This window comes from Arthrobacter sp. PAMC25564 (assembly GCF_004798705.1).
Classification (GTDB): domain Bacteria; phylum Actinomycetota; class Actinomycetes; order Actinomycetales; family Micrococcaceae; genus Arthrobacter.
The window spans coordinates 4,063,799-4,120,766 of record NZ_CP039290.1 but is presented as its reverse complement, the minus strand read 5'-3'; the positions used below and the strand labels follow the sequence as shown (position 1 = coordinate 4,120,766).

51 protein-coding genes, 1 tRNA gene and 3 riboswitches (1 of these 55 only partly in view) are annotated in these 56,968 nt (G+C 67.1%); of the genes, 32 read left to right on the top strand and 20 right to left on the bottom strand.

Annotated features, from left to right (window positions below; translation table 11 throughout):
• The first annotated feature begins 91 nt into the window (after positions 1-91).
• Positions 92-192: riboswitch (glycine riboswitch) on the top strand.
• A gap of 158 nt (positions 193-350) precedes the next feature.
• The 5 genes from gcvP to E5206_RS18920 all read left to right on the top strand — a co-directional run bounded on the left by gcvP (position 351) and on the right by E5206_RS18920 (position 7,997).
• On the top strand, positions 351-3,248 hold the full coding sequence (gcvP, locus tag E5206_RS18940) for an aminomethyl-transferring glycine dehydrogenase (protein WP_205759969.1): 2,898 nt from the start codon (positions 351-353) through the stop codon (positions 3,246-3,248).
• Between the two features lie 12 nt (positions 3,249-3,260).
• Positions 3,261-4,373, top strand: a complete 1,113-nt coding sequence (gene gcvT / locus E5206_RS18935; RefSeq protein WP_136323842.1) for a glycine cleavage system aminomethyltransferase GcvT — start codon at positions 3,261-3,263, stop codon at positions 4,371-4,373.
• A 286-nt stretch (positions 4,374-4,659) separates the two neighbouring features.
• Entirely contained in the window at positions 4,660-5,043 is a 384-nt protein-coding gene (gcvH, locus tag E5206_RS18930) for a glycine cleavage system protein GcvH (protein WP_136323841.1), read from the top strand.
• A complete protein-coding gene (gene glyA / locus E5206_RS18925) occupies positions 5,040-6,362 on the top strand; it encodes a serine hydroxymethyltransferase (RefSeq protein WP_136323840.1) in 1,323 nt (440 codons plus the stop codon). Before gcvH ends, glyA begins: the two co-directional genes overlap by 4 nt.
• Before the next feature lie 237 nt (positions 6,363-6,599).
• A complete protein-coding gene (locus E5206_RS18920; RefSeq protein WP_136321142.1) occupies positions 6,600-7,997 on the top strand; it encodes an L-serine ammonia-lyase in 1,398 nt (465 codons plus the stop codon).
• A gap of 4 nt (positions 7,998-8,001) precedes the next feature.
• Here E5206_RS18920 and E5206_RS18915 read toward each other — a convergent pair whose 3' ends face one another.
• A complete protein-coding gene (locus E5206_RS18915) occupies positions 8,002-8,556 on the bottom strand; it encodes a TspO/MBR family protein (protein ID WP_136323839.1) in 555 nt (184 codons plus the stop codon).
• Positions 8,557-8,671: 115 nt separating this feature from the next.
• Between E5206_RS18915 and E5206_RS18910 the strand changes: the two genes are divergently transcribed.
• Both E5206_RS18910 and E5206_RS18905 read left to right on the top strand, forming a co-directional pair.
• Positions 8,672-9,745, top strand: a complete 1,074-nt coding sequence (locus E5206_RS18910) for a peptidoglycan bridge formation glycyltransferase FemA/FemB family protein (protein ID WP_136323838.1) — start codon at positions 8,672-8,674, stop codon at positions 9,743-9,745.
• Between the two features lie 31 nt (positions 9,746-9,776).
• Positions 9,777-11,273, top strand: coding sequence for a threonine/serine exporter family protein (locus tag E5206_RS18905; RefSeq protein WP_136323837.1), 1,497 nt, complete (start codon positions 9,777-9,779; stop codon positions 11,271-11,273).
• 62 nt (positions 11,274-11,335) lie between these two features.
• Here E5206_RS18905 and E5206_RS18900 read toward each other — a convergent pair whose 3' ends face one another.
• Positions 11,336-12,175, bottom strand: coding sequence for a siderophore-interacting protein (locus tag E5206_RS18900; RefSeq protein ID WP_136323836.1), 840 nt, complete (start codon positions 12,173-12,175; stop codon positions 11,336-11,338).
• Between the two features lie 65 nt (positions 12,176-12,240).
• Positions 12,241-12,945, bottom strand: coding sequence for a uracil-DNA glycosylase (locus tag E5206_RS18895; RefSeq protein ID WP_136324234.1), 705 nt, complete (start codon positions 12,943-12,945; stop codon positions 12,241-12,243).
• 224 nt (positions 12,946-13,169) lie between these two features.
• On the opposite strand from E5206_RS18895, the gene E5206_RS18890 reads away from it, so the two are divergent.
• From E5206_RS18890 to E5206_RS18865, 6 genes are all read left to right on the top strand, one after another.
• Positions 13,170-13,454, top strand: a complete 285-nt coding sequence (locus E5206_RS18890) for a DUF3263 domain-containing protein (protein ID WP_205760074.1) — start codon at positions 13,170-13,172, stop codon at positions 13,452-13,454.
• 39 nt (positions 13,455-13,493) lie between these two features.
• Positions 13,494-14,162 (top strand): LytR C-terminal domain-containing protein, encoded by a 669-nt coding sequence (locus E5206_RS18885; RefSeq protein WP_346763460.1) that lies wholly within the window; start codon positions 13,494-13,496, stop codon positions 14,160-14,162.
• Positions 14,163-14,321: 159 nt separating this feature from the next.
• Positions 14,322-14,525, top strand: a complete 204-nt coding sequence (locus E5206_RS18880; protein WP_136323835.1) for a cold-shock protein — start codon at positions 14,322-14,324, stop codon at positions 14,523-14,525.
• A 50-nt stretch (positions 14,526-14,575) separates the two neighbouring features.
• Positions 14,576-15,799, top strand: coding sequence for an ABC transporter substrate-binding protein (locus E5206_RS18875; RefSeq protein ID WP_240689851.1), 1,224 nt, complete (start codon positions 14,576-14,578; stop codon positions 15,797-15,799).
• A gap of 338 nt (positions 15,800-16,137) precedes the next feature.
• Complete coding sequence (groL, locus tag E5206_RS18870; RefSeq protein ID WP_136323833.1) at positions 16,138-17,772, top strand: chaperonin GroEL; 1,635 nt, start codon at positions 16,138-16,140, stop codon at positions 17,770-17,772.
• Between the two features lie 92 nt (positions 17,773-17,864).
• On the top strand, positions 17,865-18,839 hold the full coding sequence (locus tag E5206_RS18865) for a ribonuclease HI family protein (protein ID WP_136323832.1): 975 nt from the start codon (positions 17,865-17,867) through the stop codon (positions 18,837-18,839).
• Between the two features lie 17 nt (positions 18,840-18,856).
• Here the strand turns inward: E5206_RS18865 and E5206_RS18860 are convergent, their stop codons facing one another.
• The 7 genes from E5206_RS18860 to E5206_RS18830 form a co-directional block, all read right to left on the bottom strand.
• Complete coding sequence (locus tag E5206_RS18860) at positions 18,857-19,144, bottom strand: WXG100 family type VII secretion target (RefSeq protein WP_136323831.1); 288 nt, start codon at positions 19,142-19,144, stop codon at positions 18,857-18,859.
• 164 nt (positions 19,145-19,308) lie between these two features.
• The gene (locus E5206_RS18855) at positions 19,309-20,778 is read right to left on the bottom strand and encodes a HAMP domain-containing sensor histidine kinase (RefSeq protein ID WP_136323830.1); all 1,470 of its coding nucleotides are present in this window, start codon (positions 20,776-20,778) and stop codon (positions 19,309-19,311) included.
• 2 nt (positions 20,779-20,780) lie between these two features.
• On the bottom strand, positions 20,781-21,494 hold the full coding sequence (locus E5206_RS18850; RefSeq protein ID WP_136323829.1) for a response regulator transcription factor: 714 nt from the start codon (positions 21,492-21,494) through the stop codon (positions 20,781-20,783).
• A 54-nt stretch (positions 21,495-21,548) separates the two neighbouring features.
• The gene (locus E5206_RS18845; protein ID WP_168709390.1) at positions 21,549-21,863 is read right to left on the bottom strand and encodes a MarR family transcriptional regulator; all 315 of its coding nucleotides are present in this window, start codon (positions 21,861-21,863) and stop codon (positions 21,549-21,551) included.
• Positions 21,864-22,043: 180 nt separating this feature from the next.
• The gene (locus tag E5206_RS18840) at positions 22,044-23,699 is read right to left on the bottom strand and encodes a DNA repair helicase XPB (protein ID WP_136323827.1); all 1,656 of its coding nucleotides are present in this window, start codon (positions 23,697-23,699) and stop codon (positions 22,044-22,046) included.
• Positions 23,696-26,194, bottom strand: a complete 2,499-nt coding sequence (locus tag E5206_RS18835; protein ID WP_136323826.1) for a helicase-associated domain-containing protein — start codon at positions 26,192-26,194, stop codon at positions 23,696-23,698. Before E5206_RS18835 ends, E5206_RS18840 begins: the two co-directional genes overlap by 4 nt.
• A 10-nt stretch (positions 26,195-26,204) precedes the next feature.
• Positions 26,205-26,438, bottom strand: coding sequence for a hypothetical protein (locus tag E5206_RS18830; protein ID WP_136323825.1), 234 nt, complete (start codon positions 26,436-26,438; stop codon positions 26,205-26,207).
• Between the two features lie 177 nt (positions 26,439-26,615).
• Between E5206_RS18830 and E5206_RS18825 the strand changes: the two genes are divergently transcribed.
• From E5206_RS18825 to E5206_RS18815, 3 genes are read left to right on the top strand one after another with little or no spacing between them, the layout of a single operon-like run.
• Positions 26,616-26,999: a cold shock domain-containing protein gene (locus E5206_RS18825; RefSeq protein ID WP_136323824.1), complete on the top strand. Its 384-nt coding sequence runs from the start codon at positions 26,616-26,618 to the stop codon at positions 26,997-26,999.
• An 8-nt stretch (positions 27,000-27,007) separates the two neighbouring features.
• On the top strand, positions 27,008-27,589 hold the full coding sequence (locus E5206_RS18820; protein ID WP_136323823.1) for a DUF3027 domain-containing protein: 582 nt from the start codon (positions 27,008-27,010) through the stop codon (positions 27,587-27,589).
• A 44-nt stretch (positions 27,590-27,633) separates the two neighbouring features.
• A complete protein-coding gene (locus tag E5206_RS18815) occupies positions 27,634-28,917 on the top strand; it encodes an MFS transporter (protein WP_136324231.1) in 1,284 nt (427 codons plus the stop codon).
• A 120-nt stretch (positions 28,918-29,037) separates the two neighbouring features.
• Here E5206_RS18815 and serC read toward each other — a convergent pair whose 3' ends face one another.
• Complete coding sequence (gene serC, locus E5206_RS18810) at positions 29,038-30,168, bottom strand: phosphoserine transaminase (RefSeq protein WP_136323822.1); 1,131 nt, start codon at positions 30,166-30,168, stop codon at positions 29,038-29,040.
• Positions 30,169-30,485: 317 nt separating this feature from the next.
• Here serC and E5206_RS18805 point away from each other — a divergent pair, with 317 nt between their 5' ends.
• The 9 genes from E5206_RS18805 to E5206_RS18765 all read left to right on the top strand — a co-directional run bounded on the left by E5206_RS18805 (position 30,486) and on the right by E5206_RS18765 (position 41,054).
• Positions 30,486-31,181 carry a metal-dependent transcriptional regulator gene (locus E5206_RS18805; RefSeq protein ID WP_136323821.1) on the top strand — a complete coding sequence of 232 codons (696 nt, stop codon included), beginning with the start codon at positions 30,486-30,488 and terminating at the stop codon, positions 31,179-31,181.
• A 120-nt stretch (positions 31,182-31,301) separates the two neighbouring features.
• Positions 31,302-31,543: riboswitch (cyclic di-AMP (ydaO/yuaA leader) on the top strand.
• A 4-nt stretch (positions 31,544-31,547) separates the two neighbouring features.
• Complete coding sequence (locus E5206_RS18800) at positions 31,548-32,372, top strand: M23 family metallopeptidase (protein WP_136323820.1); 825 nt, start codon at positions 31,548-31,550, stop codon at positions 32,370-32,372.
• Between the two features lie 123 nt (positions 32,373-32,495).
• Positions 32,496-32,679, top strand: a riboswitch (cyclic di-AMP (ydaO/yuaA leader).
• 308 nt (positions 32,680-32,987) lie between these two features.
• Positions 32,988-33,743, top strand: a complete 756-nt coding sequence (locus E5206_RS18790) for an NlpC/P60 family protein (protein ID WP_136323819.1) — start codon at positions 32,988-32,990, stop codon at positions 33,741-33,743.
• Positions 33,744-33,993: 250 nt separating this feature from the next.
• Complete coding sequence (locus tag E5206_RS18785; RefSeq protein WP_136323818.1) at positions 33,994-34,494, top strand: HNH endonuclease; 501 nt, start codon at positions 33,994-33,996, stop codon at positions 34,492-34,494.
• A 62-nt stretch (positions 34,495-34,556) separates the two neighbouring features.
• Positions 34,557-35,243 carry an NTP transferase domain-containing protein gene (locus tag E5206_RS18780; RefSeq protein ID WP_168709389.1) on the top strand — a complete coding sequence of 229 codons (687 nt, stop codon included), beginning with the start codon at positions 34,557-34,559 and terminating at the stop codon, positions 35,241-35,243.
• Positions 35,240-35,527, top strand: a complete 288-nt coding sequence (locus E5206_RS19390) for a DUF6457 domain-containing protein (protein ID WP_168709388.1) — start codon at positions 35,240-35,242, stop codon at positions 35,525-35,527. Before E5206_RS18780 ends, E5206_RS19390 begins: the two co-directional genes overlap by 4 nt.
• Entirely contained in the window at positions 35,524-36,957 is a 1,434-nt protein-coding gene (locus tag E5206_RS18775) for a molybdopterin-binding protein (protein ID WP_136323817.1), read from the top strand. The genes E5206_RS19390 and E5206_RS18775 overlap by 4 nt, the downstream gene beginning before the upstream one ends.
• A gap of 100 nt (positions 36,958-37,057) precedes the next feature.
• Positions 37,058-37,927 (top strand): formate dehydrogenase accessory sulfurtransferase FdhD, encoded by an 870-nt coding sequence (fdhD, locus tag E5206_RS18770; RefSeq protein ID WP_136323816.1) that lies wholly within the window; start codon positions 37,058-37,060, stop codon positions 37,925-37,927.
• Positions 37,928-38,021: 94 nt separating this feature from the next.
• Positions 38,022-41,054, top strand: a complete 3,033-nt coding sequence (locus tag E5206_RS18765; protein ID WP_136323815.1) for a glycoside hydrolase family 38 C-terminal domain-containing protein — start codon at positions 38,022-38,024, stop codon at positions 41,052-41,054.
• A 40-nt stretch (positions 41,055-41,094) separates the two neighbouring features.
• Here the strand turns inward: E5206_RS18765 and E5206_RS18760 are convergent, their stop codons facing one another.
• From E5206_RS18760 to E5206_RS18750, 3 genes are all read right to left on the bottom strand, one after another.
• Positions 41,095-41,883, bottom strand: coding sequence for a hypothetical protein (locus E5206_RS18760; RefSeq protein WP_136323814.1), 789 nt, complete (start codon positions 41,881-41,883; stop codon positions 41,095-41,097).
• A gap of 206 nt (positions 41,884-42,089) precedes the next feature.
• A complete protein-coding gene (locus tag E5206_RS18755; protein ID WP_136323813.1) occupies positions 42,090-42,854 on the bottom strand; it encodes a hypothetical protein in 765 nt (254 codons plus the stop codon).
• Complete coding sequence (locus E5206_RS18750) at positions 42,851-43,597, bottom strand: hypothetical protein (RefSeq protein ID WP_136323812.1); 747 nt, start codon at positions 43,595-43,597, stop codon at positions 42,851-42,853. The genes E5206_RS18755 and E5206_RS18750 overlap by 4 nt, the downstream gene beginning before the upstream one ends.
• A 237-nt stretch (positions 43,598-43,834) precedes the next feature.
• Between E5206_RS18750 and E5206_RS18745 the strand changes: the two genes are divergently transcribed.
• Both E5206_RS18745 and E5206_RS18740 read left to right on the top strand, forming a co-directional pair.
• On the top strand, positions 43,835-45,505 hold the full coding sequence (locus E5206_RS18745; RefSeq protein ID WP_136323811.1) for an ABC-F family ATP-binding cassette domain-containing protein: 1,671 nt from the start codon (positions 43,835-43,837) through the stop codon (positions 45,503-45,505).
• On the top strand, positions 45,502-47,415 hold the full coding sequence (locus E5206_RS18740) for an ABC transporter ATP-binding protein (RefSeq protein ID WP_136323810.1): 1,914 nt from the start codon (positions 45,502-45,504) through the stop codon (positions 47,413-47,415). Before E5206_RS18745 ends, E5206_RS18740 begins: the two co-directional genes overlap by 4 nt.
• Here E5206_RS18740 and E5206_RS18735 read toward each other — a convergent pair.
• The 3 genes from E5206_RS18735 to E5206_RS18725 all read right to left on the bottom strand — a co-directional run bounded on the left by E5206_RS18735 (position 47,412) and on the right by E5206_RS18725 (position 48,372).
• Positions 47,412-47,816, bottom strand: a complete 405-nt coding sequence (locus E5206_RS18735) for an NUDIX domain-containing protein (protein ID WP_136323809.1) — start codon at positions 47,814-47,816, stop codon at positions 47,412-47,414. The two genes, E5206_RS18740 and E5206_RS18735, sit on opposite strands and share 4 nt — an antisense overlap.
• The gene (locus E5206_RS18730; RefSeq protein ID WP_136323808.1) at positions 47,813-48,298 is read right to left on the bottom strand and encodes a DUF6314 family protein; all 486 of its coding nucleotides are present in this window, start codon (positions 48,296-48,298) and stop codon (positions 47,813-47,815) included. The genes E5206_RS18735 and E5206_RS18730 overlap by 4 nt, the downstream gene beginning before the upstream one ends.
• Position 48,299: 1 nt before the next feature.
• A tRNA-Arg gene (locus E5206_RS18725) sits at positions 48,300-48,372 on the bottom strand.
• A 292-nt stretch (positions 48,373-48,664) separates the two neighbouring features.
• Between E5206_RS18725 and E5206_RS18720 the strand changes: the two genes are divergently transcribed.
• Positions 48,665-49,063: a DUF998 domain-containing protein gene (locus E5206_RS18720; protein ID WP_240689848.1), complete on the top strand. Its 399-nt coding sequence runs from the start codon at positions 48,665-48,667 to the stop codon at positions 49,061-49,063.
• Positions 49,064-49,096: 33 nt separating this feature from the next.
• Here the strand turns inward: E5206_RS18720 and E5206_RS18715 are convergent, their stop codons facing one another.
• Positions 49,097-50,686 carry a carbohydrate-binding protein gene (locus tag E5206_RS18715; protein WP_240689846.1) on the bottom strand — a complete coding sequence of 530 codons (1,590 nt, stop codon included), beginning with the start codon at positions 50,684-50,686 and terminating at the stop codon, positions 49,097-49,099.
• A 518-nt stretch (positions 50,687-51,204) separates the two neighbouring features.
• On the opposite strand from E5206_RS18715, the gene E5206_RS18710 reads away from it, so the two are divergent.
• Genes E5206_RS18710 through E5206_RS18700 form a run of 3 tightly spaced genes read left to right on the top strand, consistent with a single transcriptional unit; the run spans position 51,205 to position 55,200 of the window.
• Positions 51,205-53,247, top strand: a complete 2,043-nt coding sequence (locus tag E5206_RS18710) for a glycosyltransferase family 2 protein (protein WP_136323807.1) — start codon at positions 51,205-51,207, stop codon at positions 53,245-53,247.
• On the top strand, positions 53,244-53,693 hold the full coding sequence (locus E5206_RS18705) for a hypothetical protein (protein ID WP_136323806.1): 450 nt from the start codon (positions 53,244-53,246) through the stop codon (positions 53,691-53,693). Before E5206_RS18710 ends, E5206_RS18705 begins: the two co-directional genes overlap by 4 nt.
• Positions 53,683-55,200 (top strand): EAL domain-containing protein, encoded by a 1,518-nt coding sequence (locus E5206_RS18700; protein WP_136323805.1) that lies wholly within the window; start codon positions 53,683-53,685, stop codon positions 55,198-55,200. The genes E5206_RS18705 and E5206_RS18700 overlap by 11 nt, the downstream gene beginning before the upstream one ends.
• A 104-nt stretch (positions 55,201-55,304) precedes the next feature.
• Here the strand turns inward: E5206_RS18700 and E5206_RS19385 are convergent, their stop codons facing one another.
• Entirely contained in the window at positions 55,305-55,457 is a 153-nt protein-coding gene (locus E5206_RS19385) for a hypothetical protein (RefSeq protein WP_168709387.1), read from the bottom strand.
• 211 nt (positions 55,458-55,668) lie between these two features.
• Here E5206_RS19385 and E5206_RS18695 point away from each other — a divergent pair, with 211 nt between their 5' ends.
• Positions 55,669-56,694: a hypothetical protein gene (locus tag E5206_RS18695; protein ID WP_136323804.1), complete on the top strand. Its 1,026-nt coding sequence runs from the start codon at positions 55,669-55,671 to the stop codon at positions 56,692-56,694.
• A 15-nt stretch (positions 56,695-56,709) separates the two neighbouring features.
• Here E5206_RS18695 and E5206_RS18690 read toward each other — a convergent pair whose 3' ends face one another.
• Positions 56,710-56,968: the end of a hypothetical protein gene (locus E5206_RS18690; RefSeq protein ID WP_136323803.1), read on the bottom strand. It continues 395 nt past the right edge of the window; only the last 259 of its 654 coding nucleotides appear in the window; its start codon lies beyond the right edge, outside the window; its stop codon occupies positions 56,710-56,712.

The following is a 56,968-nucleotide window of genomic DNA, read 5'->3' as shown; positions in this document are numbered from 1 at the left end:
GGCGGCCGGCGCCTGTCTCCAGTTTGCGGACGCGGGCGGAGCGTAGGACAATGGAGCCTGTGACTGTTGTCACGGCAACTGAATATGCCTTTGATCTGCGGCGGGAGAGTCCTGCAAGTGTGGGTGCAAGCAGGCGCCGTAGGAGCAAATCCTCCCCAGGAATCTCTCAGGCCCACGTACCGCCGCGGCAAGGCAACTCTGGAAAGTAGCAGGCATGTCCTCTGGCATGCCTTGCTCACCGACGGTGCAAGCGGCGCCCTGCGAAAGCACGGCTGCGCGGAAACTCTCAGGTCCAATACAGAGCGGGGAGGAACCCGAATCAATGTGGCGTACCCTGCGCTCACCTAGTTATGGAGTTCCTTGTGACTGTTACCCCAGCCTCCACGTCCTTCGTTGACCGGCATATTGGCGCGCGCCGCCAGTCTGACGTCGACGCCATGCTGAAGGCCGTCGGCTACGACACCGTCGATGCGCTGGTGGACACCGCCGTTCCGAAGGACATCCGGCAGGACTCGCCGCTGGCTCTCCCCGAAGCCCTCAGCGAGGTCGAGGTCCTTGCGGAGCTGCGCAGGATTGCGTCCAGGAACAAGACGGCCGTGCAGATGATCGGCCAGGGCTACTACGACACGGTCACGCCTGCGGTGATCCGCCGGAACATCCTGGAGGCCCCGGCCTGGTACACCGCCTACACCCCGTACCAGCCGGAGATCTCGCAGGGCCGGCTCGAGGCGCTGCTGAACTTCCAGACCATGGTCCAGGACCTGGTGGGCCTGCCGATCGCGAACGCGTCCCTGCTGGATGAAGCAACCGCCGTGGCCGAGGCCGTGCTGATGATGCGCCGCGCCAACAAGAACAAGGAAGCCCACGACGGCAAGACCGTCCTGGACGCCGACTGCCTCCCGCAGACCATCGCGATCGTCAAGGGCCGCGCCGAGGCCCTGGGCTTCGAGGTTGAGGTCGCGGACCTGTCCCAGGGCCTGCCGGAGGGCGTCATCAACGGCATTGTCCTGCAGCAGCCCGGCGTGTCCGGCCGGGTGTTTGACCACTCCGGCGTGATCGCGGAGGCCAAGGAACGCGGTGCGCTCGTCACGGTCGCCGCCGACCTGCTCGCCCTGACCCTGATCACGCCTCCGGGTGAGCAGGGCGCCGACATCGCCGTCGGTTCCTCCCAGCGTTTCGGTGTCCCGTTGTTCTTCGGCGGCCCGCACGCGGCCTACATGGCGGTGGCGAAGGGCCTGGAGCGGTCCATGCCGGGCCGCCTGGTCGGCGTGTCCAAGGACAACGCCGGGATGCCCGCGTACCGCCTGGCCCTGCAGACCCGTGAGCAGCACATCCGCCGCGAGAAGGCCACGTCCAACATCTGCACCGCGCAGGCGCTGCTGGCCATCGTGTCCTCGTTCTACGCGGTCTACCACGGCCCGGATGGCCTGAAGGCCATCGCCGAGACCACCCACGGCCACGCCAGGACGGTCGCCGCCTCGCTGAAGGCCGCGGGCCTTCACGTGCTGCACACGTCCTTCTTCGACACCGTCACCGTGTCCGTCCCGGGCAAGGCCGCCCGGGTCATCGCCGCCGCCGAGGCCAAGGGCATCAACCTGCGCGCCATTGACGCGGACACCATCGGCATCTCCACCGATGAAGCCACGACGGCGGCTATCGTCGCCGACGTCGTCGCCGCCTTCGGCGCCAGCGTCGCGGACACTGCACCCGGTAGCCCCGAAGGATTCGGCCTGGAAGCCTCCGTCGAACGTACCTCCGAGTACCTGCAGCACCCGGTGTTCAACACGCACCGCTCCGAGACCCAGCTGCTGCGTTATATCCGCCGGCTTTCGGACCGTGACCTGGCGCTGGACCGCACCATGATTCCGCTGGGTTCGTGCACGATGAAGCTGAATGCCACCGCGGAGATGGAAGCGATTTCCTGGCCGGAGTTCGCCTCCATCCATCCGTTCGCCCCGGACTCCCAGACCGCCGGCTGGCGTGAGCTGATCGAGGACCTCGAAGCCCAGCTGACCGAGATCACCGGCTACGACCAGGTCTCCATCCAGCCGAACGCCGGTTCCCAGGGCGAGCTCGCGGGCCTGCTGGCCATCCGCGGCTACCACCACTCCCGCGGCGAGGCCCAGCGCAACATCTGCCTGATCCCGGCCTCCGCGCACGGCACCAACGCCGCGTCCGCGGTCCTGGCCGGCATGAAGGTCGTTGTGGTCGCGACGTCCTCGGACGGCACCATCGACCACGCCGACCTCACGGCCAAGATTGAGCTGCACAAGGACGCGTTGGCCGCCATCATGATCACCTACCCGTCCACCCACGGGGTCTACGACGCCGACGTCCGGGAGGTCTGCGACGCGGTGCATGCCGCCGGCGGCCAGGTCTACGTGGACGGCGCCAACCTCAACGCGCTCGTGGGCCTGGCCCAGCCGGGCCAGTTCGGCGGCGACGTCTCGCACCTGAACCTGCACAAGACCTTCTGCATCCCGCACGGCGGCGGCGGACCCGGCGTCGGCCCGGTCGCGGCCAAGGCCCACCTGGCACCGTTTATGCCCGGTGACGCGAACAAGGCAGCGCACGAGGCAGGCCACGGCGTGGCCATCAGCGCCTCCCGTTTCGGCTCCGCCGGTGTCCTGCCGATCTCCTGGGCGTACGTGAAGCTCATGGGCGCTGAAGGCCTGACCGAGGCCACCAAGTCCGCGCTCCTGGCGGCCAACTACATCGCGGCCCGGTTGAACGAGTACTTCCCGGTCCTGTACACCGGTGAGGGCGGACTCGTGGCGCACGAGTGCATCCTGGACCTGCGCGAACTGACCGCGAGGACCGGGGTCACGGCCGAGGACGTGGCCAAGCGCCTCATCGACTACGGCTTCCACGCCCCCACCCTGGCATTCCCGGTGGCCGGGACCCTGATGGTGGAGCCCACCGAGTCCGAGGACCTGGCCGAGATCGACCGCTTCATCGACGCGATGATCACCATCCGCGCCGAAATCGACCAGGTCGCCAACGGTGACTTCACCGTCGAGGACAGCCCGCTGCGCAACGCACCACACACCGCGGCCGCCGTCGTGTCCTCCGAGTGGAGCCGTGACTACTCCCGCGAGCAGGCCGTCTTCCCGGTCCACCACCTCAAGCAGGACAAGTACTTCCCGCCCGTGGGCCGGATCGACGGCGCCGCCGGGGACCGCCACCTGATCTGCTCCTGCCCGCCCCTCGAAGACTTCGAGGACCACTCCGACGACGCCGCGAACTAAGGACAGCCAGAAATGACTGAGAACTACACGGCTCTCTACGAAGAGCACAAGAAACTCGGGGCCTCCTTCACCGACTTCGGTGGCTGGCAGATGCCGCTGAAGTACAGCTCCGAGCTGGCCGAGCACCACGCCGTCCGCAAGTCCGCAGGCTTGTTCGACCTCTCCCACATGGGCGAGGTCTGGGTCACCGGCCCCGAAGCCGGCGCGTTCCTGGACTACGCCCTGGTCGGGAAACTCTCCGCGATCGCGGATGGAAAGGCCAAATACTCGCTGATCTGCAACGAAGACGGCGGCATCATCGATGACCTCATCAGCTACCGTTTCGGTGACGAGAAGTACCTGGTGGTCCCCAACGCCGGCAACGCCAAGGTCGTCGCAGCTGCCCTGGCCGAGCGCGCAGCGAACTTCGACGTGACGGTGGAGGACGCCTCCGCGGCGACCTCGCTGATCGCCGTGCAGGGTCCCAAGGCCGAGGCCATCTTGCTCAAGCTCACCGATGAGGCCCAGCACGCGCTGATCACCGAGCTGAAGTACTACGCGTTCAACGAGCTCACCGTGGCCGGCCACGACGTCATCCTGGCCCGCACCGGTTACACCGGCGAGGACGGCTTCGAGCTCTTTGTACCGAACGACGGCGCCGCTGACCTGTGGGCAAAGGTCGCCGAAGCAGGGGCCGAGTTCGGCATCATCCCGTGCGGCCTCGCCTCCCGCGACTCGCTCCGGCTCGAAGCCGGTATGCCGCTGTACGGCAACGAGCTTTCGCTTGAGCGGTCACCGTTCGACGCCGGCCTGGGCCCGGTTGTGGCGCTCAAGAGCAAGGAAGGCGACTTCGTGGGCCGCTCCGCGCTGGAAGCAGCCAAGGAAGCCGGTTCCAAGCGCAAGCTGGTGGGCCTCAAGGGCCTGGGACGCCGGGCCGGCCGCGGCCACTACCCGGTCCTCAAGGACGGCAACGTCGTCGGCGAGGTGACCTCCGGCCAGCCCTCACCCACCCTCGGCTACCCGGTCGCGATGGCCTACGTCGACGTCGCCTTCACCGAGCCGGGCACCGCCCTGGACATCGACCTCCGCGGCAAGGCAGAACCCTTCGAAGTCATCGCCCTGCCGTTCTACAAGCGCCAAAAGTAGCTCAGCTGCTGTCACCGGTCCCCGACTCCGGGACCGGCAGGCCGCAGTTTTCACGCGTGCTCGCTCGTTCCTCGCTTAGACGCACGCTTTCGAAAACCGCGGCCGGCAGGCCCCTCGAGGACGACTCGCCTTTCGGGGAACTGAAGAGATCCCGACCAACGGGAACCGGCGGCTTCGAAAGCCGAAGGTGCTGGGGATGTCCCGCCGCCCAACCCGGCCACGATCGTTCTGTAACCCAGCCACAATTGATTTACCCCACGACTTTTCAAACGCTAAGGAAAAACATATGAGCAAGGTAGCTGCTGAACTGAAATACTCCGCCGAGCATGAGTGGGTTGCCGCTGATGGGTCCGGGACGGTGGGGATCGGTATTTCGGCTGTGGCCGCGGAGGCTTTGGGCGACATCGTGTATGTGGACCTGCCCGAGGTCGGTGCCACGGTGACCGCTGGCGAGACCTGTGGTGAGATCGAGTCCACCAAGTCCGTTTCGGATCTGTATGCCCCGGTCACGGGCGAGGTCACCGAGGTCAATGACGGCGTCGTCAGCGATCCGGCCCTGATCAATTCCGATCCGTACGGTGCGGGCTGGCTGTTCAAGGTCACCGTCGAGTCCGAAGGCCCGCTGCTGTCCGCTGAAGAGTACGCTGCAGCCAACGGCGGCGAGCTGTGAGCGCGGCAGGCACCAGCACTGTTTTTGAGCAGGTGGTTTCCCGGTCCCTGGATGCGGACCTGTCGGTCCTGGATCCGGAGATCGCGTCCCGGATTGATGCGGAGCTGGGCCGCCAGCGTGACGGGCTGGAGATGATCGCCTCGGAGAACCACACCGCGGTGGCTGTGATGCAGGCGCAGGGTTCGGTGCTGACGAACAAGTATGCCGAGGGGTACCCGGGCAAGCGGTACTACGGCGGCTGCGAGCACGTGGACGTGATCGAGCAGCTCGCCATTGACCGGGTCAAGGCCCTGTTCGGCGCCGGGTTCGCGAACGTGCAGCCGCACTCCGGCGCGCAGGCCAACGCCTCGGTGATGCACGCGCTGATCAAGCCCGGGGACACGATCATGGGCCTGAACCTGGCCCACGGCGGGCACCTGACGCACGGGATGAAGATCAACTTCTCCGGCAGGCTCTACACCGTGGTCCCGTACCAGGTCCGCGAGGATGACCACCGGATTGACATGGCCGAGGTGGAGCGCCTGGCGCACGAGCACCAGCCCAAGCTGATCGTGGCCGGCTGGTCCGCGTACGCCCGGCAGCTGGACTTCGCGGAGTTCCGCCGGATCGCCGATCTGGTGGGCGCGTACCTGATGGTGGACATGGCGCACTTCGCCGGCCTGGTGGCCGCCGGGCTGCACCCGTCCCCGGTGCCGCACGCGCACGTCACGACCTCCACGACGCACAAGACCCTCGCCGGTCCGCGCGGCGGGATCATCCTGAGCAACGACGCGGACATCGCGAAGAAGATCAACTCCGCGGTGTTCCCGGGCCAGCAGGGCGGGCCGCTGGAGCACGTCATCGCCGGCAAGGCGGTGGCCTTCCAGATCGCGGCCTCGGCGGAGTTCAAGGAACGCCAGGAACGCGTGCTGGCCGGTGCGAGGATCCTGGCCGGCCGCCTGGTCCGGGACGACGTCACCGCGAAGGGGATCTCCGTGGTCTCCGGCGGCACCGACGTCCACCTGGTCCTGGTGGACCTGCGCGACTGCGAGCTCAACGGGCAGGAAGCCGAGGACCGTCTGGCCGCGATTGACATCACCGTGAACCGCAACGCCGTGCCCTTCGACCCGCGCCCGCCGATGGTCACCTCGGGCCTGCGGATCGGCACCCCGGCCCTGGCCACCCGCGGCTTCGGCGAGGCTGCCTTCGCCGAGGTCGCGGACATCATCGCCGAGGCCCTGATCGCCGACGCCGGCGCGGACCTCTCCGGCCTGCGCACCCGGGTGCAGGCCCTCGCCGCCGCCCACCCGCTCTACCCCTCGGTTGCCAACCTCGGCTGATGTCATCCCGGGACTGATCTCTTTTTGGGTCGGCTCCGGCGCCGGCGGACCGGACTTTTCACGCGTGCCCGCTCGTCCTCCCCACCGTCTCCCTAACCTCGCAAGCTCGGCCAGGGAACCCGGACGGTGCGGGCCCTGGCTTAGACGCACGCTTTCGAAAAGCCCGGCCCCGCCGGCCCCTCGAGGGCAGCTCACCCACCGCTCCGTCCGCACACCTATCCAGTAAGGAACCCGGCTATGGCTGTTGGCGTCTTTGATCTTTTTTCCATCGGAATAGGGCCCTCCAGTTCACACACGGTGGGCCCGATGCGGGCTGCTGCGGTGTTCGCCGAGGAACTCAGGGCCTCCGGGGTGCTGGAGAAGGTGGCGTCGCTGCGGGTTGACCTCTACGGTTCCCTCGCGGCAACGGGCCATGGCCACGGGACCATGACGGCGATCCTGCTGGGCCTGGAGGGTTTCCATCCCGAAAAGATCCTCCCGGAGGAGGTCGAGGACCGCCTCGCCGCGATCGCCGGGACCGGGACCCTGCAGCTGGCCGGTGCCCTAGCCCTGCCGTACGGGGTGAAGGACATGGTCCTGCGGCCGCTGACGATCCTGCCGCGGCATACCAACGGGATGACGTTCACCGTCTCGGACGCCGGCGGGCAGGTCCTGCATACGGCGACGTTCTTCTCCGTCGGCGGCGGCTTCATCGTCCGCGAGGGCGAAGAGGACGCGGCGCTGAAGGAACTCGACGCCTCCAAACAGGGCCTGCCGCTGCCCTTCCGGACCGCGGCGGAACTCCTGGAGCACTGCGCCTCCACGGGCCTGTCCATCGGGCAGGTCATGCTCGTGAACGAACGCGCCTCCCGGACCGAGGCCGAGATCCGTGAAGGCCTGCTGCACATCTACTCCGTCATGGAAGGCTGCGTGCAGGTCAGCCTCAAACGCGAAGGTTTGCTGCCCGGCGGGCTGAAGGTCCGCCGTCGTGCCCCTGACTGGCACGAACGGCTGATGAAAGAGGACAAGGACCGGGACCCGAAGTACTGGCAGGAATGGGTGAACCTGATCGCCCTGGCCGTGAACGAGGAAAACGCCTCCGGCGGCCGGGTGGTCACCGCCCCGACCAACGGCGCGGCCGGCATCATCCCGGCCGTCCTGTACTACGCGCTGCATTTCGCGCCCGGCATGGACCAGGCCAGCCAGGGGGACCGCGACGACGTTGTGGTCAGGTTCCTGCTGACCGCCGCCGCCGTCGGGGTGCTCTACAAGGAACAGGCGTCCATTTCGGGCGCCGAGGTCGGCTGCCAGGGCGAGGTCGGTTCGGCGTCCTCGATGGCGGCCGCGGGCCTGGCCGAGGTCATGGGCGGCACCCCCGCGCAGGTGGAAAACGCCGCGGAAATCGCGATGGAACACAACCTGGGCCTGACCTGCGACCCGATCGGCGGGCTCGTGCAGATCCCCTGCATCGAACGCAACGCGATCGCCGCCGCGAAGGCCATCAACGCCGCCAAAATGGCGCTCTGGGGCGACGGCACCCACCGGGTCTCCCTGGACGAGGTGATCGTGACCATGCGCGAAACCGGCAAGGACATGTCCTCCAAATACAAGGAAACCGCCATGGGCGGCCTCGCCGTCAACGTCGTCGAATGCTAGGCCATCAGTTGTTGAGCGCGGCCCACAGGTTGAGGGATGACGCGAACACGATCCAGGACAGGTAAGGCAGCATCAGCAACCCGGCCGCCCGGCTGATCGGCCCGAAATACATCACCGTCACGGCGACGGCCACGGCCAGGGCGACGATGATGGCGAAGGCGATCCACAGCGCCGGGGTTCCGAGCACCGGGTACAGGCCGAAGAACGAAGGGGTCCACAGCAGGTTCAGCACCAGCTGCACGGCATAGACGGCCAGGGCGACGCCTGATTTTTCGGCCCGGCGGCGCCAGACGAGCCACGCGGCCACTGCCATCGCGATGTAGAGCACCGTCCAGACAGGCCCGAACACCCAGTTGGGCGGTGACCACGGCGCCTTATCCGCACCCGCGTACCAGCCGTTGACGTTGTTGAACGTGGCCAGGCTGCCCATACCCGCCACGAGGGCCGAGGCCCCGAGAAACACCAGGAAGGCCAGCACCTGGGACCCGGTACCGCGCCCTCCGATGCCCCGCGGCTGTGTCCCGGAGTCGGCGGAAGGGGGCTGTTGGTTGGCCTGCATGATGCCAGCCTATCCCCCTGCCCCGGGAGCCGGAGCCGGACCATGGCGGATAGACTTGGGGCTGCATGTCACCATGCCGCCGAAGTTCGTACCGCAATGATTGGATGCCGCACACTTGCGTGAATTCACCGCCCGTTTTGCCTCCGCCGAAGAAATCGCCGACTGGGACTCCCACATCACCGCGAACCCCAACGGCGGGAACCTGCTGCAGTCCGAGGCATTTGCCGAGGTCAAACGGCACTTCGGCTGGAAGCCCCTTCATCTGGTCTATGAGACGGCCGATTACGCAAGCTACAACCTGATCCTGGAAAAGTCCTTCCCCCTGCTGGGCAAGCTCTGGTACCTGATCAAGGGGCCGGATGTGGCCTCCGTCGAAGACATCCCCGGCATCGCCGCAGCCAATGCCGAATTCGTCAAGCGCGCCAGGCTCGGCGTCTTCGCGATCAAGATCGAGCCGGACATCATCCTCTCCGACGAGGCGAAGCGGGTCCTAGAAGGCGCCGGCCTGGTCAAGACCCACAATCTGCAGCCCAATGACTCCACCGCACTGCTGGATATTTCCCCGCAGGAAAACCAGCTGCTGCGCAACCTGCATTCCCGAGGCCGGAACGCCGTGCGCCGGGCCATCCGCGAAGGCGTGGAAGTCCACAACGCCGAACCCACCGAAGAGAACTTCCGCTCCATGTACGGGCTGATGACCACCACCGTGGAGGCCAAGTCCCAGGTCCGGGTGCGCGAGTACGGATACTACCGGCAGTTCTGGACCAATTTTATCAACAGGGGCCAGGGCCGGCTGCTCTTCGTCTATGAGGACGGCGTTCCCTCCGTGGGCGCCTTCGTGATCAATTATGGCCGCAAGGCAACTTACAAGGATGGCGGCTCGCTGCAGAAACGCAGCCAGTACGGCGACTCACACCTGGTCCAGTGGACCGCCATCAACCAGCTCAAGGAATTGGGCTGCACCGAGTACGACTTCTGCGGCACCCCGCCAAGCGACCAGCTCAAGGACACCTCCAACCCGTTCCACGGGCTGGGCCTGTTCAAGACAAGCTTCAGCAAGACCGTCACCGACTTCGTCGGCTGCTACGACCAGGTGCTGAGCCCGCTGAAATACAAGGCCTGGATGGCCGCGGGGGAGCGCGTGGCCCGGCAGCTCTACACCCGCCGCACGGGCCAGCAGTTCTACTAGACCGGCTGAAACGGAAATTGAGGAGGCCGGAATGACCAAACAACCCGACGGCCGCCGCCGGCCGTATACCGACGGAGTGCCCCGGACCGAGCCGATGTCACCGACGCAGGTGCGCCAGAACGCTGCCGCCAGGCGCATGCTGCGCAGGCTCGTCCAGGGCGAGAACCCGCCGACGGCCCCTATGAGCATCGTGGACCGGCTGGCCGGCAGCCCCTACGCCAACCCGATGATCCAGGTCGGGGGAGTGGACACATCGGCCCGCAAGACCATCGACTTCGCATTGCACCTGGCCGAGTCCATGTTCCGGTACGGCGCCGGAGCCCTTGAAGTCGAGACCAGCATCATCGCCATCACCGCAGCCCTGGGACTGAAGAACATCGAGGTGGACATCACCAACCAGTCGGTGGCCATCAACTATGCACCCAAGGAGCAGACCCCCATCTCGCTGCTGCGCGTGGTGCGGTCCTGGACCAACAACTACGCCGGCCTGGCGAAGGTGCACCAGCTGGTCACCGACATCGTGGCCGGCGGGGTGGGCCGCGAGGAAGCCGTGCGCCGCCTCGAGGAAATCACCCGCAGCGCCAAGCCGTTCCCGCGCTGGATGGTCACGGTGGCGTTCGGGGTCTTCTCCGCCGTCTTCGTCGGTGTGCTCGGCGGCGGCCCCGGCGCTTCGGTGATCGCGTTCCTGTCCAACCTGCTGGTCAGCCTGGTGGCGCGTCAGCTGGCGCGCTGGCGTATGCCGGACTTCTTCGTCACGGCGAGCTGTTCCTTCCTGGTCACCTTCATCGCCCTGCTGCTGTGGCGGTTCGGTGGCCCGCTGGGGATCCAGATCGCCCCGGCCATCGTGGTGGTCGGCGGCATCCTCCTGCTGCTCCCGACCGGACGCCTGGTGTCCTCGGTGCAGGACGCCATCAACGGCTTCCCCGTCACCGCGGCCGGCCGGTTCCTGTCCACCATGCTGACCTTCGGTGCGCTCGTGGCCGGCATCGCCGTCGCCTTCGTGGTCGGCGACATGACCGGAATGCAGCAAATCGATGTCACCGAAACATTCCCGCCCGCGTATCCCTTGTGGGCAATCATCATCATGATCGCGGTCGCAGTGCTGATGATCGGTATCACCGAGCAGACCAGCTGGCCCCTGCTGCTGCCGACGGCGGCCGTCGGCGTCGTGGGCTATCTGGTCCTGATCGGGGGAGACGCCCTCGGCATCGGCGCCCGGTTCGCCCCCGCCCTGGCCGCCGTCGTGATCGGACTGCTGGCCCGGGTGGTGGCGCTTCGGATGGGTGCACCACAGCTCGTGGTGGCCGTCCCGGCCGCGCTGATCCTGTTGCCGGGACTCACCATATTCCGGTCAATGTATGTATTGACCATCGAGGAATCCGAGATCCTGATCGGAGCCGGCGGGATGCTCAACGCCGGGGCGATCGTGCTCGGCGTCGCAGCCGGCATTGTGCTCGGCGACACCCTGGCGCGGCCCCTCACCCGGAGCCTGGCGAGCAACGAGCGACGGCGGGCGCGGCGCCGCTAGCGCCGTCACCCGCCGTCGGCCCGGAGCGGTTTGATCTTGGTCTTTCCGCTTGGCCCTTGCTCTCAGATCTTGCCGATGGGCAGCTTCTTCTCCGCCTGGAAGTCGTCTTCCACCCGCCCCTTGGCCCAGTAACCGGACAGCGAGACCTGCCCGCGCGCCAGGCCACGCTGGACATACAGTACGTCGCGCAGGCTCTTCATGTAGCCGCGCTCGCCATGGGCGAAGACGTGCACCCGGCCCTCGGGCCAGACCGCATCGCGCACGGCGTTGACAAGCAGTTCGCTGGAACCGGCGGGAACACCGCCGCGCATGAGCCAGACGAGTTCGACGCCGGCGGGGGCCTCAATCGGCTGCAGGTCGGCGTCGCCGTCCACCTCCAGGAAGGCGAGGCCGCGGGCGTCCTGCGGCAAGGACTCGATCGCCGCTCCGATGGCCGGCAGCGCGGATTCGTCGCCGGCGAAGAGGTGCCAGTCAGCCGTCGGGTCGGGGTTGTAGCCGCCGCCCGGGCCGGTGAAGGTCATCCTGTCGCCGGGCCCGGCGGCGGCCGCCCAAGGGCCCGCGAGTCCTTCGTCGCCGTGGATCACGAAGTCGATGGCCAGCTCCCCGGCCGCCAGATCGACCCAGCGGACCGTATAGGTCCGGGTGTGCGGCCACTGCGCGCGGGGCATGGTTTCGCGAATGGCCCAGAGATCCAGCGGCTCCGGGTACTCGATGCCCGGCTGCGGGAACACAATCTTGACGTACCGGTCCACGAAGCCGTTGTTGACGTAGCCCGCGAAGCCCGGGCCGCCGGCGACGATCCGGACCATATGCGGGGAGAGCTGCTCGCGCCGCAGGACCGTCAGGTCTGTCTGGGGGCGCGAGTTGCGGTTGGCTGTGGTGGCGGCGGGGGCTGAGGTCATGGAGCTAAGCCTAACCAAGAACCCCGGGCGGAAGCCGGACTGTGAAGCCAGCGCGGTGGCGCCGGCTACGGAAGCGGCGGCAGTTCCCAGTCAACCGCTCCGTCGCCCTGGTCCCGGAGCAGGGCGTTGGCCCGGCTGAAGGGCCGGGAGCCGAAGAAGCCCCGCGCTGCCGAGAGCGGGCTGGGGTGCGCGCTGGCGATCACCGCCGCGGAGCCCAGCAGCGGCCGGGCGGCTCCGGCGTCCTTCCCCCACAGGATCGCCACGAGGGGGACCGGACGGCCCGCCTCTGTGCTGCGGTTTGCGACGGCGCCGATGGCAGCCGCCGTAATGGCCTCCCAGCCCTTATTGCGGTGCGAGGCCGCAGCCCCGGCCCGGACGCTGAGGACCCTGTTCAACAGCAGGACCCCCTGGTCCGCCCAGTGGCTCAGGTCCCCGTGGAGGCGCGGCGGAAGGCCGAGATCGTCCTCGAGCTCCTTGTAGATATTGGCGAGGCTGCGCGGGATCGGGCGGGTCGCGCCGTCCACCGCAAAGGACAGCCCGACGGCGTGGCCCGGCGTCGGGTACGGGTCCTGGCCCACGATCAGGACGCGGACCGCCGGCAGCGGCTGGCGGAAAGCCCGCAGCACGTTCGACGGCGACGGCAGCACCGTGTGGCCCCCGGCAACCTCGGCGGCGAGGAAGCCCAGGACAATGCGCAACTGCCCCTCCACCGGAGCCAATGCCTCCGCCCAATCGGGGGCGACGAGCGCGGCCAGGGGCATAAGGGCCATCTCAGCGAAGCCATGGGATTCGGCCGCCGGCGGCTCCAGCGGGAACAAGGCATCGGACTCAAAGGCGTCGGAAGCAAACACAGGGTCCATTCTCGCAGGCCGCCCGAATGGCAACTGTCTTAGCGGGCCCGTAACATGGAGACCGAGTTTTTATCAGACCAGCCAAGGAGTGTGACGTGGCCGAAACAGCGCAAAATCACCTGCCGACGTCGGAAGCTACCGGCGTGGATACCGGTCTGGACGGGTCCCCCAAGGAGTCGCCGCTGAGCGCCCGGGAGCAGCAGATGCTGGCGTTGGAACGGCAATGGTGGAAGTACGCCGGAGCCAAGGAACAGGCCATCCGGGAGCTCTTCGACCTGTCCGCCACGCACTACTACCAGATCCTCAATGCGCTCATCGATACCGAGGATGCGCTGGCCCACGATCCGATGTTGGTGAAGAGATTGCGTAGACTACGTACGTCACGCCAACGTGCGCGCACTGCTCGCCGTTTGGGTTCAGACGCGTAAAACCACGGCCGAACGCGCAGATTCCTGCCGCAAACGGCCATGGCAACTTCGGAAGAAATCAGCAAGGACGTCGCTTTCACCATGACCAAATACGCTCGGGATGAATTTGACCGGGTCCCGGAGACCTCCACGCGGCAAGGTGTCCATCGGGCAGTCTCGCTATCCCGGCGCCGCAGCCTGGGTGCCATCCTGGCAGCCGGTTTCGCAGCCCTGGCCATCGGACTCGTGGCGTTCCTGATCCTGCCGAAGCTCGGATTCGCCTCTGCCGGGGCAACCTCGGCCCTGACGGCCGGGCAGGCCGGCGCCTCCGCAGCTCCGTCACCCACGGACTCAAGCCCGGCGCCCTCCAGCGCGGCTCCGAGTGCGTCACCCAGCGAGGCGCCGTCGGTCCCGGCGTCCGCCCAGGGTACGCCGACGACGGCCGTCCCCGCCGTGGACAAGAGCCAGCCGGTGACCATCTACAACGGGACAACCACGGCCGGGCTTGCCAGCCGGGTGGGCGGCACCGTCTCGACAGCGGGCTGGACACTCGGCACCCTGGGCAACTGGCCCGGCACACGGCAGTCCACCTCCGTCATCTTCTACAGCGGCGCAGCGCAGCAGGGCAACGCCGAGGCCCTGAGCGCGCTCCTTGGCATCCCGACCATGGTGCAGTCCGCCGAATTCAAGGTCCCGCTCGTCGTCGTGCTGGGGCCAGGCTTCCAGTAGCCCGATCCGGTGACGCCTGCATAACTATTCGCCGCCGACCCGGCCCGCATGCCGCCCCCGTGCGCGATGCTTTAGGTACTGTATCTGCGGACTTCGTTTCGCATTCTGCGGCGCACATCGTGGTGGGCCGTCCGCCAGCTAACTGAAAGTGTGGACATCATGGCACTGGGAACCGTCAAATGGTTCAACGCCGAAAAGGGCTACGGCTTCATCACCGTGGACGGTTCGGGGGACGATGTCTTCGTGCACTGGTCCGCGATCCTCGGGGAAGGCTACCGCGCCCTCGACGAGGGCCAGCGGGTCGAGCTTGAGGTCGGCGAGGGCGAGAAGGGCCCGCAGGCCGAAAGCGTCCGGCCCGCCTAGTGGCTGTCCCCGGAGCGGTCGGCGCCGGTGCTGTCATGACTGTTGCCGTCATGACTGTTGCTGCCATGACAGGGTGTGCGGGGCCGTCGGGCAGCGCCCGCGTGACCACGGCTCGTGCGAGTGGCGACGGAACGCTGCGGATCGGCCTGATCCTGGACAACACAGGGCGGCAAGACTTCCTGAACGCGCCCCAATTGGCTGCGGCACGGCTCGCCATCAAGGAAATCAATGCTGCGGGCGGCCACAAGGGCAAGCCCGTGGAGTTGCTGCCCGAGACGGTCAGCCAGGACTCGGCAGCCCAGGCGAAGTCACTTGTGGCGGCCAGGGCCGACGTCGTCATCGGCCCGACAGACTCCAGCCGTGCCCCCGGCGCGATTGATGTTCTTTCCAATGCCAAGGTGGCGGTCATTTCCCCCGCGAACTCGGCCAACGGGCTCAGCAGGTACAAGAGCGGCGGCTACTACTTCCGCACCGCGGCCGCCGACACCGCCCAGGCCCCCGTCCTCGTCAAGCTCGCGAAGGACAATGGCGCCAGGACCGTCGCCGTTGTCCACGAAGAGGGCAGCTACGGCAAGGACGTCTCCGCGGCCGTTACCACGGCAGCCCGGCAGGCCGGGCTGGATCCGGTAGCCGACGCGGAGTTCAAACCCGGCCAGGCCCAGCAGGCCGCCGTAGCGGCCAGGGCCGCGGCACCCGATGATGTCATCCTGATTGCCCGCGACGGCGCCCAGGGCGCCATTGCCGAACTGAACAACGTTGGCCAGGCTGGCAAGAAGCTGATCCTCAGCGACGGCGCCGTCAACCAGTACGGGTCCGGCCTCGGCTCCCGGGCTCTCGACGGCGCCCGGGGAATCCTGCCCGGCGTCTTTCCCACAGTGGACTTCCAGTCAAAGCTGGTGGCCGTCGATCCGGGCCTGAAAGACATGACCTTCGCCGCGGAGACCTACGACGCCGTCATCCTGGCCGCCGTCGCAGCCGCCGCGGCCCAGGACGACGCCGGCACATCCATCGCCGCTAACCTGGTGGCCGTGTCCGGCGGAATGGCAGCCGGCGGCACGCAGGTCTCGGGCGAGTCCACGGCCTGCCACAGCTACCAGGAATGCGCCGATGCGATCCGTGCGGGCAAGCGACCCGACTATGATGGCGAGTCCGGCCGGATCAACTTCGATGCCAACGGCGACGTCACCGCGGCCAACTACATGGTCTACAGCTACGGGGCGGACAACAAGGCCACGATGAGCGGCAGCGAAACGGCCAGCAGCACCGGCGGCTGATCGCTCGTAGCGTATTGCGATGAAGCACTGTGCCGGTACAGTGCCGAAACGCCGCCGATACAGAGCCGCAACGGCGGTGTCGCGTGTCTCCGCTGCTTGCACTCTCCCCGGGGGAGTGCTAATTATTGATTTAGCACTCCCGAGTATTGACTGCTAAAACAACGCCCGGTCCGCCCGGTCGCGAAGTGGCGCAGCCGGTCTGGGAGCGAAAGAAATACCTGGCTGGGGTGAGATCCCGGCCCGGCGGCATACAGAGGCCGCCGGGCAAGGATCGTCCGTCGCGGGCACCGCAGCGTAGGTTCATTCTTAACGTCTGTCCCGAAAGGACTACTGCCGTTATGGCCAAGATCATTGCATTTGATGAAGAGGCACGCCGCGGTCTTGAGCGGGGCCTGAACATCCTCGCCGACGCCGTCAAGGTCACCCTCGGCCCGCGTGGACGCAACGTCGTCCTCGAAAAGAAGTGGGGCGCCCCCACGATCACCAACGATGGTGTTTCCATCGCCAAGGAGATCGAGCTGGACGATCCTTTCGAGAAGATCGGCGCCGAGCTGGTCAAGGAAGTTGCCAAGAAGACGGATGACGTCGCCGGCGACGGCACCACCACCGCCACCGTGCTTGCACAGGCCCTGGTCAAGGAAGGCCTGCGCAACGTCGCGGCCGGCGCCGACCCGCTGTCCCTGAAGCGCGGCATCGAGAAGGCGGTTGAAGCCGTCACCCGTGAGCTCCTGGCTTCCGCGAAGGAAATTGAAACCAAGGAAGAGATCGCCGCTACGGCCTCCATCTCCGCCGGTGACAACGAGATTGGCGCCCTGATTGCCGAAGCCCTGGATAAGGTCGGCAAGGAAGGCGTCATCACCGTCGAGGAGTCCAACACCTTCGGCCTCGAGCTTGAGCTCACCGAGGGCATGCGCTTCGACAAGGGTTACATCTCCGCTTACTTCGTCACCGACGCCGAGCGCCAGGAAACGGTCCTTGAGGATCCGTACATCCTGATCGTCAACTCCAAGATCTCCAGCGTCAAGGACCTGGTTGCGATCCTCGAAAAGGTCATGCAGTCCGGCAAGCCGCTGCTGATCATTGCCGAGGACATCGAGGGCGAGGCCCTGGCCACCCTGATCGTCAACAAGATCCGCGGCACCTTCAAGTCCGTCGCCGTCAAGGCTCCGGGCTTCGGTGACCGCCGTAAGGCCCAGCTCGCCGACATCGCCATCCTCACCGGTGGCCAGGTCATCGCCGAGGAAGTCGGCCTCAAGCTTGAGACCGCCGGCCTCGAACTCCTGGGCAAGGCCCGCAAGGTCACCGTGACCAAGGACGAGACCACAATCGTCGAGGGTGCTGGCGACGCTGACCAGATCGCCGGCCGCGTGTCCCAGATCCGCGCCGAGATCGAAAACTCCGATTCGGATTACGACCGCGAGAAGCTGCAGGAGCGCCTGGCCAAGCTGGCCGGCGGCGTTGCAGTCATCAAGGCCGGTGCCGCAACCGAAGTTGAGCTCAAGGAACGCAAGCACCGCATTGAGGACGCTGTCCGCAACGCGAAGGCTGCTGTGGAAGAGGGCATCGTCGCCGGCGGTGGCGTTGCCCTGATCCAGGCCGGTGCCAAGGCATTCGCGAACCTGCAGCTCTCCGGCGACGAGGCAACCGGGGCGAACATCGTCCGCGTTGCCATCGACGCGCCGCTCAAGCAGATCGCCTTCAACGCCGGCCTCGAGCCGGGCGTTGTGGTCGACAAGGTCCGCGGACTGCCTGCAGGCCACGGCCTGAACGCAGCAACCGGCGAGTACGTGGACCTGCTGGCTGCCGGCATCAACGACCCGGTCAAGGTCACCCGCTCTGCCCTGCAGAACGCGGCTTCCATCGCCGGCCTGTTCCTCACCACCGAGGCCGTTGTGGCCGACAAGCCGGAGAAGAACTCCCCGGCCATGGGCGGCGACGACATGGGCGGCATGGGCGGCATGGGCGGTTTCTAACCACCCGGCCCCAAGCCACCAGGACATGCAGATCGACGACGGCGGTCCCACCTTCGGGTGGGGCCGCCGTCGGCGTCTGGCAGGATGGACCAGTGACGATTACAGCAGCGGCCGATGGTTCGGCTTTAGGAAATCCCGGCCCGGCTGGATGGGCGTGGTACGTGAATGACGACTGCTGGCGGGCCGGCGGCTGGCCCCATGGCACCAACAACCAAGGCGAGCTGATGGCGGTCCTGGACCTGTTCCGGTCCACGGCGCACCGTCCCGGCGAGGAATTACACATCCTCTGCGACAGCCAATACGTCATCAACTCCGTGACCAAGTGGATGCCGGGCTGGAAGCGCAAGGGCTGGCGCAAGGCCGACGGCAAACCGGTGCTGAATGTGGAGCTGCTCAAGGAGATCGACCAGGCCCTTGCCGGCCGCAAGTACACCTTCGAATGGGTGCGCGGCCACGCGGGGCACGACCTTAACGAGGCAGCCGACGACCGCGCCAGGGCGGCTGCCACGGCTTACCAGCAGGGTGTTGCCGTGCGTCAGGGCCCTGGCTTCGGTCCGACGCCGGCCGGAACGGCTCCCGAAGGTGCTGCGCCTGCGGTGCCGGCAGTGCCGGCAGTGCCGACGGCGGCTCCCGCAGCGCCACCGCTCGGCCAGCCGGATCTGTTCGGTGAACCGGATCTCTTCAGCGAGCTCGCAGAGGACACCACACCGGCACCCGGCACCGATGCCAGCCCCGAGGCCATCGTCGAGTCCTTGGAGCGTGAGCTCCTCCGTCCGGAAACCCGGGCGGATATGGGGCGCACCGGAGTGCTGCTGCACCCCGACTTCACGGAGATCGGCAGCTCAGGCCGGATCTGGACGCGGGATGCCCTGATGATGGCGCTGCAGGATGACCCGGACGGCCCGACGGAATTCGAACTGCTGGGTGCGGAACGGCTGGGTGAGAGCACTGTGCTCCTGACGTACCGCAGCTACGCCCGCGCGGGCACGGCACTGCGCAGCTCCCTATGGGTCCGTGACGGCACTCAATGGCGCCTCCGCTTCCACCAGGGCACGCCCGAGGTCTGAGCGCGGCACAGGGCCGCTCAGCTGAAGCGCTGCGCGTTGTTCAGCTCCGCCTGGGCGTAGCTGGCGGCCGCTGAGTTCAGGGCCAGGTTGATCGAGGCCAGCGACGCCTCGACCTTTCCCTGGGTCAGTGTCCACTCGGCGACCAGGGCCTGGAAGTTGGTGGCAGCAGAGCCGCGCCAGCTTGCCTGCAGTTCGTCGAGGCCGCGTTTCATGGCCTGGACGTCTGCGCTGATCCTGTCCACCGTGGCTTTGACGCTGGCTGACTTGAGCTGGAGTAGTTCCGTGTCCACGGAGATGATGCTCATGGAATTGCCCTCTCGACAGTGCCGGGAGGCAGCCGGAGCCCTATCGGCGGCGGAACCCTATCGACTGCGGAGGCTGCCTTGTCCGGATCTTCCGGACAGTTCGAGCCTAGGCAGGAGCCGGCAGTTGGTGGCGGGGCCTCCGCCCTTATGTGGATGACGCCCCGCTATGTGGATATCGGGCCGGAATCTTCTGCGGGCTCTTCTGCAGGCTCGTCCAGGTACGGAAGACTGACCACCAGGGTGGCGCCGCCGCCGTCGGTCTTCCCCACCCGCACAGAGCCGGAATGCGCGCCGACGATGGCCGCCACGATGGCCAGCCCGAGCCCGCTGCCCCCGGTCTCGCGGGTCCTTGAGGTGTCCGAGCGGTAGAAGCGCTCGAAGATCCGGGCCGCTTCCTCATCCGGGACGCCCGGACCGTGGTCGCGGACCTCGATTACGGACTGCCTCGTCCCGTCCTCCGAGGTCCGGGCCCCCACGGCCAGTTCAATCGGGGTGCCTTCGGGCGTGTAGCGCAGGGCATTGCCGACCAGGTTGCTGACCACCTGCCGCAGCTTGGCTTCGTCGCCCAGCACCGGCCCGGGCCCCGGGGCGCCGCCGTCGAGTCCGACCAGCGAAATCGTGCGGCTGCGGTCGCTGGCTTGCGTGTCCACCACGGCGTCGTGGGCAATCAGCAGCAGGTCCGCGGGCTTGCGCTGCAGCGGACGCTGTTCGTCGATCCGGGCCAGCAGCAGGAGGTCCTCCACCATGGCGCCCATCCGCTTGGCTTCGCTTTCGATCCGGCCCATGGCGGTTGCCACATCCTCGGGGGAGGACAGCGCGCCGTGCCGGTACAGCTCGGAGAAACCCCGGATCGTGACCAGCGGGGTCCGCAGTTCGTGGGAGGCGTCGGCCGCGAAGCGCCGCATCCGTGCCTCGGAGGCCATCCGGGCGGCGAAGGCCGTTTCGATGTGGGCCAGCATGGCATTGAGGGAGCTGCCCAGCCGGCCGACTTCCGTGCCGGGGTTCTCGACTTCCACGCGTCGGGAGAGGTCCCCGGCGGCGATCGCGGCCGCGGTCTTCTCCACCCGGACCAGCGGCCGGAAGGACCGGGAGACGGTCCAAGTGGCGATGAAGAAGGCAAGGACGAGGGTCAGCAGCCCCACCCCCACGACCACAAGGGCGGCGTGTTCCATCACGGAATCGACGGGTGCGAGCGGAAGCCCGATGATCACGACGGCGCTCCGGCTGCCATCGACGACAGTGACCGCGACAACGCGCCAGTCCTGCTTGTCCGTGCCGCGGACCTGGAATGGCGCCTGCGCGCGGTCCCTGGCCTCCGCAACGGAGATGCTCGTGATGTCCGGGTGGTCGTCCTTGTTGCCGCCGAACACGTAAGGCTGCAGCCCCGGAGTGACCAGCATCAGCGAATAATCGGTGGGGACGTTGGAGTTCTGTTCCTGCAGTTGGCTGAAGGACTGCTGCCGTTGCGCGGAGTCGACGGCCGCCCTGAGCTTGTCATCCACCTGGCCCTGCAGGAAGCTGTGCAGCAGGGTCAGGGTGCCGGCACCGGTGGCCGTGAGCGCGACCAGCATCAGGGCCATCATGATGGCGACCAGCTGCGAGCGCAGCGAGGCCGCTTTCCAGCGGTGCAGCAAGGTCAGCGTTTCTCGGCTGTCCGCAGCACGTAGCCGACGCCCCGCTTGGTCTGGATCAGGGCCGGCGCGTCGGGATCGATGTCCACCTTGCGGCGCAGGTACGAGATGTAGGACTCCACGATCGAGGCATCACCATTGAAGTCGTATTCCCAGACGTGGTCGAGGATCTGCGCCTTGGACAGCACCCGGTTCGGGTTGAGCATGAGGTAGCGCAGGAGCTTGAACTCGGTCGGCGAGAGCTCTATCACGATGCCGCCGCGACGCACCTCGTGCGCGTCGTCGTCGAGCTCCAGGTCATCCACCCGGATGACGGCGTCGTCGTCGTCCAATTGCGGCTGGGTGCGGCGCAGCACAGCCCGGATGCGGGCCACCACCTCGTCGAGGCTGAACGGTTTGGTGACGTAGTCGTCGCCTCCCACGGTCAGTCCGGTGACCTTGTCCTCGGTGTCGTCCTTGGCCGTCAGGAAGAGGACGGGGAAGTGCTTGCCGGCGGCGCGCAGGCGGCGGGTGACGGTGAAGCCGTCCATGTCCGGCAGCATGACATCGAGCACGGCGAGGTCGGGGGCATGAAGTTCCGCCGCGGCCAGCGCCTCGCGTCCGGTGCCCGCCGAAACGACCTCGAAGCCGGCGAAGCGCAACGAAGTGGACAGCAGTTCACGGATGTTCGGTTCGTCATCGACGACGAGGAGCTTGGCTTCTGGACCGTTCTTTTTCATAACTCCCATGATGCTCCCAGACTCTGGGAGTTTTCTGAATGGCAGATGTGTGTTCTATGGATTGTTCCGTGCCGAAAGCAGGCTCACTTCGTAAAGCGAGCGCCGGAGCTCCTGATGGCGCTCGGGGCCGAGCGCCGCTGACCAGCGCAGCTCGGTGTCGGCAAGGACCCGCGCCGAGAGTTCGACGGCGGCCCGGCCGGAGGCTGTCAGCCTCACGATTTTTGCGCGGCTGTCAGAGGGGTCCGGGGTAAGGGCTACGTACTCCAGCTTCTCCAGGTACTTCATGAACTGACCGATGCCCGCCTTGGTGATGTCCGCGCGTTCGGCGAGCTCGGAGAGCCGGAGGCCGCCGCCGGGTACCCGGGACATAACGCGATAGTGCGAGGGTCGCAGTCCTGGCAGCGACCGCGCGTTCATATCGGCCCGGACGGCGGAGCAGGACTCGGACGAGCTGCGGGGCCTGGTGGCCGGCCGCGCGGACATGGCACGTTTCGTCCTGGACCTGCTCGCGTCCACCGACTGACGATCCGAGCGCAGCCACCTCAGCACTCAGGGAGCCGAGGGGTTCCTTCCGACGTCCTTGGCGTCCATGATCCGGTACGCATAGCCCTGCTCGGCCAGGAAGCGCTGGCGCTTGGCTGCGAAGTCCTGGTCCAGGGTGTCGCGGGCCACGAGCGAATAGAAGCGGGCGGCCCGGCCGTCCTTTTTCGGGCGCAGGAGCCGGCCCAGCCGCTGGGCCTCCTCCTGCCGGGAGCCGAACGACCCCGAGACCTGGATCGCGACCGAGGCCTCGGGCAGGTCGATGGAGAAGTTGGCGACCTTGGACACCACGAGGGTCTGCACCTCTCCGGCACGGAAGGCGTCAAAAAGCCGCTGGCGTTCCTTGACCGGGGTGTCGCCCTTGATCACCGGGGCGTGCAGGCGCTCGCCGATCTCGTCCAGTTGGTCGATGTACTGCCCGATCACGAGGAGCTGCTCGCCGGCGTGTTCGGCGACGAGCTGCTCGACGACGAGGGTCTTGGTCTCGGAGCTGGCGCAGAGCCGGTACTTGTCCGCGTCCTCGGCCATCGCATAGGCGACCCGCTCGTCGCGGGGGAGATCCACCCGGACCTCCACGCAGTCCGCGGGGGCTATGTAGCCCTGGGCCTCGATGTCCTTCCACGGCGCGTCGTAGCGTTTGGGGCCGATCAGGCTGAAGACCTCGCCTTCGCGGCCGTCCTCGCGGACCAGCGTGGCCGTCAGCCCGAGCCGCCGCCGGGCCTGCAGGTCCGCGGTCATGCGGAAGATCGGGGCAGGCAGCAGATGGACCTCGTCGTAGATGATGAGGCCCCAGTCATGGCCGTCCACAAGCTCCAGGTGGGGGTACAGCCCGCCGCGCTTGGTGGTCAGGACCTGGTAGGTGGCGATAGTGACCGGACGGACCTCCTTGACGGCGCCGGAGTACTCGCCGATCTCATCTTCGGTGAGCGAGGTCCGCCTGAGCAGCTCGTCCTTCCACTGCCGGGCCGAGACCGTGTTGGTCACCAGGATCAGCGTGGTGGTGGAACTCGTGGCCATCGCGGCGGCGCCGACGAGGGTCTTGCCGGCACCGCAGGGCAGCACGACGACGCCGCTGCCGCCGGCCCAGAAGTTTTCCATCGCGAGCTGCTGGTACGGCCGGAGCTTCCAGCCGGTTTCGTTGAGCATGATGGGGTGCGGAGTGCCGTCCACGTAGCCGGCGAGGTCCTCCGCCGGCCAGCCGATCTTGAGCAGCAGCTGCTTGAGCTGCCCGCGCTGGGAGGAGTGCACTACGACGGTCTCGGCGTCGATCCTCGGGCCCAGCAGGGGCTGGATCTTTTTGGCCCGGCTGACCTCTTCGAGCACCGGATAGTCGGAGGTGCGCATCACCAGTCCGTGCTGGGGGTCCTTTTCGAGCCGCAGCCGGCCGTAGCGGGACATGGTCTCTTCGATATCGATCAGCAGCGAATGCGGCACCGGGAAGCGGGAGTACTTGAGCAGCGTGTCCAGCACCCTTTCGGCGTCGAGCCCGGCCGCCCGGGCGTTCCAGAGGCCCAGCGGCGTGAGCCGGTAGCTGTGCATGTGCTCCGGGGCGCGCTCAAGCTCGGCGAATGCGGCGATCGCGTGGCGGGCCTCTGTGGCCAGCTCATGGTCGACTTCCAGCAGGATGGTCTTGTCGCTCTGGACAATCAGGGGCCCGTCGTTCACTGGAGCAATTCCTCTGCGGCCTCGACTTCGACGATTCGGTGGATGGACAGCACCCGTTCGGTGTCCTTGCCCGGATCGAAAACCCGGACCCGGCCACCGTTCACAGCCACCGGGACAACCGTCTCGCGGCTGGCATTCCCCAGGCCGTCCACGACGTTGATAACGACCCGCTGTTTGAGCCTGATTGCCTTCTGCAAGGTCTCCAGCCCCAGCTGCGTGGCTTCCTCGCTGCCCGGAGCAGCCGGGGGGCGCTGGCTTCCGTGGTTGCCGGGGGCGGGCCGGCCGTTGCGGAGCACCGCCAGTTGCGCGTCGACGTCGGCGTCCGGCGGCGCGGTGCTCGGGGCGCTGTAGACCGGACGGCCGCCGCCGGGCAGGGCCGCGCCACGCCGCAGCCGGACGACGGTGGACCCGGGCTCCTCCACCGCGGGGGACAGCCCCAGGTTCCGGAGCACGTGGGCGGTTTCCCGGGGCGGGGCCTGCGAGATGACGACGGTCGGCGCGATGCGGGCCAGCCCCAGGCCTGCCGCGGCGGAGGTGTTCAGCAGATCCAGCAGGGCCGTCTCATCCTCGCTCTGGATGAAGCTTGTCGCGGCGCCCACCCGGAGCCTGGCGTGGCGGGCGGAGGTGTCCTCGATGAGGTACCGGAGCGGCTGCGGTATGGCTGTGGCCGAATGCTCGCGCAGGAAGTCCAGCATGGCCTGGGCGTCCTGGCCCGCATCCAGGGCCCGCCGGACTGAAGCGACGGAGAAACGGTAGATGGTCGCCGGCCCCTGGCCTTCGGCATCGGCCATCGTGAGGAGTTTCTCGCTCAGCTCCGGGGCGAGGTAGCCCGGGGCCACCGCGGTCAGATCGGCCTGCAGCAGGACATGGTTCAGGGCCGCGGGCAGATGCTCGCCCAGGATGCCCAAGGCGTCGTCCGGCTGCCCGGCGGCGATCGCCGCGCCGAGCTGGCTGAGCGCTCCGGAGCCGACGAGACCGAGCATTTCCGCCTCGGCCAGCACGCCGCGGATCAGCGAGCTGAAGCGCCGGGCCATCCGGGGCTGGGCCCAGTCGGCGCGCTCCAGCACTGCTCCGGCATCCAGTATCGGCGCCTGGCCGTCCGCAGCCGAGGCCTCCCGGGTGAGTTCGTCCAGGATTTCCAGGATCCGCTTGCGCACCACAGGCGCGTCGGGCCGCTGGGCCTCGGCGGAGAGCGCGTTGATGGTGGTGCCGGCCGTGCCGCGGTGCGCAGCCGGAACCGGGGCGATGCCGCTGACGGGCTGGCCCACGAGCGAGGGGGCGCGCTCACTCGCCAGCCAGGCGTTGACGAGCCAGAGCCATTGCTCCTGCCGCGGGAGGGCCAGCCATTCAAGCTCCGGCGCCTGGACCCAGGCCGAGCTGTCAACATCCAGGCGCAGCAGCCCGGCCAGGGCACACAACTCCGCCAGCACCCCGGCCTCGTGCAGGCCGATCCGCAGGGAGTCCGCCAGGCGCTTCATCTCCCGGACGCCGACGCCGCCGCTCCGCAGGGTGACGAGCGGCTGCTGGCGGACGCTGTGGAGCAGTTCGCTGGTGAGCCTCAGGGTCTCGGCAATGGCGCCCAGCGCGGCATTGCGGCGCAGCGCGGCAGTGGTGTGGCCCAGCTTCGGGACCGGGGGATTCAGGGCGAAGTTTTCGATGATGAACCCGCCCCGCAGGGACACGCCGACGCTGTGCGGAAGCTCGACGTGGGCGGCGTCCAGCGGCACCAGAAGGCCTCGGGCCAGCAACCAGTCCACCGGCCCGACGTCGGCACCTTCGTTGAGTACGGAGGCGCGACGTTGAGCCTGGGGAACGGCACCCATGGCCCAGTTCCCGAACCTGGCGAGCAGCGCCGTCGTACGTTCCGGGGCTGTGGCGAGAATCTGTTGGAGGCCTTCCGGCGTCGCCGTCCAGCGCTGCAGCGACAGGGCTGCCTCCATCGGTGTTGTGGCGGGGGCGATGGCTGCACCGCTGTGGTGCAGTTCCGCCACGAGCTGCACGACCCGCTGCGCGAAGGCCGGCTGGAGCCGCACCAGCTCGGTATAGTTCCGGCCCAGGCCCGCGGGGTAGATTCCGATGACATCCTTGAGGCTGCCGACCGGAAGGTAGTGGCGCGGCCGCGTGCCGGCCGCCGTGGTCACGCCATGGGGTGGCTCGGCCCGGTGGACGAGTGCCAGTTCCTGGAGCGAATGCAGCAGCCGCTCGATTGCCGCGGCCGTGGAGCCGTTGATCAGCTTCTTCAGCGTCCCGGCGGGGGCGCTGTGGCCGGTGTCCGTGTTGGTACACAGATGCAGGGTTTCCAGTACCTGCATCTCGGGGCGGTTGAGCCGCTCCAGCGCCCGCTGCACGCTGACGCGTCCGCTCGCCCGTGCGGCGAGGGCGGCGAAGTCCGGTACGCCCGGGGAGATCAGATCCGGCCGCGCGGAGAAAAGGGCCCGCAACGAGTCGTCGCTGCGTGCCTCCAGTTCCTTGCTGAGCGCGCGAATGAGGGACATCAGCCCAACGCTACCGTTCGCCCGGCCCGCGCGTGCGGCGGCGGGCTGCGACCCCGTCGATCACGAGGAACAGCATGAGCAGGAAAGCCAGCGGCAGCCCGTACAGGGCCGTTGACGTGACCCAGACCGGGGCGACGACATTATTGAAGGCCATGGCCATGACCGTGCCTACAGCCACAAGGGAAAGCACGGCAACGGCGGCCGCAACGATCAACAGGGGCCGCCGGATCTGCAGTGTTGTCATGGGTGCAACGCTAACAGTCAGGCCTGTTCCGCGCCTCAAACCGTCAAAGTAGGCCAGGCAGGATAACCTTGGGGTACAGACCAACATGGTCCAGGCGGTCATACCCTGAACCCGCATATACATGCGGATGCGGTGACCGCCGGCCGTGTCCCCAGCAGAACGAAGAAGGTTGATTACGTGCCTACCGGCAAGGTCAAGTGGTATGACAAGGAAAAGGGCTTTGGATTCCTCGCAGGCGAGGACGGCCAGGAGGTCTTCCTGCCCAAGTCCGCGTTGCCCGAGGGCGTAACCGAACTCAAGGCCGGCACCCGGGTTGAATTCGGTGTGGCCGACGGCCGCAAGGGCGCCCAGGCCCTGGGCCTGCGCGTGCTGGACAAGACGCCGTCCATCGCCAAGGCCAAGCGGCCCAGCGCCAAGGATCTCGCGCCGCTGGTGCAGGACCTCGTCACCGTGCTGGACAACCTCTCCGGTACCCTCGCCGCGGGCAAGTACCCGGAAGGCAACAAGGGCAAGGCGATCGCGGCAGCCCTGCGCAAGGTTGCCGACGAGTTGGACGTATAAGGCCCTTGATGACTCCGGAACCTGAGCAGAACACGCCCGAGGCGTCCGGCCGTGCCGGATCCAATAAAGCCGGATCCGATACCGCCGGGGGGAAAGCCAGGACCAAGCCGCGCGCCGGCGTTCCGGTCTGGCGCACCGGCAAGCCCGACGCCGTCCTGGCCGCCGCCGTCGACGACGCCCGCACGGCAGTGGAAGGGATCGCCGAGCCCTGGCAGATCGGCCGGCATCTGGGAGCCAAGACCGAGGGCGACCGGCTGGTCACCCACCTGTTCGAATCGAAGCTGCCCGGCTACCTCGGCTGGCAGTGGTACGCCGTGCTGACCCGCAACTCGCGGTCCAAGGTTGTGACGGTCGATGAACTGGGCCTGCTGCCCTCGGAGGAATCCATCCTGGCACCTGTCTGGGTCCCGTGGGCCGAACGTGTCCGCCCGGAAGACGAACAGGGTGACGAGGCCGCCGAGGCGGAGTCCGTCGCCGAGCCCGTGGAGCAGGCTGCCGCGGAGTCCGACGACGATGTTGACGACGACTATGAAGACTCCGACGATGAAGACTCCGGCGAGCGGAACGCTTCCGCACTTGAGGCTGACTAGCGGTTGGAACCGTCCGGGGGCGTGCCTGGGGAGGACTGGATATGATGTCCACCTTCAAGTCGCTGCACATCCTGAACTACCGGATCTGGTTCGTCGGGGCGATCATCTCCAATATTGGGACCTGGATGCAACGCACCGCCCAGGACTGGCTGGTCTTCGCCCACCTGACCGATCACGACGCCGGGGCCATGGGTATCACGATGGCCCTGCAACTGGGGCCGCAGCTCTTCCTGGCACCGGTCGCCGGACTCGTCGCCGACCGGTTCAACCGTAAACAGCTCCTGGTTTTGACCCAATCGGGGATGGCGCTGCTGAGCGCTGCGCTCGGTATCCTGGCCGTCTCGGGTGCGGCACAGCTCTGGCACGTCTACGGCTTCGCCTTGCTGCTCGGCGTCGTGTCAGCCCTGGACGCCCCCGTGCGGCAGACCTTCGTGTCCGAGCTGGTCCGGGAGGACTACCTTCCCAATGCGGTGGCGCTCAACAGCGCCTCCTTCAACGTGGCCAGGATGATCGGACCCGCGGTGTCCGGCGTACTCACGGTCGTTGTCGGCCCGGGCTGGGTTTTCCTGATTAACGCGCTGAGCTTCGTTGCCATGCTGCTGAGCCTGTGGAAGATTCCGTCAGCGTCGCTGCGCCAGTTGCCACGGGCGGCCGCCGGCAAGGGTCGGATCCGCGAAGGGCTGCGCTACGTGAGGTTCCGGCCGGACATCGTGGTCGTGCTGGTGGCGGTCTTCATCGTGGGGACCCTGGGACTGAACTTCGTCCTGTTCATCGCGGCCATGGTCGGCACCGAGTTCGGCCTGGACGCCAGCGCCTTCGGACTCATGAACTCGATCATGGCAATCGGATCGGTCGCGGGGGCGCTGCTGTCCGCCGGCCGCAAGAAGCCCAGGCTGAGGATCATCTTCGGGGCCGCAGGAGCCTTCGGTGTGACCTCCGGCGTTGCCGCGCTGGCGCCCAACTACTTCTGGTTCGGCGTGGCGCTGGTGCCGGTGGGGCTTTTCGCGATCACCATGATGACGAGCGCCAACGGCTACGTCCAGACGACGACAGACCCGGTGATGCGCGGGCGGGTGATGGCCCTGTACATGGCGATCTTCATGGGCGGCACGCCGATCGGGGCGCCCCTGGTGGGCTGGGTGGCCAACGTCGCCGGTGCCCGCTGGTCCATGGGCGTCGCGGCGGCCTCCGGCCTCGCCGCGGCTCTGATCGGGCTGCTGTGGATCATCCGGGCCAAGCACCTGCGGATCCGCTTTGACCGCCGTGCCAGCGGCCTGCGCCACTTCCGGCTCGAACCCGGCAGCGGCGGCAGCGACCCGGACCGCTAAACACGGCACACGCCAAACGGCAAATAGCAAACACTGAACGACACAGGGAACTGAAACACCGCAGGCCGCTGACGGAAGTCAGCGGCCTGCGATGTCAGTGTCCTTCGTGCGGTACCGGCGTCACTTCTTCAGTTCGGCGACTACGAAATCGATGCACTCCAGCAGTGCGGATACGTCGTCCGGTTCGATCGCCACGAAGGTGGCGATGCGCAACTGGTTGCGGCCGAGCTTGCGGTACGGCTCGGTGTCCACGATACCGTTGGCGCGGAGCACCTTGGCGATGGCAGAGGCATCGATCGAGTCGTCGAAGTCGATCGTAGCGATCACGTTGGACCGGTCTTCGGCCTTGGCCACGAACGGGGTCGCATATTCGGAGGCCTCGGCCCAGCGGTAGATCCGGCCGGCGGAGTCAGCGGTCCGGGCGGAGGCGAAGTCCAGGCCGCCGCTGGCGTTGAGCCACTGCACCTGGGCATCCAGGGTGACCAGGGTTGCCAGCGCGGGGGTGTTGTAGGTCTGGTTCAGCCGGGAGTTGTCGATCGCCGTCTGGAGATCCAGGAAATCAGGGATCCAGCGGTCTCCGGCCTTGATCCGGGCCGCACGCTCCAGCGCTGCCGGAGAGAACAGGCCGAGCCACAGGCCGCCGTCGGAAGCGAAATTCTTTTGCGGCGCGAAGTAATAGACGTCCGCTTCGGCGACGTCCACGTCCAGCCCGCCGGCCGCTGAGGTAGCGTCCACCAGCACGAGCGATCCGTCATCGGCGCCGGCCACCCGCTTCACCGGGGCGGCCACACCGGTCGAGGTCTCGTTCTGGGGCCAGGCATACACGTCGACGCCGGCCTCCGCCTGGGCGGTGGGGCGGGTGCCGGGCTCGGCCTTGATGATGGAGGACGCGGCCAGGAAGGGCGCCTTGTTGGTGGCCGAGGCGAACTTCGAGCCGAACTCGCCAAAGGACAGGTGCTGGGCCTTGTCCTGGACCAGGCCGAAGCTGGCAATGTCCCAGAAGGCGGTGGAACCGCCGACACCGAGGATGACCTCGTAGCCCTCCGGGGCGCGGAAGAACTCGCCGAGCCCGTTCCGGATAGAGCCGACAAGGTTCTTGACGGGTGCCTGGCGGTGGGAGGTCCCCAGCAGCGTCGCCGACGCCGCGGAGAGGGCCTCCATCTGTTCCGGACGGACCTTGGAGGGTCCGGCGCCGAACCGTCCGTCCTTGGGCAGGATGTTTGCGGGAATCGTGATGCTGGTGTCGCTCACAGTGGCTCCATTTTTCGGCTGGTACGTAGCGTGGCTTGGGAGGTGCTTGGCTGGCGTGGCTGCAGCGAAGCCTCCCTTTCATTCTGCCTGACTGCCACGCGGTGGCGGGAAAAGGCTCCGTCACAGTCCGGTCATTCCGGTCATTGAGACGCCGGCCGGGGCCCAGCCCGGGGACAGCCGGGCGGCCGCAAGATTATCTGGAGTAATTCAAAATAGGCTAAGCTGTCCTGCGAACGTACGGCGGATCTCGCCAGGGCGCATCCTGCACGCGGTACGGTGGGAATGACGCAAGGACGGCGCTCGAGGAGCTGAGCTGAATGACGGATCTGATTGATACCACCGAGATGTATCTTCGGACCATTCTGGAACTTGAAGAAGAAAACATCGTCGCCCTCCGCGCCCGGATCGCCGAACGGCTCCGCCACTCCGGACCCACCGTCTCCCAGACCATCGGGCGGATGGAACGCGACGGCCTCGTCGTCGTTTCCGGCGACCGGCACCTTGAGCTGACGGAAACAGGCCGGAAACGCGCCGTCGAAGTCATGCGCAAACACCGCCTCGCCGAACGCCTGCTGGCCGACGTGATCGGCCTCGACTGGGCCTACGTCCACGAGGAGGCCTGCCGCTGGGAGCACGTGATGAGCGAGCGGGTCGAGCGGCGGATCTTCGACCTGCTCAACCAACCGACCGTCTCGCCCTACGGAAACCCGATCCCCGGTCTTGCCGAGCTCGGCGGGCTGCCGTCCCACGCCTACACCGACGGGGTGGTGAACCTGCTGGAAGCCATGGCTGGCTACGGCGCCGATTCGCGGGTCACCGTCAACCGGCTGGCCGAGCCCATCCAGGTGGAACCTGAACTCCTGGTCCAGCTCGATGAAGGCGGGATCAGGCCGGGCGCCCTGATTTCCCTGGAGCGGGTGGGGGAGTACATCTCGGTCCGTGTGGCGGACATCGAGGGCGCGCTGGAGCTGCCGCCCGAAGTGGCCGCCCATGTGTTTGTTACCGTCGCCTAACCGGGCCAATCGTTCAGCTCATGGGACGACCCATGAGTTGTGCACAACGGAGATAACAGAGTCATTACCGGTCGGTTTAATCGCCTATAGTTAAGGCCCAGTACCGATACCAAAGTGTTATCTGATCCGAAGCCGAGCCCTGCCAGCGGATCAGCGGCAGAACCACTTTCTGGCAGGGGCGGGGGAACCACTTCCGGCTGTTTCTTCAACAGCCTCGGGGTGAAGTCCGTCAGCAGCATGCACGCTCCACCGAGGGGCCTCTTGGGTGCCCCGGTGCCTGGTGCTTGCCACGGCGGGCCGGGTCTTTGATCTCTCTGACCCGAATCCGACAGCTAACTCCGCAGGCTCTCCAGAGAGGAACCGTCCTTGACCACCCAGACCACCAGGGGCCGTCGCCGCGCGATCGGTCCCGCTCCGGAGCAGCGCCCGGCAGCCGCCGTTCAGGCTGACCGCCCGCGGGATGCGCACCGTGATGAACGCCGCGGCCGCCGCAGCCCGTTCCGCCAGGTCACGGACTTCGCTGCTGCCAGCGGAGTCGGGCAGAAGGCCGGAATCGCCCTCGCCGCCACGGGCCTGGTCCTGACCGTCACGGTCCCCGTCACCGGTCCGGCGATGGCAACGAACGCCGGCGCTCCTGCCGGCTCGGTCTCAGCCGCAGCCCAGCCGGACGTCACTGCCGCTGCCGCCGCCAAAATCGACTTCAGCCGCACGGCCGTCAGCACCAAAGGTGATCCGGATGGAAAACTCAAGCAGCTGTTGAGTGCCCAGTCCGTGGGCACCATTACGCGCGCGGCGTCGGCCGGCACCCTGGGTGCCCCGTTGGACCAGATGATCACGGCCTCGCCCTTCGGCTACCGCGTCAGCCCGATCACCGGGGGCGCGGGCGAGTTCCACCGCGGCCAGGACTACGCGGCCCAGTGCGGAACCTCCGTCCATGCAGCAGCCAGCGGCACCGTGACCTTCAACGGATGGCACCCGTACGGCGGTGGAAACCGGGTGGTGATCGACCACGGCAACGGCTTGGAGACCACCTACAACCACCTGTCCTCGTCTTCCGTCCAGGTCGGCCAGAAGGTCTCCCGGGGCGACATCATCGCGCTGAGCGGCACCACCGGCGCCTCCACCGGCTGCCACCTCCACTTCGAAGTGATGGTCAACGGCGACGTCGTTGACCCCCTTGGCTGGCTCTAGCCAAGACGATGGGTCACTCTCGCATTCTTGTGACACGCCGTGATCTGAATGTGACATTGCATCCCGACTCCTGTACCGTATGAGGTACGCCAACTTTTCCGAAGTTGGCGCTCTTGAGTGGATTGCCTAGCTCTGCCACCGCTCAAGGTCCGTTCGCATTACATCGTCTGGCAGGGGCGGGGGAACCAATTTTGGTCTTCGCAAGAAGGCCTTGGGGTTAAGTCGCAAAGCTTCCCAGGAAGCGGCGCGGCCGGGTGACTCCCATCCGAATCCGACAGCTCACCTCGCAGGCATTGGGAGAGGCTACTTTCGTGTCTTCACGCCACAATGCTGCGCGTCACCGCGCCGGCGCGGCTCTTACGAGCCCGCTGAAATCCAATTCCCGTGCTGCCCTTGGCGGCGCCCGGAATGGAGCCCGCACCGCCGTTCCGATCTCTACCGTGACCGGCCCGCAGGCCAAGCACCTGCATGCAGTTCCCGCTTTTGGCGCGTCTTCGCAGTACACCCTTCGCTAAGTAACCCATTCGGGGCGATCCGGCGTACCCCCAAGATGCCGGAGCGTCCTCAGCTCGCGCCCAAAAAGCGCGATCCAAGGATCACGAAAGAGAGAACTTAATGACTACTCGTGCAAATGCACGGCACCGCGCCGAGGTCACCAAGACCAACTCGCTGGCTGTCATTGCCAAGGCTGTCGGCGAAAACGCTGGCGGCATGGGTCGCCAGGCTGCAGTCATCGCTGCAGCATCCGGCCTGGTCCTGACCAGCGGCATTGCAGCCAACGCTGCTGAGACCAACGTCCAGCGCGAATCCACCTCCGCGTCCGCCCTGGATGTCCAGTCAGCTGCCCCGGCAACTATCTCGGCTGCCTCCACGATTGCGATCTCCTACGAGAAGCCGGCTGTTTCCACGTCACCGGCTCCCGTCGTCGAGGCTGCCAAGCCCGTCGTCGAGGTCCAGGACGCGGCTGCCGCCACGACCGGCGGCAGCCAGCTTGCCACCGCGGGTACCGCTGGCGCCCTGGCGCCGGCCGCCATCGGAAGCGGCGCCGGCGCAACCATCGCCGCCGCTGCCTACGCCCAGCTGGGCGTTTCACAGGACTGCACCGCACTGGCCACGAACGCCCTGGCCGCCGCCGGCATCCACTACCACGGCTGGCCGGCAGGTTACCTGTCCTTGGGCCGCACCGTGAGCGCCGCCGAGGCCCAGCCGGGCGACCTCGCCTACTACCAGAATGGTGGCGTGGGCATGGCCCACATCGCCGTCTACGTCGGCAACGGCATGGCCGTCCACGGCGGGTGGAACGGTGGAACCACCGCACTGTACAGCGTCAACATCGGCTCCGGTCCGGTGTTCATCCGCGTAGGCGGCTAGACCAAAGGCTAATTACGGGCTGGAAACAGCCACGGATGGCTCACGCTTTGAAAGGACCCCCGCCCTTGTGGCGGGGGTCCTTTGCATTGCCGGGGGATGAACTTTCCGGCAGGCGGACCTCCGCGGGCGAAAAAATTCGGTGATCGGGCACATGAGTGTTTACTCTTGTGGTGTCGATCCATAGCCCGACCACGCAGAGGGCAGCCGGCCCTCGTGCCCCTGGCGGGTGCGGCCGTAAAGAGGTATGCGGATGCGCACGCTCGTACTGAATGCTGGATATGAACCGCTGGCGGTTGTAACGTTCCGCCGGGCGCTTGTTCTTGTGCTGACCGGAAAGGCCAGTGTGGTGGCCGAAGGGGAGGACCCCGTCGTCGGGCCCCAGGACATCCTCGGCCGGCCCTCGGTGATTCTCCTACACCGCTACATCCGCCCCCGGTACAACACGATGACGGCGGTCAGCCGGCGCGGGGTGCTCCGCCGGGACGGCCAGCGCTGCGCCTATTGCGGCAAGGCTGCCCACACCATAGACCATGTCCAGCCGAAGTCGCGCGGCGGAGCCGATTCCTGGGAAAACCTCGTGGCCGCCTGCCTGCGCTGCAACAACGCCAAGGGGGACCACACCCCGGCGGAAATGGGCTGGAAGCTAAGCTTTGTCCCGGCCCCGCCGAAGGGTACGACGTGGCAGATCAAGGAACTCGAAAAGCCGGCTCCGGACTGGGATCCCTTCCTGCTACCGGAGTCTGCCGCCTGATCCGGGCTCCGGGAGGGTACGGGCTGCGCGGGTTCCGGCCCGGGCCGCGCTAGGCTGGGCCGGTGGAATTTGATGCGGTTATTCTGGCCGGTGGCCGGTCCTCCCGGTTAGGCGGCGCGCCCAAAGCGGAACTGCGGTACGACGGCGCCACGCTCCTTGACCTCGCGGTCCAGGCGGCCCGCGGCGCGCGGACGATCGCCGTCGTCGGGCCGCACCCGGGGACGCTGCCGCCCGGTGTGCTGAACTGCCGCGAGGAGCCGCCGTTCGCGGGTCCGGCGGCAGCCATCGCCGCCGGTCTCTCCACGCTGGAACAGGACCGTGCGGCCCGCCGCCTCGACGGACCCGCACCCCTGACCCTGGTCCTGGCCTGCGACATGCCGCGCGTGGATGCCGCAGTCCGTGCGCTCAAAGCAGCCCTGGAACAGCCCGGGGCCGCAAGCCGCGACGGCGTTATGGCGGTCTCCGCGGATGGACGAAAGCAGCCCCTTGCCGGCTTTTATAACACAGCTGCGCTTCAACGCTCTGCCGCGGAAGCCGCACACCGTGGCGCGCTCAAAGACGCCTCGGTATTCGCACTTCTTGCTAATCTTGATGTGCGGGCAGTTCGCGTCCCCTCCGGTTCCACCGACGATGTCGACACCTGGGACGACGCCTCCGCCCTGGGGGTAACCGGCCCGATCCAGGGCAACGATCCGGGCGACCGGTCCGGAGCCCCCGCAGCTGGACTCGACTTTGGAGGCAAACGGTGAAAAGCCAGGATGAAACGCTCGAAGACTGGTGCCGTGCGCTGCTCCAGGCACTGGAACTGGAAGACGTCGAGATTGACATCAACGAAGTCCTTGCCCTGGCCGGCGTGGCAGCCCATTCCGTGGTGCGCCCCGCCGCGCCGCTGACGACCTTTATCGCCGGCTTTGCCGCCGGGCTGGCCTCCGGTTCCGGCCAAACCACGGATGCTGTCTCCATGGCGGCCGCCCTGGGAATTGCCAGGAAACTCGCCTCGGACTATGCAGCCACCGAAGTCTCCGGGACATGACCCCTCCACCTCCTTATGGCGGTGCAGCCGCTGCCGGGCACGAGCCTGGCTCCGACGATTACGCCCCGGCGCCCGGCGCGGGCCTGGCTGCCGAGGTGCCCAGGGTTGCCGCGGCACCGGCTCCCCACCGGCACCTCGCCCACACCTGGCACGAGGCCCGGCAACTTGCGTTTGACTGTGCCACCCCCATCCCCGCGGCCCCGGTGGCGCTCCGGCAGGCACTGGGCCGCACGCTCGCAGCGGATGTTGCGGCGCTGCAGGACATGCCACATTATGCGTCGTCGGCGATGGACGGCTGGGCCGTCAACGGCAGCGGACCGTGGATCCTGGCGGAGCCGGACCAGCGGCTGGCTCCGCACCAGGCAAGTCCGATTGTCACCGGGGGGCTGCTCCCTCCCGGCGCGAAGGCCGTGCTGCGGAGCGAGAGCGGCACCGTCGCCACGGATGAGGACGGACTGCCGGTCCTGAAGACCGGCGGCGCGGCCAAACCCGGCGAGCCGCGCAACGGCCAACACATCCGGAAAGCCGCGGAGGAGGCCGCCGTCGGTGATCTGCTGATCAAGGGCGGCTCCCTGCTCAACCCCGCCCATCTGGCCCTCGCGGCCCTGGCCGGCTACGACACCCTGCCCGTGTTGGGCAAAGCCGTCGTCCGGCTCGTGCTCACCGGCTCGGAGGTGGTCTCCTCGGGTCTGCCCGGACCAGGCAAAGTACGAGACACCTTCGGCCCGCAGCTGGGCGGCGTCGTGGGCATGCTCGGCGGTGTCTGCACCGAAGAGGTGAAAATCGGGGACAGGTACGCCGAATGGCTCGCCGCGCTGGAGGACACGGAAAACGAAAGCCTGCCGGCCGACGTCGTCATCACCACGGGCGGGACGGGCCCGTCGGGGACCGACCACCTCCGGCGCGCCGTCGCTGAACTGGGCGGCCGGCTGCTGATCGACGGCATCGCGATGCGTCCGGGCCACCCCGCCGTGCTGGCCGAGCTGCCGGACGGGCGCTTCGTCCTGGGCCTGCCAGGAAACCCGTTGGCGGCCATGATGGCGCTGTCGACCATCGGGGGCCCGCTCCTCGCAGCGCTGGGACACCGATCGCTTTCACCCATCGCGGAGGTGCCCTGCGGGTCGATGATCGACGCCGAGCCGGGCCGCACCCGTCTTATGCCTTTCCGCCTGCTCTATGGGATGGCGTCGCCGGCACAGCACACCGGCCCCGGGATGATGCGGGGACTGGCCGCGGCCGACGGCGTCCTTGTCGTTCCGCCGCACGGGGCGCAGCTGGGGGAGCTGGTCCCGGCATTCGCGCTCCCCTGGGGCGCCCCCATCCCGGATCCCGGCCAGGCCGCGGCGAAAACCAGGACGGCCGCGAAAAGGCCGGCCCGGAAACCGCTCGCGGACGACGGGCCGGTGGACTGGAGCGCCCTGCTCGGCTAATGCCGCCCCTCCGGGGGCCGCGGGCGGCGCTGGTTCGTCCCGCGCCTGCAATGATGGATCCAGCGGTAAATCCGCACAATATGTTGGTTAGGAGTACCCAATGGGCCGCGTGACACAGCGCCGCAAGGTGCACAAGTTTGTCCTCGACGGATCGCCCCAGGCCCTCGAGTTCCCGGTCCGGCACCGCGAAGACGTGCTCGCCGTCGAGGAACCCCTCGAAATCCGGCTGGGCAGTCTTTCCTTCTCCGTCACCATGCGCACCCCGGGCCACGACTTCGACCTCGTGGCGGGATTCCTGGTGTCCGAGGGGGTGATCTGGAGTGCCGAACAGCTCGTCTCGCTGCGGTTCTGCGCCGGCGAGGATGAGGACGGGGTCCAGACATTCAACGTCGTCGAAGCCCAGCTGCGGCCCGACGTCGTGCGGCCGGACACCGGACGGAAGGTCTACACCTCAAGTTCCTGCGGAATCTGCGGCACGGATTCGATCGATGCGGTGCGCAAGTCCTCGCATTTCAGCCCGGCCCTGGACCCGCTGACCGTTCCGGTGCAGACGCTGGCGGCCCTGCCGGAGCTGCTGCGGGAGTCCCAGGCCGTCTTCGACGCCACCGGTGGCGTGCACGCCGCCGGACTGTTCCGGATTGCCGACGACGGCTCCGCAGAGCTGCTGTGCCTGAGGGAAGATGTGGGGCGCCACAACGCCGTCGACAAGGTGGTCGGCTGGGCCTTGCGTGAGGGCCTGCTGCCGCTGGAGGGCACCGTGCTTCAGGTCTCGGGAAGGGCGTCGTTCGAGCTGGTCCAGAAGGCTTCGCTGGCCGGGATTCCCGTGCTGGCCGCCGTCAGCGCGCCCTCAAGCCTGGCCGTCGAGCTGGCTGAGGCCAGCGGAATGACCCTGGCCGGCTTCAGCCGCGGAACCAGCCTGAATGTCTACGCCGGCCACGGCCGGGTGAGTGTCCCCGCCGTGGCCGGCTAGCGGAAGGCCTTGGCCAAAGGAGCCGCCGGGAAGTAAGTTTTAGCCATCGAATGGATGAGTTACAGCTTCGTCCCCGGCGCTAACGAGGATCACATTGCATGACGACCGCCGCCTCACGGAAGTCCGGCTGGACCGCTTCGTGCGCGAACGGATCGTTCCGGCGGTGTATCCGCGCAGCGTCCGGCTGACGCTGGACAGCTGGGATGTGCCTGGTGAGCCGGTCCCGGTGACGGAGGCCCTCCGGCAGGAGTTCACCCCGCAGGAGCACGGAGCGGCCTGGGGCCCGCCCTGGAGCACCAAGTGGCTGCGGCTGCAGGGGGATGTGCCGGACTCGTGGGGGACGGCTCCGGGGACCGCAGTGGAAATCCTGGTGGATCTGGGCTTCAGTGCCGATCTGCCCGGGTTCCAGTGCGAAGGCACCGCCTGGCGGCCGGACGGGACCGTCGTCAAAGCCATCTCCCCGCGGAACCAGCATGTCCCGCTGAAGCTCCTGGGCGGCGGAAAATCCGTTGACTTCTACGTCGAGGCGGCGGCGAACCCCGACTTGTCCCAGGGCTGGACCTTCGCGGCAACGCCGTACGGCGACAAGGCGACCTCGGGGAGCGAACCGAAATACCGCCTCGGGCAGATCGTCATTGCAGAGCTCAACCGGACCGTGTGGGAGCTGCAGCAGGACATCTGGACGCTCAGCGGGCTTATGCACGAACTGCCCATGGACCTGCCCCGGCGCCACGAGATCCTGCGTGCGCTCGAACGGATGCTGGACATCCTGGACCCAGAAGACGTCCCCGGAACGGCAGCCGCGGGCCGTGAGGCCCTGGCCGCCGTCCTGGCACGGCCTGCCTATGCCTCGGCCCACCAACTGCTGGCCACGGGGCACGCGCACATCGACTCCGCCTGGCTGTGGCCGGTGCGGGAGACCATCCGCAAGTGCGCCAGGACGTTTTCCAATGTTGTCGCGCTGATGGATGAGCACCCGGGGTTCGTATTCTCCTGCTCCAGCGCCCAGCAGTTCGCCTGGATCAAGGAATCGTACCCGGAGCTGTTCGGCCGCATCCGGGAGAAGGTCAAGACCGGCCAGTTTGTCCCCGTGGGGGGCATGTGGGTCGAGGCGGACTCCAACATGCCCGGTGGCGAAGCCATGGCCCGCCAGTTCCTCGAAGGCAAGAGCTTCTTCCTGGCCGAGTTCGGCATCGACTGCCAGGAAGCATGGCTCCCCGACACCTTCGGGTACTCGGCGGCGCTGCCGCAAATCGTTAAGGCCGCGGGCAGCCAATGGTTCCTGACCCAGAAGATCTCCTGGAACCAGGTCAACAGGATGCCGCATCACACCTTCAACTGGGAGGGCATCGACGGCACCCGGCTGTTCACCCACTTCCCGCCGGTGGACAGCTACAGCTCAGAGCTCAGCGGCCGGGAACTGGCCCATGCGGAACGGAACTACCGGGACCACGGCCGGGGAACGATCTCCCTGCTTCCGTTCGGCTACGGCGACGGCGGCGGCGGCCCCACGCGGGAGATGCTGGCGGCCGCCCGGCGCACCGCGGACCTCGAGGGTTCCCCGAGGGTGCAGACCGGCACTGCCGGAACGTTCTTTGCCCGGGCCCAGGCGGAATACGAGTCCCCGCCGGTCTGGGCGGGAGAGCTGTACCTCGAACTGCACCGGGGCACCTACACCAGCCAGGCCCGGACCAAGCTGGGGAACCGGCGCAGCGAGCACCTGCTCCGGGAAGCGGAGCTGTGGTGCGCCACGGCGGCGGTGCGTGCCGGTTACAGCTACCCGGCAGCGGAGCTCAAGAGGCTGTGGCGGCTCGTGCTGCTGCAGCAGTTCCATGACATCCTTCCGGGCAGTGCCATCGCCTGGGTCCACCAGGACGCCGAGCGGAACTATGCCGCCGTCGGAACCGCGCTCGAATCGATTATCGCGGACGCTGCCGCCGCGGGCCTGGGCGCAGGGGAGCGGGACTTCCTGCTCAACGCCGCTCCGCACGAGCGTCAGGGTGTTCCCGCGCTGGCCGCGGCCGAGCCGGACCGGCGCGGAGATCCGGTGTCCGTCACGGAGTCCCAGGGCGGCTACGTCCTGGACAACGGCATCATCCGGGCGGTGGTGGATGCGAACGGACTGCTGGCGTCGCTCAGGGATTACGCCAGCGGGCGCGAGGCCATTGCGCCCGGTCACTCCGGGAACCTCCTGGAGCTGCACCGGGACACGCCGAACGAATGGGACGCGTGGGACATCGACGCGTTCTACCGCCGGAACGTCGTCCAACTGACCGAAGCGCGCTCGGTGACACTGGAGCGGGGCCACCGGGCGGACGGCCCGGCCGTCGTCGTGGTGGAGCGGATGGCCGGCTCCTCGGCGGTGACGCAGCGGATCTTGCTGGAGCCGGGAGCCCCTTCGCTGTCGATTTGCACGGCGGTGGATTGGCAGGAAAGCCAGAAACTGCTCAAGCTCGGCTTCGCGCTCGACGTCAGGGCGGACCGCTCGGCCTCGGAAACCCAGTTCGGGCACGTGTTCCGCCCCACCCACGTCAACACCTCCTGGGAAGCGGCGAAGTTCGAGATCTGTGCGCACCGCTGGATCCACGTCGCCGAGCCAGGCTACGGGGTGGCGGTCTCCAACGCCTCCAGCTACGGCCACGACGTCACCCGAAATATCCGGGAGGCTGACGGCGGGACGACGACGACGGTGCGCGTCTCACTCCTGCGGGCGTCCAGGTTTCCGGACCCCCGGGCGGACCGCGGGCGCCATGAGCTGACCGTGACCATCCGGCCCGGCGCCAGCATCGCCGACGCCGTCGAGGAGGGCTACCGCACCAACCTGGCGCCGCGCGTGGTCAAGGGCGCCAAGGGTCTCCAACCGTTGTTCACGGTCTCCAACACCGCCCTCGTCATCGAGGCGGTCAAGCTCGCGGAGGACGGCTCAGGCGACGTGATCGTGCGGGTCTACGAATCGCTGGGGGAACGGTCCGTGGGACAGGTGAAGGCCAACTTCGACGTCACCCGTGTTCAGACCGTGGATCTTTTGGAGCGCGAGGTTGCTGCCCCGGGGGTGGTGGCCGGTCCCGGTACTGCGGAGCTGTCGCTTCGGCCGTTCCAGCTGGTGACCTTGAGATTTGCGCGCTGAGGGCAGCTGGGCGCGGGGAAGCCAGCCGGTCCGGGCAGCCTCATCGGCCGTGCCTGTGCAGTACTTTCCTTTGCAGTACTTTCCTTTGCAGTGCCTGCCGGCGCGGTGTTGCGGTTAAGCTGCCGGGTGCCTGGGCGATCAGCCCCGAAAACCAGAACAGGACGAGGCCCAGGACATAGCCCAGGACTGCTGCGTAATTGAGGACATGCTGGGCAAGATCCCAGTCAGCCGGCAGGCTCAGGGAAGCCGGCAGGCTCAGGGCAGCGCAAAGGGCGCCGATGGCCATCAGGAGGGCCCCGGCGCGGACCAGCCGGGGCAGCCGGCTCCGGGCCGTGGCGAGCAAGGAGGGCAACAGGACGAGCGAGACGAACGCCGGATAGCTGCGACCCGCGGCGGCATAATATGGGGCGAGGACGGCACTCCGTCCTCCACGGTCAGCGATGTCCAGCAGCCCCGCCGATGACCCGCGGGTATCCATCATGAGGAAGATCCCTGCTACGGCCAGGCCGCTGAGTCCGAGCGCCCACCGGCCCGTGGTGCCGGCGATCAAGCGGGCGCCTCGCACCGAAGTGAGTCCCTTGGCGACCCGCCGGCCGACCAATAACATTGTTGCGAACACGAGGAACCGCAGGATGAGATTGGTGAGGTTCCAGCCCCCAAGCTGGCGGTCTAGGGCTTCGTAGGGGCCGGAGATGCTGAGCAGGCTGCACACGGTGGCCAGAAGCAATATTCCGAAAACGGTCCTGTTCCGCCCCCGGATGGCGTCCGGAACGCGGACGAGCAGAGCCATGGCACATACTACCAGCGTGGTCCATCCAAGGCTCGCCATGGCCGGATTGTCTCACATCGGGCAGTACGCCGTGCCGGCGACAGGGCCGGGGAAAGTGCCCTTAAACAGGCTGAGTGGGAGCGGCCCTTCCGGACCGCTACCACTCATCCCCCCAATGGCGTTTGGGCGGCTGCCTCGGCTTCGCACGGGTGAATTCCGTTCACGAAGCGATTGCCGCTTTCACACATTCATGATTCTCTCACAATCTAATGATTTTGTGAATGCTCCGTTTGTGACAGTTCGGTATAACCCGGTTTCTTCTTCGATTTGCGTTGGGCCACGAGGCTGGAGATCCAGACGAGTGCGAGTCCCACAGCAAGGAAAAGGATCGGGATGTAGCTGATGAAGTACTTCAAGAAAGCGAGAGGTTGCGGAATCAGCGGGGCGAACGAGCCAAGCACCATCCCGGCGAAAGCCCCGGTCAACAGCAGCGCTCCGACACGAATTGCCATCGGCAATTTCTTTCCGGCGGCGTGAATAGTGGCGGGAAGGATGCAAGCGGCAACATACGACGGGTAGAGGCGGCCAGCAGCCGCGTAGAGCTCGATCAAGTCTGCATTCCGCGGGCTTCGATTTGGCAACGTAGTGAGTCCGGTGACGGATCCGGTGGTGTCGGCCAGCAGAAAGAGTGTCACGGTGGCGACGGCGATCATGAGGAGCACTCCGAGACCGGCAGGGCCGACTATGGCGCCGATGCTCTTGGGAGCATCAAAGGCCCTCGCGATCCGGTATCCCGCCATCAGGATTGTGCCGTAAGCCAGGAACCGCAGAATCAGGTTGGTGTAGTTGTTGGAGCCCAGCCACGCATCGATCGCCATGTATGGTTCCTCGATGCTGAGAAGGACGGCGAAGGTGGACAGCGCGAAGATTCCGAAGATGGACGGGTTCTGTCCCCGCAATGCGCTGGGAATGCGGGCGAGTGCGACGATGCCGCACGCTGCCAATGTGGTCCACTGCAGGATCGCGATCATCCGAGGTTCTCCCAAATCTTTTCTGTTTGTGCTTGTTCGTGCTCCTGGCGGCGGAGCGTCTTGCCAAGGGTTTGCAGGCGCTCGCCCGCAAGGGCCGTGAGCTCACCATCGGATAAGGCATCGAGGGCCGTCTGCCTGGCCTCTGGCGGCCAGCCCGCTTCAGCCTCGGTAATTAATCCGGTCGCGACGAGACCGCCCGTGAATCCTACGCCAGCAGCGCGGGCCGTCGCGACCGCGAGCTCCGGGGACAGCCGGTTGGCCGTCAGCTGTGCCGAATAGTTCTGTGGCGCGACTCCGGTTGCGGCCGATACCCGGTGCCGCAGTTCGCCGTCGTCGATCGCGTCCACCCAGTTCCGGACCGAGGTGGCGTGAGGGGTGGGACCGAGTGCCGGCGTCAACGAACTGCCTTCGTCCCCGTAGCCGCCGTACGCCGGGGATGAGCGGGAAATCACCGCGCGCAGCAGATCCATGGTGGCAATCTGGCTGACAAGTTCCGCCGGGGTCGGCAGCCGGGGCTTCCCGGCCAGCCCCGCGTAGCTCTCGAACGAAGCCAGATCCGCCAAGGGGTTACGGTGCAGGGCACGGCTGATGCTCACGAGGGTGGTCTCCGCGACCTTGCCGCGCACCAGTTGCTGCGCCAGGGTGGTCCGCTTGATGCCGGAGATCCTGCAGATGTCGGCCGTGCTCGCATCCGGAGCGACTCCATGGAGCCAGAGTTGGAATGCCTTGGCGGGTAACGGCATCTACGGTTTCCTGCTGGGACGTTGGGGGCAGCGGTTTCCGGCGCGCGGACGTGCAGCGATTCCCGGCGCAGCGATTTTACGTTGAGGTCTGATTCAACTATGCTAAATGCTCGAACCCGCTGGTCCGTACACCCCCCAAGTCCGGACCGGCGGGTTCTTTCATGCCCGGGGATCTTCGGCCCGTTGGGAGGGCTGGTCAGGGCTGCCCGTTTTGGGCCGTGGTGAGAGGATTGACTAATGACTGCAACACTTGTTGCCAAAGACCTTGCCGGTGGTCACGATCACCGCACACTTTTCTCCAAACTCTCCCTGACCGTCGCTCCCGGCGATGTTGTCGGCGTCGTGGGTGCCAACGGCGCGGGTAAATCCACCCTGCTCCGGCTCATGGCGGGCGTCGACAAACCGCAGGAGGGAACGGTCAGCCTCGCGCCGGCAGACGCCTTCGTGGGCTGGCTGCCGCAGGAACACGAGCGGATCACCGGTGAGACGGTGGCCGGCTACATTGCGCGGCGCACCGGCTGCGCCCAGGCCACCGTTGCCATGGAGTCCACGGCCGAGGCCCTGGGCCTGGGCGCTCCCGGCTCCGACGACGCCTACTCGCTGGCGTTTGACCGCTGGATGGCATCCGGTGCCGCGGATTTGGAGGAACGGATCCCCCCGGTCCTGGCCGACCTCGGACTCGAGGTGGGCCCGGACGCGGAGATGACCGGGCTCTCCGGCGGCCAGGCCGCCAGGGTGGCGCTCGCGGCCCTGCTGCTGAGCCGCTTCGATATCGTCCTGCTGGACGAACCCACCAATGACCTGGACCTGAGCGGCCTCGCCAAGCTTGAGGGCTTCGTCCAGGGCCTGCGCGGCGGCGTCGTGCTGGTCTCGCACGACCGCGAGTTCCTGGCACGCTGCGTCACCACCGTGGTGGAACTGGACCTCGCCCAGAATTCGGTCGCGGTCTACGACGGCGGCTACGAGGCCTTCCTGGAGGAACGCGCCGTCGGCCGCCGCCACGCCCGTGAGCGTTTCGAGGAATTCGCTTCGACCAAGGCTGACCTGGTCTCCCGCGCCCGGACCCAGCGCGAGTGGAGCTCGCAGGGCGTCCGGAATGCCATGAAGAAGAGCCCGGACAATGACAAGATCCGGCGGGCGGCCAGCACCGAGTCCTCCGAAAAGCAGGCCCAGAAGGTCCGCCAGATGGAATCCCGGATTGCGCGCCTCGACGTGGTGGAAGAGCCCCGCAAGGAATGGCAACTTCAGTTCAGCATCGGCGCGGCGCCGCGTTCCAGCGCCGTCGTGGCCACCCTCCGGGACGCTGTCGTGCACCAGGGCGGCTTCACACTGGGACCGGTGAACCTGCAGCTGAACGCGGGCGAGCGGATCGGCATCACCGGCCCCAACGGCGCCGGCAAGTCCACCCTCCTCCGACTCCTGCTCGGCGGCCGGCAGCCTGACTCCGGCGACGCATCGATGGGCGCCTCTGTCGCCATCGGCGAGATCGACCAGGCGCGCGGGCTGCTCGCCGGCGGGCTGTTGCTTGGCGACGCCGTTGAGGCCGTCCTGACGGACCTGACCGCGGCTGAAGTCCGCACCCTGCTGGCCAAGTTCGGCCTCAAAGCGGACCATACCGGGCGCCCGGTGGATTCCCTGTCGCCGGGGGAGCGGACCAGGGCGGCACTGGCGCTGCTGCAGGCGCGCGGCGTGAACCTGCTGGTCCTGGACGAACCCACCAACCACCTTGACCTGCCCGCCATCGAGCAGCTTGAGGAAGCCCTCGAAAGCTACGACGGCGCGCTGCTCCTGGTCACGCATGACCGCCGGCTGCTGGAAAATGTGCGCCTTGACGCGCGCTGGAACGTGGACAACGGCGTCGTCACCGAAATGCTGGGCCATACCGCCCCGAAAGGCACCACAAAATGAGCATGGACCGGGTAGCCTGGAGCTCCCTCTACAACATCACGCGCGCCTCGAGCGGCTCCAAGCCGTTCTCGAAGGAGACACTCAAACGCGTCTTCAGCTTCGCGCGACCGCACCGGCGCCGGCTGATCGCCTTCGTGCTGCTGTCCATTGTGATGGCCGTGCTGGCCGTGGCCACCCCCGTCCTCGCCGGCCAGGTGGTTGATGCGATTATCGCCGGCGCGGGCACCGGCGTGGTGGTCTGGCTGGCGGTGCTGATCGCCATCGTGGCGGTTGCCGAGGCCGGGATCGGCCTCGTCACCCGCTGGCTGTCCTCCACGATCGGCGAGGGCGTGATCGTGGACCTGCGCACCAAGGTGTTCGACCACGTGCAGAAGATGCCGATCGCCTTCTTCACCCGCACACGGACCGGAGCACTCGTGAGCCGGCTGAACAACGATGTCATCGGCGCACAGTCGGCCTTCGCCGGAACGCTGTCCGGCGTCGTCAGCAACGTCGTGGCCCTGGCCCTGACGCTCGCGGTGATGCTGAATAAATCCTGGCTCGTCACCGTGCTGGCCATGGTCCTGCTGCCGATCTTCCTGATTCCGGCCCGCCGGATGGGCTCCAAGCTGGCCGATCTCCGCCGCGAAGCCGCGGGGCATAATGCCGCCATGGGCACCCAGATGACGGAGCGGTTCTCCGCGCCCGGTGCCACCCTGGTGAAGCTCTTTGGCCGCCCGGATGAGGAATCCCGGGAGTTCGCCCTTCGGGCCGGCCGGGTACGTGACATCGGCGTGCGCACGGCGATGCTGCAGTTCACCTTCGTCACGGCCCTGACGCTCGTCTCGGCGCTGGCCCTCGCCCTGGTCTACGGCCTGGGCGGCTTCCTGGCGCTGCAGGGGCAGCTGGCCGCGGGCGACGTCGTTGTGCTGGCGCTGCTCCTCACCCGCCTTTACGCACCGCTGACGGCGCTCTCCAATGCCCGGGTGGAGATCATGAGTGCCCTGGTCAGCTTCGAGCGGGTCTTCGAGATCCTGGACCTCAAGCCCCTCATCCAGCAGAAGCCCGACGCCGTGGCGTCGCCGACCGGTCCGCTGTCCGTGGAGTTCGACGACGTCCGCTTCGCCTACCCCTCGGCGGACAAGGTCTCGCTGGCCTCGTTGGAGGACGTGTCCACGCTGGACACCCGCGGCGGCGAAGAAGTACTGCACGGCATCAGCTTCCGGGTGGAACCCGGCCAGACCGTGGCACTCGTGGGCTCCTCGGGTGCCGGCAAGTCCACCATCGCGCAGCTGCTGGCGCGGCTGTACGACGTCGATTCCGGCGCCGTCCGTTTCGGCGGCACGGCACCCGGCACCGGCGTGGACGTCCGCGACCTCACCTTCGACTCCATGCGTGAGACCCTGGGCATGGTGACGCAGGACGGGCACCTGTTCCACGAAAGCATCGCCTCCAACCTGCGCCTGGCCCGGCCCGACGCCACCTTAGACCAGATGTGGGACGTGGTGCGCCAGGCCCGGCTCGAGGAGATGGTCCGGTCGCTGCCGGACGGCCTGGACACCGTGGTGGGGGAGCGCGGCTACCGCCTCTCCGGCGGCGAACGCCAGCGCCTGACCATCGCTCGGCTGCTCATCGCCCAGCCGAGGGTGGTGATCCTGGACGAGGCTACGGCCGCCCTGGATTCCACCAACGAGGCCGCGGTACAGGAGGCTCTGGGCGCCGCGCTCGAGGGGCGCACCGCCGTCGTGATTGCCCACCGGCTCTCTACGATCCGCGCGGCCGATGTGATCCTGGTGGTGGAGAACGGCTCCATCGTGGAGCGGGGCACCCATACCGGTCTCCTTGCCGCCGACGGCCGCTACGCGGAGCTCTACCGGACGCAGTTCGCCGAAGCCACGGCAGTGGCCGAAGAAGCCGTGCCCGGGCTCTAGTCCGATCCGGCGGACAGCGCCGGCAGCACGTGGCCTGTGAGCAACGGGGCAAGGTCGTCCGGCAATTCCGCAGCGAGGTCCAGCCAGCGGATCTCGGCAATCTCGGCCGAGGGGCGGGCGCTCCAGACCCCGGGCGCCATGAAGACGGTGGCCTCGATCTGGGTGGCGGCCTCGTTGGCGGCATCCGCCAGCCAGATGCCCAGGAGCTCCAGCTTCTCGGGGGCCAGCACGATCCCCACCTCTTCTTCCAGCTCCCGGGCCGCGGTCTGGGCGGCGGTTTCGCCGGCCTCGGGTTTGCCGCCCGGATGCATGAACTTGTCCGTGCCCCGCTTGCGGACGGTCAGGAGGCGCCCGGCGTCATCGAACACGCAGACGGCGGAGACGACTATCAGGGGATTCACGTGGGGGATCCTGGCCGACGGTGCAGCACGGACTCGAGCAGCTGGTCCTTGACGGGCCCGGTGACGTCCCAGCGGTAGCGGAATTCGTGCGGACCGATCATTGTGTAGCTCACCTTGTAGGTATCCGGGTCGCACCAGTGCCGGTCCTGACGGCTCCGCTCCGAAAAGCCCATCCGGTGGAAGGGCCGGCCGTCGGGGAAGAACATGTCCAGCGTGTCCCGGGCGTCCGTGGGCCGGAGCAGATAGTCCCGGCTGGCCGGTCCGGTGAAGGGCCCGCCGTTGTAGGAGGTCCAGCTCACGGTGCCTTCCTCATGAAAGTGGAGGCCGCCGCCGTCGCCTGTTTCGGTGAACCGGGCGGCGCCGGCAAAGCTTCCACGGGTGCCGCTGGCCCGGTCCAGCAGGGTGCGCTCCACGCTCCAGGCGCCCAGCAGGTAGGCGCGGAGATCGAATTCCGGACCGGCGTCCGGGGCTGGCGAATTCAAGTGCCCTCGATTGGAATCGAACCAACGACACCGGCTTTAGGAGAGCCGTGCTCTATCCACTGAGCTACGAGGGCGGGCATCCGCGTCGCCGGCCCTTGGCCGGCCCGTTGGGACACGGATATAAGCATACAAGGTGAGGACGCGTACTACGCTCTTGGCATGGCAGCCGCAGCAACCGCCCGCAGTAACGACGTCGTCTACTCCCTGATGTGGCGTCCACCCGGTTCTATGTCGGCGCACTCGCGAAGCTGAGTGTGTTGCAGTATTTCGTGGCGGAGACCGCCGTGATCGGGGCCTGGGCCGGAGACGAACCGTACAGCCGCCGGGCCGGCCGCGGAACCTGTCCGGCGGACACCCAGGTCCGCCGTGATCGCCGCCCGCTCGCTCACCCTTGTGGCCGGTGCAGGCACGGTCATCGTGGGCCTGGTGCCCGAGGATACGGGGTCCGCCTGGCATCTGGTGGGCGCCGTGGTGTACTTCGCGGCCGGGGCCGTCGCGCTGTTGCTCCTGGGCTGCCTGTGGTTCAGGCAGCCGCCGCTGGGCTGGTCGATCCTGGCGTGCGGCGCGGTGTCCTTCGGTGCGCTCGTGGCGAGCGGGCTGACCGGCATGCAGGTGCCCGAGCCCGGAACCCTGGAGCGGCTGATGGGCTGCCCCATCACCATCGGCGTGGCCGCAGTAGGCCTGGTGGCGCAGCGCGTCCGGCAGGAACGCGCCGCCAGGAGCGCCGGGAGAGTCAGGCGGCCCCGCACGGCACCGGACATCTGAGGGCCGCTTGAGGGCCGGCGGCACCCAAGCGGCCTACTTGCCGGTGGCGGCCGGCGACGGCGCGGCAGCCGCTGTCGCTGTGGCCATGATCTTCAGCAGTTCTTCGTCCGGCAGCTTCCACCAGGGTGATTCCCCTGCGCCCTGCAGCGCGGCGTCGGGGCTGTCCGTCTGGGTCCACCACTTCGCTTCGAAGACCCGGCCTTCGAAGAGCACGCGGTCACCCTTGACATAGATGCTGGACGGCTGCCACGGGGGCGCCGTACCTTCAGGCGCCGTCAGTTTCGGAGCCGGCTTGTCGCCGGGCAATACGGGGCCGATGAGGCGCCACGGGGTGGCGCCACCCTGGAGTACGGGATCGTCGGGGGAGTCTCCGCGGGTCCACCATTTGGCCTCGTAGACGTTGGAATGCCGCACAATCCGATCCCCGGCCGTGTAGGTGCTGCTTGCCGACCACACCGGATACGGGCTGGTGGACGGATTGTCCGTCACGGCGGGAGACGCCGTCTGCCGTGCCGGAGCCGTCGGTTCCGGGACCGGGCCGGCGGCCACGCCGGCGCCGAGGATCGAGGCGAACGTCGATCCACTCTGGTCAACGCCGCTGCAACCGTCCGAGACCTGCCTGACGTCAGGGAAGTTCGGGCTGCAGGTCCAGTCCCGGTTGAGGGACCAGATGGACAGCCGGCCGATACCCTTGCCGCTCGCGTAGCTGCTGAGGTCCTGGGCGTCCTTGAGCGTGAAGATTTCGCCTGGGATGTCGTTCTGGCCGATCATCGGCGTGAGGCCGATCTTGCGCCACACCATTTCACTGCCGAGTTCTCTGCCTGCTGCCCGGTACAGGGCACTCAGCTGCCCGTGCGTGGCTTCCGCGGCGGACACTGCGTTCTCGTACATGGAACGGCCCGCCAGCTTGCTCCCGCCATAGTCCATCGTCATGGCGTTCACCCCGGCCAGGTCGACGCCGGCGGTGATCATCCGGTTCACGGCGTCGCTGCCCGCCGTCGTGAGGCCGTTGGGATCCGCCGGCAGCGTCAGCCAGACGCTGAGCCCCTTGCCGTCGCGCTGCCGGTCCTGCTGGAGCGCGGCGATGGCGCTGGAACGCCGTTCCACGGCTGCCGGGTCGGAGAGGGCCTCCCCTTCCACATCCAGATCGATGCTGCTGACGTTGTAGCGGTCGATGACGGTCCCGTAGGCCGACTTCAGCTTGGCGGGATCTGTACAGCTGACGGCCAGCTCCTGGTTGGCCAGCCCGCCGAAGGACACGGCGGCGGTGCCGCCGAGTTGCTCGAGCCTTGCCACCCGCCGGTCCAGGTCCAGCGCCGATGCCGCCTCCGAGAGCGAGTAGGCGGCGCCCCAGGAAGGCGTGCACGGATCCTTCGGGTCGGCGACCACGAAGGACAGCACGACATTTTCGGCTTCCTTGGACGCCGGGGCCTCGAAGGCGAACCGCGGCGTCGCCGTGACGTCGACATACCCCGAGAAGACGGACGGGATGGCCTCGGCCGCCCGGACATCCTGGAAGTTGCCCCACGCTGCCACGCCGCCGGCGGCGGCAGCCGCCACGGCGCCGATGAGGATGCCAAGCCGGACCACTGATAGCTTGCGGCCTGGGAATCGTTCGGACACAGGGCCCCCTTGTGTGTCTTTCATTGAACGGCCCGGCACTCGCCGGCCGCCGGTATCAACTCGTGTAATTTCCGGGGTGTCTGATGTCCGGCAAGCGTCTGACCTTGCATTATCATAAGGGCACTCACCTGAACATTCCGGTGAGGCGTGCGTGGTTTGCCGTAGGCGCGTGCCAATTTGCCGACTTTGCAGTCTTGTGGGGACTAATGCCAGATCAGCTTGTCTTGCCGCGCTGGGATGCGGAAAGCGTTACGACCGAACAAAAGGGTGCGGTCCGGCGCCGTCAATGGGGGGCCGAACGGCGGTCCGAGCCGCTGTCCATTGTTCATCCGAGACCGTCCAGGCGCAAAATAATCCTTGGCCGGCTGGGAATTCTCACGACGCTGGCCGCCTGGATTGGCTACGTCATTTCCACCGTCCTGAGGGAATGGGCGGATAATCCGAATCCGGGTTTCAGATTTCAGTTCGAGACGATTTCCTATCTTGTCGTCGTAACATTCCTGACATTTTCTGCATTGATGTACCTGCTCGCCCGGCAAGGGGCCCTTTACCGTTTCCGCGACCACACGCGGGTGCCGCGCGGCGAACTGGACCGCCACTTTGCCGAATACTCCGAAGGCATCACGGTCCTGGTGCCCTCCTATGCCGAAGAACCCCAGGTGGTGCGCGCCACGCTGTGGTCCGCGGCCCTGCAGGAGTTCCCGGATCTGAAGGTTGTCCTGCTGCTGGACGACCCGCCGCACCCCTCGGATCCCGGCGACCGGGCCAGGCTGGACAGGACCCGCGCGCTAACCGCGGAGATCGCCGCCGAACTCAGCGCCCCGGCCGCCCGCTTCAACACGGCCCTGGCCGAATTCCGGCGCCGGGAAAAGACGCCCGGGCGCGGCGCGGAGGGCGGTGCCGTGGAGCTGGACCTGCTGATCGCCGAATACGAGGCCGCCGCCGAATGGCTGGAGTCGATGGCCGCTGCCGAAAAGGTTGAGGACCACGTCGACGAGTTCATTGTTGACCTTGTCCTCATGGGGCTGGCCCGCGAGCTGAGGCTGGTGCTTCTGGGCCTGACTGCTGCCTTGGTACAGCAGGCCTCGCCGCCGATGTCCCGGATCGAGGAGCTCTACCTCCGGCTGACCTGGATCTTCAACGTGAAGACTGAGACGTTTGAACGCAAAAAGTACGCCAGCCTCTCCCATGAGGCGAACAAGGCGATGAACCTCAATGCGTACATTTCGCTGATGGGGCACAGCTGGAACAAGGAAACCACCGCCGACGGTGTGGTGCTCCGCAAGGTGGCGGGCGACGTCGGTCCTGAGCTGCAGGGCCAGGTCATGGAGGTCCGTGACACCACCTACCTGTTGACGCTCGACGCGGACTCACTCCTGCTGCGCGATTACTGCCTGCGGCTGGTCTACTTCCTGGAATCCGCCGGCAACGAGCGCGTCGCGGTGACCCAGACGCCGTACTCCTCCTTCCGTGGCGCGCCCACCCGGATCGAGCGGGTCGCCGGAGCCACCACTGACCTCCAGCACATCCTGCACCAGGGCATGACGTACTACGGTGCGACCTTTTGGGTGGGGGCCAACGCCGTCATCCGCAAGCGCGCCCTGGAGGACATCGTCGAGGTGGAGTCCAGCGGGGGATTCGAGATCCGCACCTACATCCAGGACCGGACCGTCATCGAAGACACCGAATCCAGCATCGACCTCGGCCAGCACGGCTGGACCCTGGTGAACTACCCCGAGCGGCTCAGCTACAGCGCCACCCCGCCGGACTTCGGTTCGCTGGTTGTCCAGCGCCGGCGCTGGGCCAACGGGGGCCTGCTGATCCTGCCCAAACTGTGGGTCCAGCTGCGCCAGCACAGATCCGAGCGCCGGGCGATCCTCTTCCGGGAGGTGCTGCTGCGGGTGAACTACATGGCGTCCATCGCCTGGGCGAGCTTCGGCCTGCTTTTCCTGCTGGCCTACCCCTACGACAGCCGGCTGCTGAGCCCTATCGTGTTCCTTGCCGCCCTTCCCTACTTTCTGGCCATGGGCAGCGACCTGCGCGACTGCGGGCACCGCTTCAGTGACATCTTCCGGATCTACGGGTTCAACCTGGTCCTGCTTCCGGTGAACCTGGCCGGGGTCCTGAAATCCCTGCAACAGGCCGTCACGGGCGACAAGATCCCCTTCGCCCGGACCCCCAAGGTCAAGGACCGCACCGCGGCGCCGGCCATCTACGTCCTGACGCCCTACGCCATTGTGGCCTTCTCGCTGCTGACAGTGTGGCGGGACGCGCAGTTGGGGAACTGGGGCAACGTGGCCTTCGCCTCCCTGAACGCCATCCTGGCCGCCGGCGCGATCCGCGCCTATATCGGGGTCTTCAACTCCGCAGTGGATGTATTCCTCGGGATGGTTAACTGGCTCTATGTCAGTCCCCGGCCCAAGAAAGTGAAGGAGAGCCCCTTGATTGCCAAGACCGTCGAGGAAATCGACTGGGAAACGATTCTCTATCACGGCGACCGCCGGCTGAACCGGGACCTGCGCGGGTCCACGGACCGCCGCCGTCGAATTGCGGCCCGATGACGGTTGAAGCGCTGGTCGGGCCCGATGAGCGCACGCCCGGAGAGAATCCAACTGAACAGCTTGCCGGCGCTGAAGGTGGCATGGCACAGCCGATCAGCGTCCGGATGATGGAACCCGGCATCATCGGGGTCATATTGCCACCCAACCAGGAAATCGCGGGACCGGAGGCGCGTGTTGCAGGCGCCACGGTACGCTCCCTCGCCAACGGCCGGCGTATGCCGGTCCTTCTGGTCATCACCGGCGTCGTGGGTGTCAGCGCCGAGGCGCGGCACGTTTACGTCCGCTCCATTACCGCTTCCGCGTTTGCCCTCGTGGGCGAGAGCCCCGTGGACAGGGTCATCGCCCACTACCTGCTGCGCTCGAGGACCGAGGCGGTTCCTGCCGAGTTTTTCGTTTCCGAGTCCGCGGCCATCGAGTGGTTGAGGCAGTACGCGTGTGAAGACTGATCCGCCGGACCCCCGGCTCCACGCGCTCGTCGAGGGTATCGTCCGGATCGCCGGAGGCGACCTGACCACCAGGATTCCGCACTCGGAGGCCCGGGACGACGTCGCCGCCGTCATCGCCGGCATCAACCTGATGGCGGACGACCTGCAGGCCATCTATCAGGAACTTGAGGAACGCGTCGAAAGCCGTACGGCGATGCTGCGTGAGGCCCAGGTCGAGCTCGAGCGCATGGCGCTCACAGACCCGTTGACCCAACTGGCCAACAGGACGGCTCTGAACTCGGCACTGGGACACGCATTGGCGGAGGCCGCCCGGGGCGAAATGCCTCCGGCGCTGCTGATCCTGGACCTCGATTCGTTCAAAGGCATCAACGACACGCTGGGACACAGCGCCGGTGACGACGTGTTGCGGATGATCGCAAGGCGGCTGCAGGAAGCCGTCCGAGGGACGGACACCGTCGCGCGCCTCGGCGGCGATGAGTTCGCCGTCATGCTGCCCAAGTCCAACCTTGTGCGTGCCCGCCGGGTGGCCAACAGGATCCTCAAGGCGCTCAGTGAGAGCCTGGAGGTCGGCGACCTGCGCATCACCTGCGGCACGAGCATCGGGCTGCGGGTCGCTGAACAGGGCCAGACCGCGGAGGAACTGGTCATGGAAGCCGATACGGCCATGTATGCGGCAAAGGCCCAGCCCCACAGCAGCATCAAGGTGTTCGAACCGGCGCTGCTGTATGCCCGCCGGCTCCAGAGCGTCATGATCACGGAAATGCGCGAAGCGATCCGCCAGGACCAGCTGACCCTGTATTACCAGCCGGTGGTGGAACTTGCGACCGGCAAGATTGAAGGCGTCGAAGCGCTCGTGAGGTGGAACCATCCCGAGCGGGGGCTTCTGATGCCGGACCAGTTCATTCCGCTGGCCGAAGAGACCGGGTTGATTGTGGACCTGGGACACTGGGTTTTGCGACATGCGGTGCGTCAGTTGCGCGACTGGCAGCAGGAGCTGCAGGTGGACAGCAGTTTCAATGTCCGGGTCAACATCTCGACGACGGAGTTACAGAGCCTGGACCTCATTGAGCATGTCCGGGACATCCTCACGGAAACGGGCGTGGATGCCGCGAACCTCGTCGTGGAGCTGACGGAATCCATGGCGGTCAATGGCGGGGACGTGGACCAGTACTCCATGAGCGGGCTGCGCCGGCTGGGAGTGAAGCTCGAAATCGACGACTTCGGTACCGGGTATTCCTCCATCAGCTACCTGCGCAAGCTGCCCGTGCACGTGGTCAAGATCGACAAGAGCCTGATCGATGGACTCGGGGACAACGAGGAGCAAAGGAACTTCGTCGCCGCGGTGCTGCACCTCATCCATGCCTGCGGCCTCGAGGCAGTCGCCGAAGGAATCGAGACGGCGGAACAGGCGCAGATTCTCGCCAAGCTGGGTTGTGCCAGCGGCCAGGGGTACTACTTCAGCCGGCCGGTACCTCCCGCCGGCATCGCGGCGCTCGTCAGCGGCTAGCAGTGCCGAACGACGGCGGCAGCCACTCCGTCAGGGGCGGGGCACAAAAACGGCGGGTATCGGAATCAACGTCCGCTACCCGCCGTCCGTGATTGCTGACTCCGTTAGTTCTTCGTGGTGGAGTTCGGCCACCAGTTGACGGCTTCGATGGAGCCCTGGCTGGAGTTGTCACCGCTTGCCGAAACCGCGGCCGAGGCAGAAAAGCCTGCGGCAGCCAGCGCGCCGGCGACGAGGAGTGTTGCGAGGGTTTTCTTCATTTAGAACTCCTGATACGTAAGTGGCTGATGTGACTTATGTGATGCACGATTAGTATAGGGGCATCCGACACGCCGTTGTATAACAATTTTCCCGGAACGCCAACGGGTATGTTATTTGCGCGTACCCGGGCAACTCTTTGGACCCCTGCCGCGGGCGTCATGCTTGCGCGTTCTGTACCAAATCGCTTCCCAAGCAACGGATAATTGAGCCATGCAACAAAACTCCGTTTCGCCGTCGTATGTCGCCGCCGAGCTGCAGGCGCGGAAAGACCGGTCCAATCACGACTTCAGCAAGGCTGCCAGCAGCGCGAAGGATGCCGCGGAAATTGCCCGCTTGGATGGGGATCTGGCCTCGTGGTGGAACATGACGTTTTTCCAAGCGGAAAATCTCTTGGACGCGGAGGACTTTGACGAATGTGCTGAACTGGCGGCCGACTTGGTCAATGGGCCCCGCGCTACGACCGCATGCCATGACAAGGCACGAACGTACATTCTTCTGGCCATGGCCAGGCAGGGAGCCGGATTACTGGAGCAGGCCGCAGATGCGGCCCGGGCAGCCGTGGACCTGGTTTCAGACGAATCAGACGTGGAAACAAACGTCAAGGCGAGGCAGGCGCTGATCGCGGCACTGGCGGACATCGGGCGGCTTGATGAGGCATGGACCGAATGCCTTGCCTTGGCGGATGTGATTTCTGCCGAAGTTGATGACCAACTGGTGGGCAAGGCGTACTGGGTCATCGGCAATGTCGCCTTTCTCTGCAATAAAGTGCAGGAGGGGCTGGACTATCATGAGCTCGCGGCGGCGACCTTCTCGCCGGCGAGGAACCTTGATATCTGGGCGAAATTCAACAAGGCCTCGGCCGCGATGCGTCTGGCCGCCGATGTCGCCGATGCGGACACCTTGCGCTGCATCGAGCGGGCGGAATTGGCGACGGACGTTATCGGCGGAAGTGCGAACGATTTCCTGCTGATGAGGCTGAACCGTGGCCACTGGAACTATCTGGCCGGCGACTTCGAAGCCGCCATCGAGATTCTCGAGGGTGTTTGCGCCGAGGCTGACAACACCTCGCCCCAGATCCTCGGCGAAGCTTGCCTGCTGCTCGGCCGTGCACATGAAGCTATCGGAGACCATCCCGCGAGCCGGGAACACCTGCTGAAGGCTGCCGGATATTTCGAGGCGTCAGGCGCCCAGCAACGCGCGGACCAGGCGCGGGATTTCCTGGCCGCCGAGTCCTGAGGCCTGCGGCCGTGGTCAGGTCTGGGCATGTCCCGTCGCGGGAGCCGCCGGGGAGGCGTGTTTCCGCCCGAGGAACACCGCGGTGCCGCCAGCCACGAGGCTCAGCACCAGCAGTACCCAGCCGGCCACGGTGAGCCCGGACGCCAACGCAACCTGGCCGGCGTCGAGCGCGTCCGCGGACATCATCGCGTCGATGACCCCGTTGGCCCAGAGCCGGACGACGGCAAAGAGGATCGGCACGGCCCAGAGCGCCCAGCGCAGCGGCTTGCGGGCC

Excerpts from the sequence above, each read along its gene's own strand:
- E5206_RS18705 (WP_136323806.1), top strand. The coding sequence starts at position 53,244 with ATGACGGTTGAAGCGCTGGTCGGGCCCGATGAGCGCACGCCCGGAGAG.
- E5206_RS18850 (WP_136323829.1), bottom strand. The coding sequence starts at position 21,494 with ATGAAAAAGAACGGTCCAGAAGCCAAGCTCCTCGTCGTCGATGACGAA.
- E5206_RS18860 (WP_136323831.1), bottom strand. The coding sequence starts at position 19,144 with ATGAGCATCATCTCCGTGGACACGGAACTACTCCAGCTCAAGTCAGCC.
- E5206_RS18900 (WP_136323836.1), bottom strand. The coding sequence starts at position 12,175 with ATGACCTCAGCCCCCGCCGCCACCACAGCCAACCGCAACTCGCGCCCC.
- gcvH (WP_136323841.1), top strand. The coding sequence starts at position 4,660 with ATGAGCAAGGTAGCTGCTGAACTGAAATACTCCGCCGAGCATGAGTGG.
- E5206_RS18915 (WP_136323839.1), bottom strand. The coding sequence starts at position 8,556 with ATGCAGGCCAACCAACAGCCCCCTTCCGCCGACTCCGGGACACAGCCG.
- E5206_RS18785 (WP_136323818.1), top strand. The coding sequence starts at position 33,994 with ATGCGCACGCTCGTACTGAATGCTGGATATGAACCGCTGGCGGTTGTA.
- E5206_RS18830 (WP_136323825.1), bottom strand. The coding sequence starts at position 26,438 with ATGACAACACTGCAGATCCGGCGGCCCCTGTTGATCGTTGCGGCCGCC.
- groL (WP_136323833.1), top strand. The coding sequence starts at position 16,138 with ATGGCCAAGATCATTGCATTTGATGAAGAGGCACGCCGCGGTCTTGAG.
- E5206_RS18750 (WP_136323812.1), bottom strand. The coding sequence starts at position 43,597 with ATGCCGTTACCCGCCAAGGCATTCCAACTCTGGCTCCATGGAGTCGCT.
- fdhD (WP_136323816.1), top strand. The coding sequence starts at position 37,058 with ATGGGCCGCGTGACACAGCGCCGCAAGGTGCACAAGTTTGTCCTCGAC.
- E5206_RS18920 (WP_136321142.1), top strand. The coding sequence starts at position 6,600 with ATGGCTGTTGGCGTCTTTGATCTTTTTTCCATCGGAATAGGGCCCTCC.
- E5206_RS18815 (WP_136324231.1), top strand. The coding sequence starts at position 27,634 with ATGTCCACCTTCAAGTCGCTGCACATCCTGAACTACCGGATCTGGTTC.
- E5206_RS18740 (WP_136323810.1), top strand. The coding sequence starts at position 45,502 with ATGAGCATGGACCGGGTAGCCTGGAGCTCCCTCTACAACATCACGCGC.
- E5206_RS18790 (WP_136323819.1), top strand. The coding sequence starts at position 32,988 with ATGACTACTCGTGCAAATGCACGGCACCGCGCCGAGGTCACCAAGACC.
- E5206_RS18820 (WP_136323823.1), top strand. The coding sequence starts at position 27,008 with ATGACTCCGGAACCTGAGCAGAACACGCCCGAGGCGTCCGGCCGTGCC.
- E5206_RS18880 (WP_136323835.1), top strand. The coding sequence starts at position 14,322 with ATGGCACTGGGAACCGTCAAATGGTTCAACGCCGAAAAGGGCTACGGC.
- E5206_RS18835 (WP_136323826.1), bottom strand. The coding sequence starts at position 26,194 with ATGTCCCTCATTCGCGCGCTCAGCAAGGAACTGGAGGCACGCAGCGAC.
- E5206_RS18905 (WP_136323837.1), top strand. The coding sequence starts at position 9,777 with ATGACCAAACAACCCGACGGCCGCCGCCGGCCGTATACCGACGGAGTG.
- E5206_RS18745 (WP_136323811.1), top strand. The coding sequence starts at position 43,835 with ATGACTGCAACACTTGTTGCCAAAGACCTTGCCGGTGGTCACGATCAC.
- E5206_RS18710 (WP_136323807.1), top strand. The coding sequence starts at position 51,205 with ATGTACCTGCTCGCCCGGCAAGGGGCCCTTTACCGTTTCCGCGACCAC.
- E5206_RS18875 (WP_240689851.1), top strand. The coding sequence starts at position 14,576 with ATGACTGTTGCTGCCATGACAGGGTGTGCGGGGCCGTCGGGCAGCGCC.
- E5206_RS18695 (WP_136323804.1), top strand. The coding sequence starts at position 55,669 with ATGCAACAAAACTCCGTTTCGCCGTCGTATGTCGCCGCCGAGCTGCAG.
- E5206_RS18805 (WP_136323821.1), top strand. The coding sequence starts at position 30,486 with ATGACGGATCTGATTGATACCACCGAGATGTATCTTCGGACCATTCTG.
- E5206_RS18845 (WP_168709390.1), bottom strand. The coding sequence starts at position 21,863 with ATGTCCCGGGTACCCGGCGGCGGCCTCCGGCTCTCCGAGCTCGCCGAA.
- E5206_RS18755 (WP_136323813.1), bottom strand. The coding sequence starts at position 42,854 with ATGATCGCGATCCTGCAGTGGACCACATTGGCAGCGTGCGGCATCGTC.
- E5206_RS19385 (WP_168709387.1), bottom strand. The coding sequence starts at position 55,457 with ATGAAGAAAACCCTCGCAACACTCCTCGTCGCCGGCGCGCTGGCTGCC.
- E5206_RS18895 (WP_136324234.1), bottom strand. The coding sequence starts at position 12,945 with ATGGCCCTTATGCCCCTGGCCGCGCTCGTCGCCCCCGATTGGGCGGAG.
- gcvP (WP_205759969.1), top strand. The coding sequence starts at position 351 with ATGGAGTTCCTTGTGACTGTTACCCCAGCCTCCACGTCCTTCGTTGAC.
- gcvT (WP_136323842.1), top strand. The coding sequence starts at position 3,261 with ATGACTGAGAACTACACGGCTCTCTACGAAGAGCACAAGAAACTCGGG.
- E5206_RS18885 (WP_346763460.1), top strand. The coding sequence starts at position 13,494 with ATGGCAACTTCGGAAGAAATCAGCAAGGACGTCGCTTTCACCATGACC.
- E5206_RS18775 (WP_136323817.1), top strand. The coding sequence starts at position 35,524 with ATGACCCCTCCACCTCCTTATGGCGGTGCAGCCGCTGCCGGGCACGAG.
- E5206_RS18760 (WP_136323814.1), bottom strand. The coding sequence starts at position 41,883 with ATGGCGAGCCTTGGATGGACCACGCTGGTAGTATGTGCCATGGCTCTG.